The 57,671-nt window shown below is 72.5% G+C and carries 40 protein-coding genes (1 of these 40 running past the window's edge); 20 read left to right on the top strand and 20 right to left on the bottom strand.

All coding sequences use genetic code 11. From position 1 onward, the window contains the following. The 7 genes from ACH47X_RS10920 to ACH47X_RS10890 form a co-directional block, all read right to left on the bottom strand. Positions 1 to 1,473 carry the 5' portion of a ricin-type beta-trefoil lectin domain protein gene (locus ACH47X_RS10920; RefSeq protein ID WP_397404103.1) on the bottom strand. The gene continues 87 nt to the left of window position 1, outside the view, so only the first 1,473 of its 1,560 coding nucleotides appear in the window; its start codon is at positions 1,471 to 1,473; its stop codon lies beyond the left edge, outside the window. Positions 1,474 to 1,749: 276 nt separating this feature from the next. Beyond that, positions 1,750 to 6,102, bottom strand: a complete 4,353-nt coding sequence (locus ACH47X_RS10915) for a GH92 family glycosyl hydrolase (RefSeq protein WP_397404101.1) — start codon at positions 6,100 to 6,102, stop codon at positions 1,750 to 1,752. A gap of 93 nt (positions 6,103 to 6,195) precedes the next feature. Next, positions 6,196 to 7,197, bottom strand: coding sequence for a LacI family DNA-binding transcriptional regulator (locus ACH47X_RS10910; protein ID WP_397404613.1), 1,002 nt, complete (start codon positions 7,195 to 7,197; stop codon positions 6,196 to 6,198). Next, entirely contained in the window at positions 7,197 to 8,375 is a 1,179-nt protein-coding gene (locus ACH47X_RS10905) for a sugar ABC transporter permease (RefSeq protein WP_397404099.1), read from the bottom strand. The genes ACH47X_RS10910 and ACH47X_RS10905 overlap by 1 nt, the downstream gene beginning before the upstream one ends. Beyond that, entirely contained in the window at positions 8,372 to 9,148 is a 777-nt protein-coding gene (locus tag ACH47X_RS10900) for an ATP-binding cassette domain-containing protein (protein ID WP_397404097.1), read from the bottom strand. Before ACH47X_RS10900 ends, ACH47X_RS10905 begins: the two co-directional genes overlap by 4 nt. Continuing rightward, positions 9,145 to 10,350 (bottom strand): substrate-binding domain-containing protein, encoded by a 1,206-nt coding sequence (locus ACH47X_RS10895; protein ID WP_397404095.1) that lies wholly within the window; start codon positions 10,348 to 10,350, stop codon positions 9,145 to 9,147. Before ACH47X_RS10895 ends, ACH47X_RS10900 begins: the two co-directional genes overlap by 4 nt. Next, positions 10,347 to 11,465, bottom strand: coding sequence for an ROK family transcriptional regulator (locus ACH47X_RS10890; RefSeq protein ID WP_084800342.1), 1,119 nt, complete (start codon positions 11,463 to 11,465; stop codon positions 10,347 to 10,349). The genes ACH47X_RS10895 and ACH47X_RS10890 overlap by 4 nt, the downstream gene beginning before the upstream one ends. Before the next feature lie 378 nt (positions 11,466 to 11,843). Between ACH47X_RS10890 and ACH47X_RS10885 the strand changes: the two genes are divergently transcribed. The 3 genes from ACH47X_RS10885 to ACH47X_RS10875 all read left to right on the top strand — a co-directional run bounded on the left by ACH47X_RS10885 (position 11,844) and on the right by ACH47X_RS10875 (position 15,009). Then, positions 11,844 to 13,115, top strand: coding sequence for an ABC transporter substrate-binding protein (locus ACH47X_RS10885; protein ID WP_084800341.1), 1,272 nt, complete (start codon positions 11,844 to 11,846; stop codon positions 13,113 to 13,115). Positions 13,116 to 13,222: 107 nt separating this feature from the next. Beyond that, complete coding sequence (locus ACH47X_RS10880; RefSeq protein WP_036962478.1) at positions 13,223 to 14,125, top strand: carbohydrate ABC transporter permease; 903 nt, start codon at positions 13,223 to 13,225, stop codon at positions 14,123 to 14,125. Beyond that, the gene (locus tag ACH47X_RS10875; protein WP_036962475.1) at positions 14,122 to 15,009 is read left to right on the top strand and encodes a carbohydrate ABC transporter permease; all 888 of its coding nucleotides are present in this window, start codon (positions 14,122 to 14,124) and stop codon (positions 15,007 to 15,009) included. The genes ACH47X_RS10880 and ACH47X_RS10875 overlap by 4 nt, the downstream gene beginning before the upstream one ends. 184 nt (positions 15,010 to 15,193) lie before the next feature. Here ACH47X_RS10875 and nhaA read toward each other — a convergent pair whose 3' ends face one another. Then, positions 15,194 to 17,098 (bottom strand): Na+/H+ antiporter NhaA, encoded by a 1,905-nt coding sequence (nhaA, locus tag ACH47X_RS10870; RefSeq protein ID WP_397404091.1) that lies wholly within the window; start codon positions 17,096 to 17,098, stop codon positions 15,194 to 15,196. A gap of 146 nt (positions 17,099 to 17,244) precedes the next feature. Continuing rightward, positions 17,245 to 17,715, bottom strand: coding sequence for a MarR family winged helix-turn-helix transcriptional regulator (locus ACH47X_RS10865; RefSeq protein WP_397404088.1), 471 nt, complete (start codon positions 17,713 to 17,715; stop codon positions 17,245 to 17,247). A gap of 97 nt (positions 17,716 to 17,812) precedes the next feature. Between ACH47X_RS10865 and ACH47X_RS10860 the strand changes: the two genes are divergently transcribed. From ACH47X_RS10860 to ACH47X_RS10850, 3 genes are all read left to right on the top strand, one after another. Further along, complete coding sequence (locus tag ACH47X_RS10860) at positions 17,813 to 18,754, top strand: alpha/beta fold hydrolase (RefSeq protein ID WP_397404086.1); 942 nt, start codon at positions 17,813 to 17,815, stop codon at positions 18,752 to 18,754. A gap of 5 nt (positions 18,755 to 18,759) precedes the next feature. Then, on the top strand, positions 18,760 to 19,773 hold the full coding sequence (locus ACH47X_RS10855) for a LuxR C-terminal-related transcriptional regulator (protein ID WP_397404084.1): 1,014 nt from the start codon (positions 18,760 to 18,762) through the stop codon (positions 19,771 to 19,773). Positions 19,774 to 19,900: 127 nt separating this feature from the next. Further along, complete coding sequence (locus ACH47X_RS10850; RefSeq protein ID WP_397404082.1) at positions 19,901 to 24,595, top strand: S8 family serine peptidase; 4,695 nt, start codon at positions 19,901 to 19,903, stop codon at positions 24,593 to 24,595. A gap of 98 nt (positions 24,596 to 24,693) precedes the next feature. Here ACH47X_RS10850 and ACH47X_RS10845 read toward each other — a convergent pair whose 3' ends face one another. After that, positions 24,694 to 26,976 carry a hypothetical protein gene (locus tag ACH47X_RS10845; RefSeq protein ID WP_397404080.1) on the bottom strand — a complete coding sequence of 761 codons (2,283 nt, stop codon included), beginning with the start codon at positions 26,974 to 26,976 and terminating at the stop codon, positions 24,694 to 24,696. 239 nt (positions 26,977 to 27,215) lie between these two features. Between ACH47X_RS10845 and ACH47X_RS10840 the strand changes: the two genes are divergently transcribed. From ACH47X_RS10840 to ACH47X_RS10830, 3 genes are all read left to right on the top strand, one after another. Beyond that, on the top strand, positions 27,216 to 28,424 hold the full coding sequence (locus ACH47X_RS10840) for an amidohydrolase (protein ID WP_397404611.1): 1,209 nt from the start codon (positions 27,216 to 27,218) through the stop codon (positions 28,422 to 28,424). A gap of 241 nt (positions 28,425 to 28,665) precedes the next feature. Continuing rightward, positions 28,666 to 29,136, top strand: coding sequence for a hypothetical protein (locus ACH47X_RS10835; RefSeq protein ID WP_397404078.1), 471 nt, complete (start codon positions 28,666 to 28,668; stop codon positions 29,134 to 29,136). A 95-nt stretch (positions 29,137 to 29,231) separates the two neighbouring features. Beyond that, positions 29,232 to 29,867: a hypothetical protein gene (locus tag ACH47X_RS10830; RefSeq protein ID WP_397404076.1), complete on the top strand. Its 636-nt coding sequence runs from the start codon at positions 29,232 to 29,234 to the stop codon at positions 29,865 to 29,867. Between the two features lie 59 nt (positions 29,868 to 29,926). On the opposite strand, the gene ACH47X_RS10825 is transcribed toward ACH47X_RS10830, so the two are convergent. Next, entirely contained in the window at positions 29,927 to 36,280 is a 6,354-nt protein-coding gene (locus ACH47X_RS10825; protein ID WP_397404074.1) for an RHS repeat-associated core domain-containing protein, read from the bottom strand. Between the two features lie 262 nt (positions 36,281 to 36,542). Here ACH47X_RS10825 and ACH47X_RS10820 point away from each other — a divergent pair, with 262 nt between their 5' ends. Then, on the top strand, positions 36,543 to 37,388 hold the full coding sequence (locus ACH47X_RS10820) for an SDR family NAD(P)-dependent oxidoreductase (RefSeq protein ID WP_397404072.1): 846 nt from the start codon (positions 36,543 to 36,545) through the stop codon (positions 37,386 to 37,388). Between the two features lie 44 nt (positions 37,389 to 37,432). Here ACH47X_RS10820 and ACH47X_RS10815 read toward each other — a convergent pair whose 3' ends face one another. Beyond that, positions 37,433 to 38,062, bottom strand: a complete 630-nt coding sequence (locus ACH47X_RS10815; RefSeq protein WP_397404070.1) for a TetR/AcrR family transcriptional regulator — start codon at positions 38,060 to 38,062, stop codon at positions 37,433 to 37,435. A 100-nt stretch (positions 38,063 to 38,162) separates the two neighbouring features. On the opposite strand from ACH47X_RS10815, the gene ACH47X_RS10810 reads away from it, so the two are divergent. After that, on the top strand, positions 38,163 to 39,101 hold the full coding sequence (locus tag ACH47X_RS10810) for an SDR family oxidoreductase (protein ID WP_397404068.1): 939 nt from the start codon (positions 38,163 to 38,165) through the stop codon (positions 39,099 to 39,101). Here ACH47X_RS10810 and ACH47X_RS10805 read toward each other — a convergent pair. Then, the gene (locus ACH47X_RS10805) at positions 39,055 to 39,504 is read right to left on the bottom strand and encodes an ACT domain-containing protein (protein WP_397404066.1); all 450 of its coding nucleotides are present in this window, start codon (positions 39,502 to 39,504) and stop codon (positions 39,055 to 39,057) included. The genes ACH47X_RS10810 and ACH47X_RS10805 overlap by 47 nt on opposite strands. Positions 39,505 to 39,509: 5 nt before the next feature. Beyond that, positions 39,510 to 39,980, bottom strand: a complete 471-nt coding sequence (locus ACH47X_RS10800; protein ID WP_397404064.1) for an OsmC family protein — start codon at positions 39,978 to 39,980, stop codon at positions 39,510 to 39,512. A 64-nt stretch (positions 39,981 to 40,044) separates the two neighbouring features. Between ACH47X_RS10800 and ACH47X_RS10795 the strand changes: the two genes are divergently transcribed. Then, positions 40,045 to 40,743, top strand: coding sequence for an ArsR/SmtB family transcription factor (locus ACH47X_RS10795; protein WP_397404062.1), 699 nt, complete (start codon positions 40,045 to 40,047; stop codon positions 40,741 to 40,743). Positions 40,744 to 40,846: 103 nt separating this feature from the next. On the opposite strand, the gene ACH47X_RS10790 is transcribed toward ACH47X_RS10795, so the two are convergent. After that, a complete protein-coding gene (locus ACH47X_RS10790; RefSeq protein WP_397404060.1) occupies positions 40,847 to 41,455 on the bottom strand; it encodes a TetR/AcrR family transcriptional regulator in 609 nt (202 codons plus the stop codon). A gap of 73 nt (positions 41,456 to 41,528) precedes the next feature. On the opposite strand from ACH47X_RS10790, the gene ACH47X_RS10785 reads away from it, so the two are divergent. Further along, positions 41,529 to 42,236 (top strand): SDR family NAD(P)-dependent oxidoreductase, encoded by a 708-nt coding sequence (locus ACH47X_RS10785; RefSeq protein ID WP_397404058.1) that lies wholly within the window; start codon positions 41,529 to 41,531, stop codon positions 42,234 to 42,236. Between the two features lie 122 nt (positions 42,237 to 42,358). Continuing rightward, positions 42,359 to 42,772 (top strand): SgcJ/EcaC family oxidoreductase, encoded by a 414-nt coding sequence (locus ACH47X_RS10780; RefSeq protein ID WP_397404056.1) that lies wholly within the window; start codon positions 42,359 to 42,361, stop codon positions 42,770 to 42,772. A gap of 6 nt (positions 42,773 to 42,778) precedes the next feature. Here ACH47X_RS10780 and ACH47X_RS10775 read toward each other — a convergent pair whose 3' ends face one another. Then, positions 42,779 to 43,330, bottom strand: a complete 552-nt coding sequence (locus ACH47X_RS10775) for a winged helix-turn-helix transcriptional regulator (RefSeq protein WP_397404054.1) — start codon at positions 43,328 to 43,330, stop codon at positions 42,779 to 42,781. Between the two features lie 119 nt (positions 43,331 to 43,449). Here ACH47X_RS10775 and ACH47X_RS10770 point away from each other — a divergent pair, with 119 nt between their 5' ends. From ACH47X_RS10770 to ACH47X_RS10760, 3 genes are all read left to right on the top strand, one after another. After that, positions 43,450 to 44,331 carry an NAD(P)H-binding protein gene (locus ACH47X_RS10770; RefSeq protein ID WP_397404052.1) on the top strand — a complete coding sequence of 294 codons (882 nt, stop codon included), beginning with the start codon at positions 43,450 to 43,452 and terminating at the stop codon, positions 44,329 to 44,331. Positions 44,332 to 44,404: 73 nt separating this feature from the next. Beyond that, positions 44,405 to 45,418 carry a zinc-dependent alcohol dehydrogenase family protein gene (locus ACH47X_RS10765; RefSeq protein WP_397404050.1) on the top strand — a complete coding sequence of 338 codons (1,014 nt, stop codon included), beginning with the start codon at positions 44,405 to 44,407 and terminating at the stop codon, positions 45,416 to 45,418. A gap of 215 nt (positions 45,419 to 45,633) precedes the next feature. Continuing rightward, the gene (locus tag ACH47X_RS10760; protein WP_397404048.1) at positions 45,634 to 46,311 is read left to right on the top strand and encodes a TetR/AcrR family transcriptional regulator; all 678 of its coding nucleotides are present in this window, start codon (positions 45,634 to 45,636) and stop codon (positions 46,309 to 46,311) included. A 21-nt stretch (positions 46,312 to 46,332) separates the two neighbouring features. Here ACH47X_RS10760 and ACH47X_RS10755 read toward each other — a convergent pair whose 3' ends face one another. Further along, a complete protein-coding gene (locus ACH47X_RS10755) occupies positions 46,333 to 47,112 on the bottom strand; it encodes a TetR/AcrR family transcriptional regulator (protein ID WP_397404046.1) in 780 nt (259 codons plus the stop codon). Between the two features lie 177 nt (positions 47,113 to 47,289). Between ACH47X_RS10755 and ACH47X_RS10750 the strand changes: the two genes are divergently transcribed. Then, positions 47,290 to 47,754: a VOC family protein gene (locus ACH47X_RS10750; RefSeq protein ID WP_397404044.1), complete on the top strand. Its 465-nt coding sequence runs from the start codon at positions 47,290 to 47,292 to the stop codon at positions 47,752 to 47,754. Here the strand turns inward: ACH47X_RS10750 and ACH47X_RS10745 are convergent. Continuing rightward, positions 47,745 to 48,473: a FadR/GntR family transcriptional regulator gene (locus tag ACH47X_RS10745; RefSeq protein ID WP_397404042.1), complete on the bottom strand. Its 729-nt coding sequence runs from the start codon at positions 48,471 to 48,473 to the stop codon at positions 47,745 to 47,747. The two genes, ACH47X_RS10750 and ACH47X_RS10745, sit on opposite strands and share 10 nt — an antisense overlap. A 179-nt stretch (positions 48,474 to 48,652) precedes the next feature. Between ACH47X_RS10745 and ACH47X_RS10740 the strand changes: the two genes are divergently transcribed. After that, on the top strand, positions 48,653 to 49,225 hold the full coding sequence (locus ACH47X_RS10740) for a gluconokinase (protein ID WP_397404609.1): 573 nt from the start codon (positions 48,653 to 48,655) through the stop codon (positions 49,223 to 49,225). Next, on the top strand, positions 49,225 to 50,754 hold the full coding sequence (locus ACH47X_RS10735; protein ID WP_397404040.1) for a GntT/GntP/DsdX family permease: 1,530 nt from the start codon (positions 49,225 to 49,227) through the stop codon (positions 50,752 to 50,754). Before ACH47X_RS10740 ends, ACH47X_RS10735 begins: the two co-directional genes overlap by 1 nt. A 103-nt stretch (positions 50,755 to 50,857) precedes the next feature. On the opposite strand, the gene ACH47X_RS10730 is transcribed toward ACH47X_RS10735, so the two are convergent. Then, positions 50,858 to 53,383, bottom strand: coding sequence for an amylo-alpha-1,6-glucosidase (locus ACH47X_RS10730; protein ID WP_397404038.1), 2,526 nt, complete (start codon positions 53,381 to 53,383; stop codon positions 50,858 to 50,860). 290 nt (positions 53,384 to 53,673) lie between these two features. Beyond that, positions 53,674 to 57,438, bottom strand: coding sequence for a LamG-like jellyroll fold domain-containing protein (locus tag ACH47X_RS10725; protein WP_397404036.1), 3,765 nt, complete (start codon positions 57,436 to 57,438; stop codon positions 53,674 to 53,676). Positions 57,439 to 57,671 lie beyond the last annotated feature (233 nt).

The raw sequence follows: 57,671 nt of genomic DNA, 5'->3' as shown, positions 1-57,671 counted from the left end.
GTCCACGCACTTGTTCGCGAGGATCGAGACCAGGTCCCCCGCGCCGCTCAGCGTGAACTGCTGGGCCGGGTTGCCGCTGCAGTTGGCGAGCTGCACGGCCGTGCCGTCGGCCGTGTTGCCCCAGGCCACGTCCACGCACTTGCCGCCGGCCCGCAGGGTGCCGTCGGACTGGAACGCGAAGTTCTGCGCGCTGGTGCCGTTGCAGGTCCACAGCTGCAGCCGCTTGCCGTCGGAGAAGTCCGAGTTCGGCACGTCGATGCACTTGCCCGCCAGGCCGACCAGCGGTCGGCCCCCGCTTCCACCGCCGGTGGTGGTCAGCTGCAGGCCGTACGCGCTCAGGATCGGGTTGACCGGCTGGTAGATGAACCGGCCGTTCGACGAGCAGTCGCCGATGCGGCCCGAGGTGACGCCCTGGGCCTGGTTGCCCGAGAGCACCGAACCGCCGGAGTCGCCGCCCTCGGCGCACGCCGAACCGGTGGCCATGCCCGGGATGTCGCCGTCACCGTAGTTGATGGTCACGTTCTTCTCCTGGATGACGCCGCAGCGCCAGCCCGTGGTGCGGCCCGAGCGGCACACCGCCGCGCCGATGCCCTGCTCGGAGGAGCCGGCGACCGCCGTCGTGCCGCCCGCGTAGTTGTTCACCGCGGGGGTGGGCGTCCAGTTGCTGTTGGTGCCGACCCAGGCCCAGTCGTGGCCCGGGAACGTGGAGCCGCGGTAGGTGCCGAGCGCGGCACCGTCGGGCGCGTTGACAGGGTCGCCGGTCGAGCCGCAGTGCCCGGCCGTGACGAACCCGCCCGAGACGGCGAAGCCGATCGAGCACAGGGTCACGTACCCGTTGCCGAGCGGCTTGTGGAACTCGTCGCCACCGCGGATGTCGCGCGCCGTCTGAGGCGCTCGGGTCGACTTCTCCACCCGGACGACGTCGGCCGGCACGTCCGACTCGGCGATCATCGCCTTCGCCGCCGCCGTGTCGGCCGCCTCGACGACCACCTCGTTGGTCACCGGGTCCGCGTACCAGGCGTGCACCGAGTCGGGCGCGCCCACCTCGTCGAGCGACTCCTTCCAGGCGGTCAGGGCCTCCAGGCTGTGCTCGACGACGACGGCGTCCGCACCGGCGCGCTCGGCCACCCTGGCGGCGGCCGCGCTGGTGACGCCGACGCGCGGGGCCTCGGCGCCGTCGGGCAGCCAGGTGCCCGCGTACCGGTCGCCGAGCGCGGCGGTCAGGTGCTGCTCGATGATCGCGGCGTCGGCGTCGCGGGCAAGACGGGCGGGGATCTCGGCCTTGCTGAGGCCGAGGTCGCGCTCCATCGCGCGGACCTGGCCGTCGGGCAGGGCGGCGGGGCGGTCGGCGTCCTGGGCGCTCAGGACGCTCTGTGCGCTCTGGGCGTCCTGCGTCGCCGGGGCGGCACCCGCCGCGCTCGCGCCGGTGAGCGCCGTGCCGGCCATCAGCACGGCGGCTGACAGCGCTATCACGGAACGTGACGTTCTCAGGGATCGGGACATTGGTGTGCTCCTCGTCAGGCCTGGGGAACCTCGTGTGCCTCGGAGCGTATTGACGGTGCGGCACCACCAGAACGGGTGGGACGACCCTGTGTGGAAAGTACCTATCCATCCCTTATGCGCAACCACCAGCGCACAGGAGCTGGGGTCACTCACCCGGGCCAGATCCGAGATCGGTCCGATGTCATGAGACCGGTCAGTCAACCGACCGGTCTCATCGCATCCGACCGATCTCAAAGAGAGCCCCGCTCAGCCGCAGGCCGCCGCCTGGTACGGCACCGTCACCGTCTCGGTGGCCCGCCGGCCGTCCACGGTCGCCGTCACGACGGCCGTCACCGCCCCCGTGCCGACCTGCGCAGAGCCGGCCTCGAACGTCAGCTCATCGTCGCCCCTGACCGTCTCGGTGCCGAAGTCGGACGTGACACGGACGGACGCGCCCTCGGCGCCGTCCACCACGACCCGCAGCGTCGAGCCGCCGTCGACGCAGGCGGGGACCGCCCAGACCGTGACACCGTTCGCCGCGTCCTCGGCCTCGCCCGCGGCGCGGGTCGCGGCCCGCTCCTCGGCGCTCGGCGTCGCGGTCGTCGTGACCGGGAGCTCCTCGGCGTCGCCGCCCTGCTCGGCGAGCAGCTGAACCTCGGCGAGCGAGACCTCACGGCCGCCCGAGGACTCCTCCACCACGATCCGCAGGTGCCCGTACTCCGCCGGGTCCTCGACCTCGAAGGACCGGGTCTGCAGCGCCCAGCGGAACTCCTGGCCGGACCGCTCGTCGAGGACGGTCCACGACTCGCCGTCGTCGGACCCCTCCAGGCGCCAGGCCGACGGCGCCGCCGTGCCCGCGGCACCCGAGGTGAGCGTGTACGTGCCCACCGTCGCCGTCGTGCCGGACCCGTCCCACGTGATGGTCGGGGTGCCGGTCGCGAACGTGGTGCGCGAGGACGACGTGTCGTCGACCAGCGCGTCGGCGGCAGAACCGTCGGAGACCGTCACGGTCCCGGCCGCCGTTGCGTCCCGGTCCGGCGTCGGCGGCTCGTCGCCCTCGGTGAGCGACGGCGGGGCGTCGTCGGCCCCCGTGCCCCACGCGGAGGGCTCCGGCCCCATCACGAAGTCCAGCCGGGCGCCGCCCGACAGGTCCTCCTGCGACAGCGAGGTCGAGGTCCGCGAGCGCCCGTCCACGCGCAGCGACTGCACGTAGACGTTCTCCACGGAGTTGCCCCGCGCGTTGATCACCAGGTCGCCGTCGGGCAGGTGCACGGTCGCCTTGTCGAACAGCGGCGAGCCGATCGCGTACTGGTCGGAGCCGACCTGAAGCGGGTAGAAGCCGAGCGCGGCGAAGATCCACCACGACGACATCTCGCCGTTGTCCTCGTCGCCCGGGTAGCCCTGGCCGATCTCGCTGCCCACGAACAGGCGGCGCGTGACCTCGCGGACGATCTCCTGGGTCTTGTGCGGCGCGCCCGCGGCGTCGTACAGCCACGGGATGTGGTGGGAGACCTGGTTGCTCATGCCCCACTGGCCGAGCCGGATGTCCCGCGCCTCGCGCATCTCGTGGATGACGCCGCCGTACCCGCCGGTGTGGGTCGCGTCCTCGGGCGTGGCGAAGAACTCGTCGAGCTTGGCCTCCAGACCTTCCTGGCCGCCGTAGAGGTTGCCGAGGCCGCGCGGGTCCTGCGGCGCGTGGAACGAGAAGTTCCAGCCGCTGGTCTCGGTGTAGCCCCCGCCCCACGTGCGCGGGTCGTACTCGTCCGGAGCGTTCAGGAACGAGCCGTCGGCGTGCCGCGGCTGGAAGAAGTCGATCTCCGGGTCGAAGAGCTCGCCGTAGTGCGTGGCTCGCTCCAGGAAGTAGGCCGACTCCTCGCGCAGGGTCGCGCGCCGGTCCCGCGGCGTGCGCCGGTCCTCGGCGAGCGCCGCGGCCATGTTGCCGATGCCGAAGTCGTTGATCAGCCCTTCCAGGCCCCAGGAGACGGACTCGTGCGTGCTCTCGGGCGTGAAGCCGAGGAACGGCGAGGCCTCCAGGCCCTTGCGGCCCACGGCGTTGTTCGGCGGGGCGACGGTGCCGTTCTTCAGCGCCGCGTCGTAGGCGTCGAGCGCCTTGTCGGTGGGCAGGGAGCCCTTGAGGTAGGCGTCGGCGAACGCGACGTCGGACGAGGTGCCCGTCATCAGGTCCGCGTAGCCGGGCGAGGACCAGCGGGCGATCCAGCCGCCGTCGCGGTACTGCTGCACGAACCCGTCCACGAGTTCCTCGGCGATGTCCGGGTAGAGGAACGAGTACGCGGGCCAGGCCGTGCGGTAGGTGTCCCAGAACCCGTTGTTGACGTAGATCTTGCCGTCGGTGATCTTCGCGTTCGTCGTGGTGTCGGTCGCCTCGCCCGACGGCGCGGTCACCGGGCTCGCGTACTTGTACACGGGCCGCCTGGCGGTGCCGGTGTTCTCGAACTGTGAGTTCGGGTAGAGGTTGAGCCGGTAGAGATTCGAGTAGAGGGTGACCAGCTCGTCCTCGCTGCCGCCCTGGGTCTCGATGACGCCGAGGCGGTCGTTCCACTGCCGCTCGGCGGCGCGCCGGACCTTCTCGAAGGAGCGGCCCGTGACCTCCAGGCCGAGGTTGGCGCGCGCCTGGTCCAGCCCGATGAACGAGGTGGCCACGCGCAGCTCGACGGTGCGGTCGCTGCGGGTGTCGAAGGTCGCGTACCGGGCGCCGGCCCGGTCGCCGGCCGCCTCGCCCACGGCCGACGGCACGCGGTCGAACGTGCCCGCCACGTACATCCGGGTGCGGCCCACGGACAGCCCGCTGCCGTTCTCGACCCAGCCGCTCAGCTCGCCGGTGGCGGCGTCGAACGACAGCTTCGAGGAGCCGGCGACGCGGTCGACGAGCACGTGGCCGGTGGCGGGCCCGGCGTCAGCATCAGCATCAGCATCAGCAGGGAACGTGTACCGCAGCACCGCCGCGTGGTCGGTCGGGGTCACCTCGGCCCTGGTCCCGTCGGCGAAGGTCACGCCGTAGTAGTCGGGGCGCGCGGTCTCGTCGGCGTGGTCGAACGCCAGGCCGCGGGTCTCCAGCCCGCCGTCGGGCACCCCCGCGCCCGTGGCCGGCTGGAAGGCGAGCTGGTTGCGGTCGCCCATCCAGGGGCTGGGCTCGTGCGAGATGCCGATGCCCTGGAGCACCGGGCGGTTCTGGTCGTCGTTCGCGGCCTGGTACTCGTACAGCCAGCTCTGCGAGGACGCGTTGGTCAGCGGCGTCCAGAAGTTGAAGCCGTTCGGCACGGCGGTGGCCGGCACGTTGTTGCCGCGCGAGAACGACCCGCTCGACAGGGTGCCGCGGCGCGTGTCCACGTAGTTGGTCAGGCTGGAGCCGTCGACCCGCTCGGGCCGGGACTCGATCGCGACGTCGTCCAGCCAGCCGGCGAACCTGGTCGCGGCCGAGCCGCCGTCGTTGTCGTAGCCGAGCAGCACCTGGTCGACCGTCCTGCCACGGGCCACGGACCCGAGGTCGACGCGCACGGAGTTCCACTGGTCGGCGTACAGGATCTTGCCCGCGCCCTGCCCGGCTGCCGTCGCGGCCGTGCCGTGCGCGTCGCGCGCGTCGAGGTCGGACAGGTAGGTGCCGTCGGTGAACCGCAGGTCCACGCTCGCGTGGGTGGACGGGTACTCCAGGTCGCCGAGCAGCTCGGGGAAGATCTTCCAGCTCAGGCGGGTGTCGCGCCCCACGCGGACGTCGACGTCGTCGTACAGCACGTTGGTCGCGTGCGCCGCGCCGTCGGCCTGGTGCCCGCCGTCGTACCGGAGGGAGGCGGTGCCGGTGAAACCGACGCCCTTCTTGTTCGTGAGGTCGACCGTGGTGGGCCCGGCGCCGACGGCGGTGGTCATCGGCTGGTCCGCGGGCTGCTCGGAGAGGTCTGCCGACAGGTCCCAGTCGGCGAGCTGCACGATGCCCGCGCCGCGGTTCTGCGTCACGTCCAGCCGGAACCAGGTGTAGGCGGCGGTGGGCTCGTCCAGCTCGAAGACTCGCTGCTCGAACCGGTCCTCGAAGTCCTCGCCGGAACGCTCGTCGATCGTCTCCCAGGTCTCGCCGTCCGTGGAGCCCTGCAGCGTCCAGGCGCGCGGGTCGCGGTCGGCGAAGTCGTTCGCGGAGGTCAGCGCGTACGCCGTGACCGTGGTGGGCTCGGTCATCTCGTAGGTGACCCAGCCCGTGCTCGCGAACGTGAGCCACTTGGTGGCCGACGACGCGTCCGCGAGGTTGGCCGCGCCCTCGTTCGGCAGGTTCTCCGCGCTGGCCGCGACGGCGTCGACCCGGTCCAGCACGCTGCCCGGCAGGCCGACGACGAACTCGCCGACGTTCTCCTGCCACGGGGCGCCGTCGCGCTCGGCGGGCGTGCTCTCCAGGGGCGCCGCGTCGTCGGCCTCGAAGGAGGTGGCGAAGTCGCCGCCGGCGCTCCCGCCCGATCCTCCGCCCGACGTCGCCGCGGCGGGGGCGGTGCCCACGGAACCGGCGCCGACGGGGGCCGCGAGCGCGGTGCCCGAGGGCACCGCGAGCAGCAGGGCGAGCGCTCCCGAGAGAGCGGCGGCCGTCTGCCGGGATCTGGCTCGGCCGGTGACTACGGACATGGGTGGTCTCCCTCGTCGGCTGACAGCGCTGTCGCGTGCCGAACGTAGGTGCAGGCCAGGCCCGGTGTCAACGGGTGGGCAGGCGCAACCCGGTCAGCGCGGCGGCCGCTCGCCGCTGCCCCGGGTGACGACCCGGGTCGGCAGCACGACCTGCTCGACCGTCCGGTCGGGGTCCGCGGACCGCGCGACGGCGAGCTCGGCGGCACGGCGGCCCATCTCGACGGCGTCGTAGGCCACCACGGTGATGCCGAGCAGGTCGGCGAGCTCGAAGTCGTCGAACCCGACCACGGCGACGTCCGCCCCGCCCGGGGTGTCGCGCAGCGCCTGGAGGGTGCCGACCGTGGCCCGGTTGTTCGCGGCGAGGATCGCGGTGGGCGGCTCGGGCGCACCGAGGAGCTCCAGCGCCAGGCCGCGGGCGGCCGCGGCGTCGTGCGCGCCGGAGCGGACCAGCCGCTGCGCGTCGGGCACGCCGGCCTCCGCCATCGCGGCGAGGAACTCGGCGCTGCGCTCCTGGTAGGTCCACAGGTGCGGCTCGTCGCCCACGAAACCGATGCGGCGGTGCCCGTGGGCCAGCAGGTGCGCGACGGCGGACCGCGTGCCGCCGCGGTTGTCGATGACCACGGTGTCGACGTCCATCCCGGCCGCGGGCCGGTCCACGACCACCACGGGCAGCCCCGCGGCGATCTCGGAGCGGAGCGCCGACTGGTCGGCCCCGGCCGGCGTGACGATCAGCGCGCCGACCCGGCGTTCGATCAGCTCACCGGTCAGCGACGCCTCGCGGTCGGGGTCCTCGTCGGACGACGCCGTCAGGAGCTGCAGCCCGTGCTCCCGCAGCTCCCGCTCGATACCGCTGGCGAGAGCGGAGTAGAACTCGTTGGCCAGGTCGCCGGTGATGAACCCGACCAGGCGGGACAGGCCGCCCCGGGCCAGGTCGGCGGCCACGGCGTTGCGCCGGAAGCCCAGCGACGCCGCGGCGTCCTGCACGCGCTCCCTGGTGGCCGAGGCCACGTTGGGCTCGCCGTTGAGCACCCGGGAGGCGGTCTTCAGGCTCACCCCGGCGGCCTGTGCCACCACCGCCAGCGTCGGACGACGCATCACGTCAGGCCCTCCCGTCGTCTGCGCATCAGCATGTCGATGATGATCGCCAGCAGCAGGACCGCGCCGGTGACCATGTACCGCGCGGCCTGGTCCACGTTCATCAGCGTGAGCCCGTTGGCGATGGACTGGATGACCAGCACGCCGAGCACCGCGGACCACGCGCTGCCGCGCCCGCCGAACAGGCTCGTGCCGCCGATCACCGCGGCGGCGATGGCCACCAGGTAGGTGTCCGCTCCCCCGGTGCCCTGGTTCGCGGCGCCCAGCCGGCCCGCCGCGAGCACCCCGCCGAGCGCCGCCAGCGTGGAGCAGGCGACGAAGCACAGGACGACGGTGCGCTGCACCGGCACGCCCGCCAGCATCGCCGCCCGCCGGTCGCCGCCGACGGCGCGCACCGACCGGCCCCAGCGGGTGCGGCGCAGCAGCACGTCGGTGACCACGACCAGTGCGGCGAACAGCACCACCGAGTACCCGATCCCGCGCGCGGTGCCCAGGTAGGCCGCGATCGCCGAGAGCACCGCGGCCAGCACGAGGGTGCGCACCACGATCTGGGGCACGCTCGCGCAGGGCAGGTCGGCACGCCGCCGTCGGGCCCGCGCCACGACCTGGACCACCGCCACGGTGACGACCACGAGCGCGACCAGCGTCCAGGCAGCCACCGGCGAGAGGAAGCCCTGCTGCACCGAGCGGACGAACCACGACTCGAACGGCAGGTTGATCGAGCCCATCGGCCCGAGCACGCGCAGCTGCACGCCGGCCAGGAACAGCAGCCCGGCCAGTGTGAACACGAAGCTCGGCAGCCCCAGCCGCGTCGAGAGCGCGCCGTACCCCAGCCCGACGACGACGCCGCACGCCAGTGCCGCGAGGATCGCGAGCGCCACGGGCCAGCCGAGGTTCACGGAGCCGACGGCGACCACGGCCGCGGCGAGCCCGCTGACCGACCCGACGGACAGGTCGATCTGGCCGACCAGCAGCACCAGCACCACGCCGAGGGCGATCACGCCCACGGGGGCGCTCTGCAGCGTGAGGTTGACCAGGTTCTCGGGGGCGAGGAACGCGGGGTTGACGGCGCCCATCACCAGCCAGATGACCACGAGCGCCGCGAGGATCGGGAGCAGGCTGTTGCCGCCGCGCACCCGCTGCCAGACGGCGCCGGTCAGGCCGGACTGGGCGCTCATCGCCGCACCGCCCGGCCGGAGTCGGCGCGCGGGTTGCGTGCCCCGGGCCGCACCGCGCCGGTCATCGCGGCGAGCAGGTCCTCGTACGAGGCGTCGCCGTCGAAGACGTCGTGCACGCGGCCGAGGCGCAGCACGAGGATGCGGTCGGCGACGGCCTGCAGGTCGCCGGCCTGGTGGCTGACCAGGACGACGGCGTGCCCGCGCTCGCGCAGCCGGACGATCAGGTTGAGCACCTCCGCGGTCTGGCGCATGCCGAGCGACGCGGTCGGCTCGTCCAGCACGACGACGCGCGGCGAGCCGAGGAGCGCGCGGGCCACGGCGACGGTCTGGCGCTGCCCGCCGGACAGGGTGCGGACCGGGTCGCGCACGCTGGGGACGCTCGCGGCGAGCTGGTCGAGCAGGCGCCACGCCTCGCGCTCCATGGCGATCTCGTCCAGGAGCGGGCCGCGCCGGGTCTCGTGCCCGAGGAACAGGTTCTCCACGACGTCGAGGTCGTCCACGAGCGCGAGCTCCTGGAACACGGCCGCGATGCCGAGCGCCCGGGCGGCGGCCGGAGAGTCGAGCACCACGGGCCGGCCCTCGAGCAGCACCTGCCCGGCGTCAGGCCGGTACGCGCCCGCGAGGACGCCCGCGAGCGTGGACTTGCCTGCCCCGTTGTCGCCGACGACGGCGAGCACCTCGTGCTCGTGCACGTCGGCGTCGACGTCGACCAGGGCCCGGACGCCGCCGAACCGCTTGGAGACGCCGCGCAGGGACAGCACGGGGGCGCTCATCGAGCGGCCTCCCCGATCAGGCCGGCCCGCTCGCACGCGTCCCGGTAGGCGGGCACGCAGATCTCATCCGTGGTGTAGACGTGGCCGTCGACGATCACGTGCTCCACGTCGGCGGCGCCCACGGCGCGGGGCGCCAGGAGCACGGTGGGCACGCCCTGGATCACGGCGGTGGTGCGCGGCTCCTCGCCGCGCAGCACCCGGACCGCGAGCTCGGCGGCGGTCTGGGCCTGCTGGTCGGTCGCCTTGTAGACCGTCATGAACTGGTCGCCCGAGATGATGCGCTGCACCGCCGCCAGCTCGCCGTCCTGCCCCGTCGTGACCGGTACGGGGTCGAGGCCCGCGGCCTTGGCCGCGGCGATCGCGCCGCCCGCGATGCCGTCGTTGGCGGCGAGCACGCCGTCGACCTGGCCCGGGAACCGGGTGAGCATGGCCTCGGTCCACTCGGTGGCCTTGTCCGGGCTCCAGTCGGGCGTGTAGTACTCGGCGAGCACGTCGATGTCCTCTCCTTCGAGGGCGCGGCGGGTGCCGGCGGCGATGGCCAGCGCGTTGGGTTCGGTGGCCGAGCCGTGCACCAGCAGCACTCCCGGCCGATCGTCGTCCGCGGTTCCGTCGGCTCCTCCCGTGCCCGGGTCGGCGTCGGTGCCGTTCTCGGCGCCGGTACCGGTACCGGGCCCCGCACCGGCGTCCTTCTCAGCGTCTCGTTCCGTGACCGCACCGGCAAGTGCCGAGCCCAGCAGGAAGCCGATGAACTCGTAGTCGTACGACACGTAGTAGTCCGCGCCGTCCACGAACCGATCGTAGGCGATCACCTCTGCACCCAGCCGCTTGGCCTGCGCCACGATCCCCGCGGCGGCCACGGTGTCCACGGCGTCGAGCACCAGTACCCGGGCGCCCTGGGCGAGCATCGACTCGGCCTGCTGGAGCTGCGCGGCGGCGTCCTGGCCGGCGTTCGCGTACAGCACGGTGCAGCCGGGGCAGCGGCGGCCGGCCACGGCCACGAACGTGGGGTGGTCGGACGCCTCGTACCGGGCGGTCTGCGCCTCCGGCAGCAGCAGCCCGATCGTGCCCTCGTAGGGCGCGGAGGCCGTGCCGCCGGCCGGGCCGGTACCGTCGGACGAGCAACCGCCCAGCCCGACGGCGAGCGCCACGCCCGCCGCGAGCACGGCCCCGGCGCGGCGGCGCGCGCGAGTCACGACGCTCATGAGACCACCCCGAGGGAGCCGAACATCCGGGCCTGGTCCAGGGCGGCGGCCAGTGCGCCGCGCACCCCGGCGTCGGCCCCGAGGGTGGACGGGACCACCTCGACGGGGCCGCGCGACGTCGCCACGACCCGCTGGCCGAGCGACGTGCGCAGCGGCTCGAGGAGCAGGTCGCCGGCCTCGGCGAGCTTGCCACCGATCACGACGACGTCGGGGTCCACCAGGTTGCACAGGTTGGCCAGCGCCACGCCGAGGTGGCGGCCGGCGTCGAACACGACGCGGCGGGAGCCGGCGTCGCCGTCCTGCGCCCGGGTGACGAGGTCGGCGAGGGTGAGGTGTCCGGCCTCGCGGGGCAGCATGGCGAGCAGGCTGGTGGCGCCCACCAGCATCTCGAGGCAGCCGCGGTTGCCGCAGCGGCACACGGGCCCGTTCTCGTCGACGGACACGTGGCCGATCTCGCCGGCCACGCCGGACCGGCCGTGCACCGCACGGCCGCCCAGCACGAGCCCGCCGCCCACGCCGTGGGACACCCGGATGTAGGCGACGGAGTCGTACCCTGCGCCCGCGCCGAACCGGGCCTCGGCGATCGCGGCCAGCGTCGAGTCGTTGTCGGCCGTGACAGGGACGCCGAGCTCGGCGCCGAGGATCTCGTCGACATGCACGCCGTCCCAGCCGCGCATCATGCCGACGGTGACGACCTGGCCGGTGCGGATGTCGACGGGCGCGGGCACGCCCACGCCCACGGCGAGCAGCTCTGACGGGTCGGCCTCCACGGACTCCAGCATCTCGCGGATCAGCATCGCGGTGCGCTGCAGTCCGGCGTCGGCCCGGTGGTCGGGGGCGAGCGGCATGCGCTGCTCGGCCAGGACGCGCATGGAGGCGTCGGCCAGCGCCACGTTGAGCGATCGCATGCCGAACCGGATGCCCGCCACGACGCCGAGGTTGCGCGCGAGCGTGACCTGCAGGGCGCGGCGGCCGTTGCGCACCGACTGCGACGTGTGCAGCACGCCCGCGACGGTGAGCTCCTTGACGATGTTGGAGATCGTGGCCGGGGACAGCCCTGTGACGCCGGCCAGCTCGATCTGCGTGAGGGAGCCACGCTGCTGGACGGCGCTCACGATCCTGGCTCGGTTGGCCTCACGGAGTGAGGTCTGCGAGCCGGGGGTTACCCGATCCGCGCGCACAGCGCCCAGGGTAACCGCCTTCCGGCATGCTCTGGCCCGGAATCGGCCTGGTTTGACGGTTTTGGATACACGAACTGAACGTCCAGGTCACGATCGAGCGACGCTTGCGTTCACTTCTTGACACCAAGGTTCGATGGACGTTCGATAGGACCCGGGTTCACGGGCGTACAGGCGCGCCCGGCCGGTCCACAGGAACGACGCCGTCCTGAGCGCGAGGAAACACTCCTTCGCCGCGTACGACGACGACGCCGCAGGCCGGTGCTCCAGCGACCGAGGAAGGTTGAGGGACCCCAGATGCGAGTGAACCAGAGGATGACCGCGACGGTGGCGACGGCCGCCGTGCTCGGTCTCACGCTGGCCGCGTGCGGCGGCAGCGGTGACGGCGGCGATGGCGGCAGCGCGAGCGGCAGCGCCGACCAGGTCGAGGTGTTCACGTGGTGGGCGGCCGGGTCCGAGAAGGCCGGCCTCGACGCCCTCGTGGGCGTGTTCAACGAGCAGCACCCCGACATCGAGTTCGTCAACGGCGCGGTCGCCGGCGGCGCGGGCTCGGCGGCGAAGGACCTGCTGCAGACCCGACTGCAGGCGCAGGACCCGCCGGACACGTTCCAGGCCCACGCCGGCGCCGAGCTGCAGGACTACATCGACGCGGCGCAGATCGAGGACGTCTCGGACCTGTACGACGAGTTCGGCCTGACGGACGTCTTCCCGGCCGACCTGGTCGACCGGCTCTCCACGGAGGACGGCGCGATCTACTCGATCCCGTCGAACATCCACCGCGCGAACGTCCTCTGGGCCAACCCGACGGTGCTCGAGGACAACGGCATCGACCCCGAGGCGACGTACGAGGACCTCGACGCGTGGATGGCGGACCTCGACAAGCTCGACAAGGCCGGCGTCACCGCGCTGTCGGTCGGCACGACGTGGACGCAGGTCAACCTCCTGGAGACGGTGCTGCTCGCCGACCTGGGCCCCGAGGCCTACAGCGGCCTGTGGGACGGCTCGACCGACTGGGAGGGCCCCGAGGTCAAGGCGGCGCTCGAGGACTTCGAGACGCTGATGAGCTACACCAACGACGACCGTGACGGTCTCGACTGGCCGGAGGCGACCCAGATGGTCATCGACGGCAGCGCGGCGTTCAACGTCATGGGCGACTGGGCCGTGGCGGCGTTCGAGGAGCAGGACAAGGCCCTCGGCACGGACTTCACGGCGGCCCCGGTCCCGGGGACCGACGGTGTGTTCGACTTCCTGGCCGACTCCTTCACCCTGCCGGTGGGTGCCCCGCACCCGGACGGCGCCAAGGCGTGGCTGGAGACCGTGGGCTCGCTCGACGGGCAGGTCGCGTTCAACAAGGCCAAGGGCTCCATCCCGGCCCGGACCGACGCGGACCCCGCCGACTTCTCGGAGTACCAGCAGACGGCGATCGACTCGTTCGCGAACGACACGATCGTGTCCTCGCTGGCGCACGGTGCGGCCGCCCCGGTCGCGACGCTCAACGCGATCTCTGACGCCACCAGCAAGTTCACCACCGGTGCGTCCGACCTCGCCGGGTACCAGTCCGAGCTGGCCGCGGCCACGCAGAGCTGACCCACGGGTGCTTGGAGCTCCCGCGTAACGCACACCGCCGTACGTCGCGCGCCGTCGGGACCGATCCCGACGGCGCGCGGCTGCGCCCACCCTCCCGAGGTACCTACATGCTGAACAAACTGCGGCGAGTCGGGCCACCGCTGCTCATGCTCGCCCCGTCCCTGATCCTCGTCGGCGTCTTCGTCTACGGGCTGATCGTCGCCAACTTCACCACGTCCCTGACGGACAACCACACGGCGGCGCAGGCCACCGGGCAGAAGCCGGCCGTCTTTGTCTGGTTCACCAACTACCTCGACCTGCTGGCCAGCGAGGACTTCCAGCACTCGCTGATGAACCTCGTCCTGTACACGGTCGTGTTCCTCGTCGGGACCATGATCATGGGCTTCCTGTGGGCGTGGATGCTCGAGAAGCCGGTCAAGGGTGAGGGACTGTTCCGCTCGGTCTACCTCTTCCCGATGGCGGTCTCGTTCGTCGCCTCGGGTGTGGTGTGGCGCTGGCTGCTCAACTCCAACCAGGACGAGCAGGCCTCCGGCCTGAACCGCCTGTTCCAGATCGTCGGGCTCGACGCCCTGCAGAACAACTGGTGGAACAACGTCACGTTCGGCATCGTCGCCATCGCCATCCCGGCGATCTGGCAGCTCTCCGGCTACGTGATGGCACTGTTCCTCGCCGGGTTCCGCGGTATCCCCGAGGAGCTGCGCGAGGCCGCCCGGATGGACGGCGCCTCCGAGTGGAAGCTCTACCGGCACGTCCTGTTCCCGCAGCTCTCGCCGGTCGCGCTGTCCGCGCTGATCATCATCGGTCACATGTCGCTCAAGGCGTTCGACCTCATCATGTCGATCTCCAAGCCCGCGAACTACCAGACCAAGGTTCCCGCCGTCGACATGTTCGTCTTCAAGTCGAGCTTCGACTACGCGAACGCCGCCGCCGTCGGCTCGATCCTGCTGATCATCGTCGCGATCGTCATCGTGCCCTACCTGATCCGCACGAACCGCGAGGAGAAGCGATGACCGCCGAGGCCGAACAGCTCACCGCGCACCGCCCGGCGCCCGCCGCGCCGCGCGTCCACAAGGGCCGGTACTCGCTGGCACGCACCCTGAAGTACGTGGGCCTGATCTTCTTCCTGATCGTCGTCCTGATCCCGGTGTACGTGCTGCTGGTGACCAGCTTCAAGGGCACCGGCGACGCCGACCCGAGCCGCGCCTGGAACCTGCCCCAGATCTGGACCACGGAGAACTGGGCCACGGCCTGGACCACGCTGGCGCCCGCGATCGGTCGTACGCTCGCGATCGTCGTGCCGAGCTCCATCATCTCGGCGTTCCTCGGGTCGCTGAACGGGTTCGTGCTCTCGCGCTGGAGCTTCAAGGGCGCGGACATCGTCTTCACGCTGATCCTGTTCGGGATGTTCATCCCGTACCAGGCCGTGATGATCCCCCTGACCCAGCTCGTGCTGGACCTCGGCATACCCACGGGCGTGCCCACGCTGATCCTGCTGCACGTGGTCTACGGCATCCCGATCACGACGCTGATCTTCCGCAACTACTACTCGACGGTGCCGCACGAGCTCATCGAGGCCGGGCGCGTCGACGGCGCGGGCATGCTGCGCACCTACTGGTCGATCGTGCTGCCGATCTCGATCCCGAGCTTCGTCGTGGTGCTGATCTGGCAGTTCACGTCCGCGTGGAACGACTTCCTGTTCGCGGTGTTCTTCTCGTCGTCGCAGAACGGCCCGGTGACCGTGGCGCTGAACAACCTCGCCAACGGCGCGCTGCTGCAGAACTACGGCGTCTCCATGGCGGGAGCCCTGTTCGCGTCGCTGCCGACGCTGATCGTGTACATCATCCTCGGCAAGTACTTCGTGGGCGGGCTGATGTCCGGCTCGGTCAAGGGCTGATACCCGGGAGGTGCGGCTGGTCGGCAGTTTCGGGTGGTCGGTAGTTACGGGTGGTCGGTAGAAGGTCAGGTGGTCGGCAGCTCGAGCTGCCGACCACCTAACCTTCTGCCGACCATCCGGAACCGGGCGATCGCCCGAAGCCGCCAGCCGCTCCCAAGCTGCCGATCACCCCGCGCCGACCCGGTCACACCTCCCCGACCGCGCGCTCCTCGGCCGGGGCAGCCTGCGCGACCGGCGCCGTCGTCTCCAGGGCGTGGATCAGGGACTGCGCGTCGTACGGCCCCGTGTGCCGGCGGCCGTTGACGAAGAACGTCGGCACCGCGGTGATCTCCATGGCCTCGGCGTCGAGCACGTCGTCGCGCACCCGGCCCGCCACCTCCGGGGAGACCAAGTCCCGTTCGAACCGCTCGACGTCGAGCCCGAGCTCCTCCGCGCGCCGGACGATGTCGGAGGGCAGCTGGTTCTCCTGGTCGAGCAGCAGGCTGCGCTCCATCGCGAAGAACTCGCCCTGCAGCGCGGCGGCCTCCGAGGCCTCCGCCGCGGCGACGGCGTTCGGGTGGTAGCGGTCCAGCGGGGCGTGCCGCCAGACGTACCGCAGCCGGTCGCCGAGCTCACGGTGCACCTCCTGGATCGCGCCCGACGCCTTGGAGCAGAACCCGCACTGGAAGTCGCCGTACTCCACCAGCGTGTAGGGCGCGTCGGCCGGACCGTACACGTGGTCCCGGGCCGGGTCGACGGGGCGCAGCAGCGTGCTGCCCGCTTCCTTGGCCGGGTGCACGCGGTCCGAGATCTTGAAGATGACGGCGGCCAGCGCGAACGCGATCACGGACGCCGTCAGCACGCCCACCCGGGCCTCGTTCTGCACTCCGGGGTCCTCGATCGCGAGGTCGACGATGAACAGCGAGATCGTGAAGCCGATGCCGCACAGCGCGCCGCCCCCGGCGAGCCGGTCGAGCGCCAGGCCCGGCCCGAGGTCGCCGATGCGCAGCGCGCGCATGACCGTCCCGGACCCCAGCACGCCGATGAACTTGCCCACCACCAGGCCGACGATGATGCCCCACGTGATCGCGGACCCGGCCGCTGCCGCCAGGATCTCCGCGTTGATCTGCACGCCCGCGTTCGCCAGCGCGAACAGCGGCAGGATCACGTACGCGACGTACGGGGCGTAGGCCGACTGGAGGCGCTCGTTGATCGAGATCGACTCCCGCAGGCTGTTCGCCGCGGCCCGCGCGTAGTCGCTGTTCGGCGACTGCCGGAACGTGCGCGCCAGCGTCAGGGCGTGCTCGACGTCGCGCCGGCTGGGCCGGTAGACCGGCACCAGGAGCGCGATGGCGACACCGGCCAGCGTCGGGTGCACGCCCGAGGCGAGGAACGCGAGCCACACGATGATCGACAGCGTGGCGTAGATGGGCCCGCGCCCCGTGGGCACGTACCGCGTGAGGTAGACGCCGGCCAGGCCGACGGCCGCGACGAGCAGCGGGAGCGGGTCGAAGTTCTCGGTGTAGACCAGCGCGATGATGCTCAGGGCGCCGATGTCGTCGACCACCGCGAGCGCTAGCAGGAACACTCTCAGGCGGCCGGGCGCGCGTGGTCCGATGAGGGCGAGCGCGCCCACGACGAACGCGGTGTCGGTGGAGATGACGATCCCCCACGCGTGCTCCCAGCCGGAGCCGCGCGCGATGAGCACGTAGAGGACGGCCGGGACCACGAGCCCGGCGACGGCGGCGGCCACCGGCACCATGGCGCGGGACCAGCTCGTGAGCTCGCCGATCGCGAACTCGCGCCGCACCTCCAGGCCGACGGTGAAGAAGAAGATGGCCATGAGGGCGTCGTTGACCAGGGCGTGCAGCGTGAACTCGACCTGGAAGTCGCCCACCCCGATATTCAGGTGGGTCTCCCAGAACTCGGCGTACGACTCGTGGGAGACGTTGGCCCAGACGATCGCGGCGACGGTGCCGAGCAGGAGCAGGAGCGCGCCGAGGCGGCTCTGGCCGAGCGAGCGGATCCAGACGGCGATGGAGGGCCAGCGTGGCCCGGGCTGGTGCGTCTCGGGGTCGGGCGACCGCTCGATAATGGTCAGGTTCGCCATCTTTTCTCCTGTTTCGCGCGTCGCCACGACCGGTCAGCATGAAAAGTAGTGATTCTTGCCGATCAGAGTAGTGCGCGACCCGCACCGTTCCACAGGCTTTCACCCGCGTCGCGGTCCGGTATCCGCCCGGGCAGTCGTCCGGAGACTCAGCCGGCGTCCCGCGCGACCCACCCGGCCGCGTCGGGGCGCACCGCACCGTCGCCGACCAGGGTGGTGAGACGCTCCTCGAGGAGAGCGAGCTCAGCGGCGCCGATCCGCCGCCCCCAGGCCTCCCGCAGCTCGTCGAAGATCGCCTCCCCCTGACGCAGCACGTCGAAACCGTGCTCGGTCACCCGCAGCCGCTTGCGCCGGGCGTCGGCGGGGTCGGCCTCGCTGGAGACGTAGCCACGGTCCACGAGGACCGCGATCGTCTTCGCCGCCGCCTGCTTGGAGACGGAGGTGCGGCGGCCCACCTCGGAGGCGCTGCCCGCGCCCGCGGCGATGGCCCGCATCGCGAAGTCGTGCACCGGGCGGAAGTCGTCGTAGCCACGGGCGGCCAGTTCGACCACCGCCGCGTCCACGAGCGTGCGGTAACCACCCAGGAGCAGGAGGGCAAGATCGGCGCCGGATCGAGACATGGCGTCAGCCTATGTGCCCACTGGACAAAGACAACTGGGTTGACTACTTTTAGACAACCCAGTTGTCTACTTCCATCGACCCCAGGAGCTGACCCCCATGGGCCGCACGACCACCACCCCCACGACCACCACCGCCACGGCAGCCACCCCCGCCGTGACTCACCACACCGCGTGCCTGAACGGCACGGAGCTGCACTACGTGGCGGCGGGCACCGCTGGCTCCCCGGTCCTGCTCGTGCACGGGTTCCCCGAGACGTGGTGGGCGTTCCACCGGGTGATCCCCCTGCTGGCCGAGCGGCACCGGGTGTTCGCCGTCGACCTGCGCGGTTTCGGCGACTCGGCGACCGCGCCGGAAACCACGGAGGGCACCGGCGGCAGCGCGACCGCGGCCGAGGACCTGCACCAGCTGATCGAGCGGCTCGGCCTCGGCCCGGTGCACCTCACGGGCCAGGACATCGCCGGGGCCACGGCGTTCCGGCTCGCGGCGACGCACCCCGAGGACGTCGCCAGCCTCACCGCCGTCGAGATGGGGCTGGCCGGCTTCGGGCTCGAGAACCTCGCCGACGTCACCAGTGGCGGCTCCTGGCACGTGGGCGCCCTTGCGGCCCCCGGCATCCCCGAGCTGCTGCTCGCCGGGCGCGAGCGGGAGTTCCTCGGCGAGTGGGTGTTCCCCACCATGACGGCGGTGCCCGACGCGATCACCGAGGCGGACGTCGCCGAGCTCGCGCGCACCTACGCCCGCCCCGGCGGATGGCGTGGCGCGGCCGGGCTGTACCGGTCGATGCTCGCCGAGGGCGACGAGCTCAGAGCCCTCGCCCAGGCGAGCCCGCTGACCGTCCCGGTGCTGGCGGTCGGCTCGAGCGGCGGGCCGTTCACCGCGCGGACGATGAGCCAGGTCACGGGCGGCGCGGTCCGGTCCGTGCTGCTGGACGGCGTCGGGCACCACGTCGCCCTCGAGGCGCCCGGCGCTCTGTCCGAGGCGATCCTCGCCTTCCTGGCCGACGTCGACGACCCGGCCGCTCCCGCTGACCTACGCTGACCCCCATGGCCACGGACTCCCCGCCCGACCGCGACCGCGATCCCGACCGCGACTTCCAGGCGGTCGGGATCGACGACGACACCCGGCTGGTCTACCGGTACGTGCTCGCCCAGGGCACGGTCCGGGTGGAGGACGTGGCGCAGGGCGTGCCGCTGGAGGGCACCGACTTCGCCGGGATGCTGGCGCGGCTGCGCGCGGCCGGGCTGATCAACCGCACCAGCGGGAGCGACGGCGAGTACACGGCCGTGGACCCGCGCGTGGCGCTGCGGGCACTGACCGACCGGACGGCGGCACAGCTCGACCGGGTCCGCTCGACGATCCCGGACCTGGCCGGCCTGTTCGAGCAGACCTCCGACGTCGCCGGCTCGGGGGCGGGTGTGCACGTGATCGACGACCCGGCGCTGATCGGCGCCTGGTACACGCGCATGCAGCACGAGGTCACGGCCGAGTTCCTGGCGTTCGACCGGCCGCCGTACGTGCTGGCGGACGAGAACCCCGTCGAGCCGCTCGCGCTGGCACGTGGGGTCCAGTGGCGGGCCGTGTACGCGGCGGAGGTGCTGGACCTGCCGGGCGCCTGGGCGGAGTTGCGCCATGCGGCGTCGGTGGGCGAGCAGGCCCGGATCGCGCGGACGCTGCCCACCAAGCTGGCGATCGCCGACCGGCGCACCGCGCTGGTCAGCACGGACCTCGACCCGCAGCACCCGGCCGCCGTCGTGGTCGAGGGCGGCCCGCTGGTGGACCTGCTGTGCGCCGCGTTCGAGGCGGCGTGGGCCGACGCCGTGGAGATCCCCGCCGCCGACAGCCTGGAGGGGGCCGCTCCCCCGGACCGCGGGCCGAACAAGGACGACCGGGCGCTGCTCGCACTGCTCGGCTCCGGGGCCAAGGACGAGGCGATCGCGCGCGAGCTCGGCCTGTCCGAGCGGACACTGCGCCGCCGCAGCGCCGACCTGATGCGCCGCCTCGGTGCGGCCAACCGGTTCCAGGCGGGGATGCAGGCCGTCCGCAAGGGGTGGCTCTAGAGGCTGGGGTGAAATTTGCCTTCGTGCGTGACGTCCGTGTAAACACTTGCGGCCGGTACCGGCCAGTGGCCACATCCGGCCATTTCGCCCATTGCCCACGTAGGGTAGCGCGGGCTAGACAGCCCTCATGCAACCTCTGCCCTCCGGCCGCCGCCGGGGTCTCCTCCTCGGGAGCGCCCTCGTCTCGGCCTCACTGGTCCTGTCACCGGGCACCGCCGTCGCGGCCCCGGACGTCGCACGCGACGCCGACCCGGTGCGCGTCATCATCGAGCTCGACTCCCCCACGGCCGCCGACGTCGTCGGCCAGGAGGCAGTCGCCACCGCGCGGAGCGGTTCCGGCTCCGCGCGTGCCCGCAGCGCCTTCGCCGCCGACTACCGGGCCGCCGTCGAGACCGTCGAGGAGGCCCAGGAGGGCATCACCTCCTGGGCCGTGCGCCAGGACATCGACCTGGACGACACCGAGTCGGTGACCGGCCTGCTGTCAGCCGTCGTCGCCACCGTCGACCCCGCGGACCTCGCCGAGCTGCGCGAGGCCCCCGGGGTCGCGCGTGTCACCGAGGACGCGCCCGTGCGCATCCTGGGCGACGAGGCGAACATCCCCGCCACCCGCGCCCCCGAGGTCTGGGAGCGCGAGGACGCCGGCGGCGCGCCCGTCACGGGTGACGGGCGCACCGTCGCGATCATCGACACGGGCATCGACTACACGCTGGCCGACCTCGGCGGCGGGTTCGGCCCCGGCCACCGCGTGGCCGACGGGTACGACTTCGTCAACGACGACGCCGACCCCATGGACGACCACATGCACGGCACGCACGTGGCCGGCATCGTCGGCGCGGGCGGCGACAACCTGACCGGCATGGCGCCCGACGTGACGCTCACGGCCTGGAAGGCCATGGACGCGAACGGCGGCGGCACCACCGAGGACCTGCTGCTCGCGCTCGACGCCGCGACGAACCCGCTGGGCGACTACCCGGCCGACGTCGTGAACATGAGCCTCGGCACGCCCGGCGACGGCACCGACCCGCTGGGTCGCGCCTCCACCGCCGCGGTGCGGCAGGGCGTCGTGGTCGTGGCCGCGGCGGGCAACGCCGGGCCGTACGACCAGACCGTCAGCTCGCCCGCCGCCGCCGAGGGCGTCATCGCGGTGGGCGCGCAGGTCACCGGAGTGTCCGACCCGACGCTCACGCTGGCCGGTGCCGAGCGGGGCGACGCGCCCCGTCCGCTGGACGTCACGCGGTTCCCGATGTCGGCCAACCCGCCGGCGGGCGGCCTCACGGCCCGCCTGGTCGACGTCGGCGACGGCTTCGACGAGGAGGACTACGAGCAGGCGGGCGACGTGCGCGGCGCGATCGTCGTCATGCAGAGCATGACCACCACGTCGCTGGGCCAGGTCCAGGGTCCGCACCTGCTGCAGGCGCAGCTCGCCGAGGAGCACGGCGCCGTCGGCGCCCTGCTCTACACGCCCAGCCCGACGGATCCGGCCGGGGACGACGGCGGCGCCGGCCCGCAGGGGTCCGCGAACATCCTGGCTGGCGGCGGGTTCGACCTGCGCCGCGAGTCGCTGGTGATGATGAACATCCCCTCGGCGCAGTACCAGACCTTCAAGGCCGAGGTCGCGGCCGGCACCGCGCGCGGCACCATCGGCTCGGTCGACCGGACCGACACGATCACGGACTTCAGCTCGCGCGGCCCGAGCGACGCCATGACGCTCAAGCCCGAGATCGTGGCCCCCGGCTTCGAGATCATGTCCGACATCCCGGCCATGTTCGGGGTGGACGGCGACAGGTACCGCATGTCCGGCACGTCGATGGCCGCACCGCACGTCGCGGGCGCCGCCGCCCTGCTCGCGCAGGCCCGCCCCGAGCAGACCGCGGAGCAGCTCCGCGCGACCCTCATCGGCAGCGCACAGCCGCTGGAGTCCGACGACGCCGAGGTGTCGCCGTCCGCCCAGGGCGCCGGCAAGCTCGACGTCGCCGCCGCCGTGGACCAGCGGGTCACCGCCTCGCCCGACGCCGTCTCCCTGGGGCTGGCCGACATGGGCGGCAAGCCGGCCCGCACCAGCACGGTCGTGCTGCGCAACTCCGGCACCAAGGCCGTGACCGTCAGGCTGGCGGCCGAGCCCGCCGCGACCAGCACCGGCAAGGCCGAGCTCTCGGCGCGCCAGGTCAAGATCCCGGCCGGGCGCAGCGCGTCGGTCGACCTCACCGTCACCCCCGACACCAGCGGCCCCGCCGCCGGCTCGGTCGACGGCGAGACCTCCGGCGTCGTCGTGGGCACCGTCTCGGACGGCAGCACCGTGCGTGTCCCGTACGCCGCCTACGTGCGGCCGCTCCAGGTCCAGTCCTCGCCGTCGCTGGCGACCAAGGCCACCGACGTCTTCGTCTACACGCCGATGGCGCCCGAGGCGGCGCCGACGGTGCGGGCCACGGCCCCGTCCGGCGAGCAGTACACCACCGCGCTCACCGCGCTCGGCACCAGCCCCGGCTGGTACCGCGGCACCGTGCCGCTGGACGAGCCCGGCACCTATGCGCTCGACGCCCGGGCGACCGTCGCCGGGCGCACGCTGACCGGCAACGGCGGCGTGCAGTCCGAGGGCGCCGGCCAGGCGGGCACGTGGGAGCAGGTCGGCCTCTCCGGCGCAGCCCGCGAGCTCGCCACCTCCCCCACCGCCCCGGGGACCGGCCTCGCCATGGCCGGGTCCGGCGTGCACCCGTTCGTGACGACCGACCACGGCGTCACCTGGGAGCGGGTGCGCAGCATGCCCGTGGCCGACGGCTGGGGCATCCCCGTGGCCGACTCGACGACGCCCGGCGGGTTCTACGTGGCCCTGAACGGCGCCGCGGGCAGGGTCACGCTCGACCCGAGCTACCACGGCCGCATGGTGCACACCGCCGACGCCGGCAGGACCTGGACGGTGCTCCCGTTCCCGGACGTCGCGATCAGCGAGCTCGTCGCCCACGGCGACGCGCTGGCCGCGGTCACCGACGACGGCCTCTACCTCAGCAGGGACGGCGGCCAGCGCTGGCGACGCGTCGCCCCGCAGTGGGACGGACTCGTGTCCGGCGCCGCGTTCGCGGGCGACGACCTGCTCATCGCCACCTACGACGGCGTCTACCGCATCGCGGGCGTCCTCGACGGTGGCAGCGAGGTCACGCAGCCGTACGTGACCACCGACTACCCCGACCGCCCGCAGGGCATCGTGGCCGAGGGCTCCAGCGCCGTGCTGGTCCGCGGCGACGGCGTGGCGCTCACCTCGACGGACTCCGGGGCGACCTGGACGGAGGGCGGCGACACCGAGCAGTCCTACGTCACCGTGACCACCCTGACGAACGGCACCGTGTACGCGTCGGGCCTGTCGTCGTTCAGCACGAGCGACGACCTCGGCAAGACGTGGCAGACCCACCCGCTGCCCGCGCGCGGGCCGCTCGCGACCGACGTCGACCACTGGCCCGGCACGCCGGACGAGCAGATCGTCATGTCGATGGAGAATGCCGGCATCTACACGACGGACGACGGCGAGGAGTGGACCAAGGCCGGGGTCTCCGGCTCCGACGTGACCGGCGTGCACGCCGGGGTCGACGCCGACGGCGAGCCCGTGCTGCGCGCCGTCGACTTCGAGGGACTGCACCAGCGCTCCGTCGCCGACCTGACCCCGGACGAGCAGAACTGGGGCTCCATCGGGCACGAGGGCGTCATCGGGCGGCAGGTCTCCGAGGTCACGCAGTCGCCGCTCGGCGACCGCACCGTCTGGGCGATCGGCACCAACGCGTTCGGCGGCGGCCGCATCCTCACGGCGGGCGCCGGCCAGTCCGACGCCGACCTCACGCAGGTGGGGCCGACCGGCGGCTTCAGCCCGACGGCGCTGGCGGTGTCCCCGCACGACGAGGGCACGGTCGCCGTGGGCTACACGTCCCTCGTGGACACGGGCCTGATGGTCTCGACCGACGGGTTCGAGACGTGGACCAGCTACGCGCACGAGGTGCTGGTGCAGCAGGTCGTCATGGACCCGGTGGACGAGGACCGCCTGTGGCTGGCGACGTCGTCCGGCCTGTACCGGTCCGACGACCTGGGCCGGACGATCACGCGGCTGACCAAGGACGAGGTGCGGTCGGTCTGGGTCGACCCCGCCGACACGGACCACGTGGTGATCGGTGAGACGCCCGGCATCCGGGTCAGCACGGACGGCGGCGAGACCTTCGCCGACGCCGAGGTGCCGAACACGTCCGCCGCGGTGGGCACGTTCGTGGCCGTCGAGGTGCCGGACGGCCCGGCCGCGGGCACCGAGCTCCTGGTCGCCGGCGCTGCGCGCTGGCGCCCGTACGGCCTGGCGGCCAACGGCGCGGGCGTCCTCGTCTCGGCCGACGGCGGCGCCACGTGGGCGTCGGCGTCGGGCGGCCTGACGGCGATGTCGGTGCGGTCCCTGGCCGTGAGCGCCGACGGCGCCTGGGTCTACGCGGGGGCCGACGAGGGCGGCGTGCACCGCAGCGCGGTCACTGCCCTGGTGCCGGCCGACGCGCTGCCCGCGGCCACCAGCACGGAGATCAAGGCGCCGTCCTCGGTCCGCCCGCTGGAGACGTTCCTGGTCAAGGTCACCGTGTCGGCCGACGACGCCACGCCGTCCGGCCGGGTGACCGTGACGGTGGGCCAGGACGGCGACCGCCGCCCGTACGAGCGCACCGTGAAGCTGCGCGGTGGCCGGGCCGACGTGCTGGTCCCGCCGCTGCTGCGGTCCGGCGAGTACACGATCACGGCGGAGTACGGCGGCACCGAGGACCTCGGGGCCTCGACGGCCACGGAGAACCTGGAGGTCAGGCGGCGCTGATACGCGGCGCCGAGGCCCCACCGGGTGATCGGTAGAAGGTCAGGTGGTCGGCAGCTCGAGCTGCCGACCACCTGACCTTTTGCCGACCACCCGACGTTCTACCGATCACCCGCACGGACGGCGACCGTGCGGCGGCGGGCGGCGCGGATCAGGGCCCAGCCGCAGGCCAGCAGCACGACGGTCAGCCCCAGTACGGCCGTGACGTCGGCGCCGGTCGCGGCGAGCCCCGCGCCGGGGCTGCTCGTGCCGGGACCGGATCCGCCCGGACCGGAGCCACCGGTGCCGGAACCTCCACCGGGGCCCCCGCCCGGCGGCGGGGTCGACCCGTCACCGGGACCGGGCGGCGTCGGGGAACCGGTCGGCCCAGGTGTGGGGGTGACCGTCGGCGTGGGCGACGGCGACGGCGTCGCGCACGTGACGGTGTTGGTCACGACGACCTCGCGGAACGGCAGCGCGGCCGTCGTCCCGTAGGGCAGCGCGGCCTCGGCCGGGTCGCCGTCCACGGACGTGACCACGGCGTCGTCGGCCGTGCAGTCCTCCGGCACCTGTGCGGTCTCGTCGACGGTGACGGCCTCACCGACGTCGTAGCCCTCGCGCGCCACGCCCCACGGCTGCGGAGCGGGCTCGGCGGCGCCCGGCCCGGTGAGGCTCGCCTGCGCCGTGAAGCCGTCGGGCTGCTCGCCGTCGGCGAAGGTCTCGCCGTCGATCACCCACTCCTTGTCGACGACGACGCCCGCCGACGGCCGGTTGTACACCGTGCACGAGACGAGCTCCGTCGCGGGCAGGTCGAGCACGAAACCGGGCCGGGCCGCGTCGTCGACGTTGGTGACCGCCACCGGGTCGCCCGTCGACCGGTTGACGCACACCGCGTTCTGCCCGCCGGGGGCCACCAGCTCGTACCCGGGCTGCTGGGTCTCGGCCACGGTGACGTCCGAGGTCAGCGTTCCGGTGGGGTACTCGAGGTCGAAGCTCACGCCGCCCGTGCCGTCGTCGGTGGTGGTCGCGGTCGCCGGGTCGACGGTCACGCCCGGCGCCGCCGCGCTCGCGTCGAACACCCAGCCCGCGCCGGCCGGGACGGACCCGCTGATGTCGTCGCCCGTGTTCTGCGCCGGGACGATCTCCTTGAACACGCTCACCGAGCCCTGGCACTGCGACAGCGCGAGGTCCTGCAGCGCGGCCCCGGCCTCGGCGTAGTCGTCGGCGTCGAAGTAGTCGGCCTCCAGCACGTTCGTGCCGTCGAACAGGGTCGGGCCCGAGAGGGCGCGCAGGTTGAGCTGTGTGACGTCGTCCACGCCGTCACCCACACCCAGGGCCACCAGGCGCGAGCCCTCGCCCTTGACCGCGTTGGCGGAGTAGATGCCGTTCTCCACGTCCCGGAAGTGCGTGGTCCCGCCGGTGCCGAGCAGCGGGTCGGCGCTGAACCGGGTGGGGTTGCCGTCGGTGATCACCACGGTGAGCTCGTAGTCCGGGGCCGCGTCGGCGACCGCCCACAGCCCGCGGTCCCAGTTGGTGCCGCTGCCCGTGGTCCAGTCGGCGTAGACGGCCTTGAACTCGTCCGCCCCCGCCTGGGTCGCGACGTTCGCCAGGTCGGGGACGTTGGCGCCGACGCTGGTGCTCGGCGAGGCGCCGTCGAACGAGAAGACGGCCATCCGCGACGGCGTGCCCACCAGCGCGTCGGTGAACGTGTCGGCCGCACCCTTGAGCGCCACGAGCTCGCTCGAGCTGACCGATGACGAGAGGTCGAGCACCAGCGCGACATCGAGGCCGCACTGCTCGGGCAGCGTCGGGTTGGTGCGGGACTGCTGCCAGACGCCCTCGGAGTCGGTCACCGGACGACCGCTGCCCGCGGTCCCGACCATGAAGTCCGACGTCGACGAGTACGTCGCCCCGGCCGCGAGCGCCGGCGTCTGGAACACGTACGGGCTGTTGGTGGAGCTGGAGCCCGAGCCGGGGCCCGTGCGCAGGTTCGGGTTCGTGAACCAGCCGGACGGCGCCTCGACCTGCCGAACGAACCACTGTGCCCCGGCGTTCGCACCGCCGGGTGCGGTGTCGGGGACCACGAAGCTGCAGTCGCCGTCCGCGTCCGAGGTGCACAGCCCCCAGTCCGGGTCCACGGGGTCGGCCGCGTCCGCGGTGGCGAACAGGCCGAGCGTCGTGCCGGCGAGCGGCGCGACGGTGCGGGTGCCGGTCCGGTCGCCGCCCACCACGACAGTGACCACGGACTCGTCGGGAGCGGGCGCCGGGACGGCCACGGGCAGCACCGCCGACCGGACCGGGGGCGGGCCCGAGGCACCGGCCGGGATGACGCCGGTACCGCCGAGGACGAGCAGTGCGCCCAGCGCGGCGCACCACGCCGTGCGGGACGGGGTTCGCCGAGTCATGGATCTCCTTCCGGCCCTTTCGGGCTGGCTGCCTGCCTGACCAGCACCCAGGCTCTCAAGCGGCCGGGTCCTTGTCGCGCCGACCGCGACCGCGCGTCGGCCGCACGCGATCCCGCGCGCACCTGGGACGCCGATGGCATCGTGAGCGCATGACGACTCCTCCTGCGGTGCGCGGCACGGTCCCGGACGTCGAAGCCGTCCTGGCACCGTTGGCGGGACTGCTGCCCGGTCTGCACGACATGTACGTGGACCTGCACGAGCACCCGGAGCTCTCGTACCAGGAGACCCGGACGGCGTCGATCGTCGCCGAGCGTCTCGCGTCCGCCGGCTACGTGGTGCACACGGGCATCGGCGGGACGGGCGTCGCGGGCGTGCTGAGCAACGGCGCCGGCCCCCGCGTGCTGCTGCGCGCCGACATGGACGCCCTGCCCGTCACCGAGGACACCGGGCTCCCCTACGCGAGCACCGTCCGCACCACCACTGCCGACGGCGTGGAGTCGGGCGTGATGCACGCCTGCGGGCACGACGTGCACGTCACCGCCCTGCTCGGCGCGGCCGACGTGCTGGCCCAGGGGCGGTCGCGGTGGTCGGGCACGCTGGTGGTCGTGTTCCAGCCGGCCGAGGAGCTCGGCACGGGCGCCCGCGCCATGGTCGACGACGGCCTGTACGACGTCGTGCCCCGCCCCGACATCGTGCTGGGGCAGCACGTCGCGCCCGTCGCGGCAGGCCTGCTCGGAGTGCACGGCGGTCCGGCGTTCGCCGGCACTGACATCCTGGGCATCCGCATGATCGGGCGCGGCGGGCACGGCTCCCGGCCGGAGGCCACCGTGGACCCGGTCGTGATGGCGGCATCGACGGTGATGCGCCTGCAGACGATCGTGTCGCGCGAGGTCGCCGCCGGAGAGTCAGCCGTCGTCACGGTGGGCACGCTCCAGGCCGGCACCAAGGAGAACATCATCGCGGACGACGCCCGGCTCGGCGTCAACATCCGCTCCTTCGACGAGGCGGTGCGGACGCGGGTCCTGGCCGCCGTCGAGCGGATCGTGCACGCCGAGGCCGACGCCGCGGGAGCACCGCAGCCCCCAGAGATCGTCCCGGGCGAGTCGTTCCCGCCGCTCGTCAACGACCCGACGGAGACCGAGCGCACCCGCGGTGCCCTGGCCGCCCACTTCGGCGCCGAGCGCGTCATCGACCCCGGCCCCGTCTCGGGCAGCGAGGACGTCGGCGTGCTCGCCACCGCAGCCGGGGCGCCGATCGTCTACTGGCTGCTCGGCGGCTGGGACCCGGCAGCGTTCTTCGCCGCTCAGCGGGCAGGCACCACGGACCGCGACATCCCGTCCAACCACTCGCCGAGGTTCGCCCCCGTGCCGCACCCGACGCTGGAGACGGGAGTGACCGCGCTGGTCGTGGCGGCGCTGGACCGCCTGGCGGCGCCGGGCACGGTCTGAGGTCCGCCGCCGGCACCGCCGGCGTGTCGCGGCCATACCGACCGACCGGCGTGTCGCCGCGGTAAAGACCACGCACAATGGGTGTGCTGCTGTCCGTAGACAACGTCTGCTCAGAGCAACACACCTGGCCGGACAACAGACACCCCGCGCGCCCGATCGCGACCTGCCCGACGCGGACCTCACGAAGCAGCCCTCACGAAACGACTTCTCAGGAACCAACCAGCATGGTTGGCTTCGGCCCGTGGAAATCATCGTGACCAGCGTCGTCGCCGTTGTCGGAACCCTGCTCGGCTCGCTCGCGACCCACTACTTCCAGCGCCGCAACCGCGCCGACGCCGAGCGCTTCGAACGCGGCGAACGCCTGCGCCAGGAGCGCGTCAGCGCGTACACGACGTTCGGCGGAGCGCTGGTCAACCTGCGCCGGGTACAGATCGACCGTTGGTTCGCCGAGCACCGGGAGCGCGCCGGAGACCCCGAAGCGCTCAGGTACGAGAGCTACCGCATGCGCACGAATGCTCTCGAAGCGCTCTTCCGGGTCCAGCTGGTGACGGAGTCCAAGGAACTGATCGAACTGGGCCAACAGGCGATGGACGACATCGACCTCCTCACTTCCGACCTCCCGGCCGAAGACCTCCCAAATGCCCGCGACGCGGCCAAGTCGAGCATCTTTCGCTTCGTGGACGCGGCCCGAAAGCACGTCGAGGTGGCGTAGAGAGCACGTCGTGCCATTGCCGACTCGCAGCTTCCGTTGTGTGGATCCTGCTCGACTCAGCAACCCGCAGATCTCTGGCGTGGGAGAGTGGTTCGATGATCGATCCGCAGAGCATTGATCTCGCCGATTTTCTGATCACCTGGTACGGGGCACCCAGCAGGGACGAGAAACCACTCCCTGCTCCGTGCGACTGGCTGCCGGAGCCCCTCAGGAATTGGCACACACTAGCTGCGCGATGGGACCTGCGACTCACCAGCACCACCACACTGGTCTCGCCCGAGAACCTTCATGTGGCCGACGACGGGATGGCCATATTCATGGTTGACGCGACCGGGGACTGGCGCTGGTGCTTCGACCCCGCCGAGCCCGACTTGGTCTTCGAAGCCGAGCGCTACGAACCATGGGAGAGAAGTTCAGAAACACTTTCTGAACTACTGGTCCATAACGCAGTGAGAGAAGTGGTCTACGGCGCCCCCGCCGGTAAACGTGCGGTCGCAGCGTCCGATGAAGTCCTGTCAGAAGTTCTCGCCACGATGGACGAGATCTCCTTCGGCCCCTGGAGATGGCCGACGCCCGGCTTCCGGACGTTCATGGGCAGCATGACAGTCGCCGAGGCCATCAGGTCGAGCTCCTCCTCGGGGTGGGACGTGGATGTGGTCGCGCCTACGCTCGGCAGGTTGTCCCACCTCGACCGATTGTCCGAGGCACACTGGCGTACCCGAGGGCAGTGACCGCCCTGATCTGGTGCGGGTGGTTGGGGTCGACAAACGGTCCCCACCACCCGCACGGCTTAGTTCGCGTTACCGATATATGGGGTCGACCGGAATATTCCACCTGCGGCATCCTTGAACACCACTGTCAGTGAAGTACCAGCAGGCAGCATGTCCTCCAGGGACCCGTCGCATGCACCGCAGACCTGCCGGACAGTACCAACATCTCGGAAATGCACATACAGGGTCGCATTCTGCATTCCAGGATTCTGTCGCATCAATGCGGCAGCTTGCGCTTCGAGGTGGTGGCCGAACCCGGCCCTTGTTCCAGGTGCCGGACTTCCGGCAACGCTTGGGTGGACGTTTCTCGCCCCAGAGGAAAGAGGATCAGCGAACCAACCCTGCTCTGCCGAACGTAGAGCACCTGTGGCTCCCCCCGGTCGGTCGAAGTGGTTGCCCGCCCGCTCTGCGGCCGCAAGTCCAGCCTTGTCGCAGTTATGGACGAGGACTGGTGTGGCACCAACGAGCACGTAGAAGGTGTGGTCACGGTCTACCGTGACGTTATGTGCTGCCGCGCGCTTGCGGTGGGCATCGACGGCAGCGACCTGGACCCAGGTGCCGGCACTGGTCTTGAGCCAGTCACCAGATTCGAGGTCGATTGCCTTGACCCAGGTGTGTTCTTCGGGGTTCCAGAACGGATGACCGTCCGTCGCGACGATCTTCTGGTTGTCACCGTCGTCGTCGCGGACCGTAACCGTGACTAGTGTCTTCATTCCCGCGCCGGTGATGCTGGCCGTCACGAGCCGCGAACCTGTGCGGTCACCAGTCTTCTCGTCCCCGGCCAAGACCTCGTCGCCAGGCTCGAGGTCCTCGATCCGCTTTCGGCTCCCGTCGGCCATGAGGACGCCAGTGCCAGACACGAAGCTGTTGCATGTGTCACCCTTGCCCGTAGTGTCGGCCTTCTTCTTCGCCGCCTGCGCCCGTGCCTTCGCCTTGGCCTCCGCCGCGAGCTGTTTGACCTTCGCATCAGCCGCAGCTTTGGCCTTTGCCGCCTTCGCCGCGGCCTCACGCGCGGCCTTCGCCGCCGCGGCCTTGGCCGCCTCCGCCGCCTGTTTCGCCTTCTTGGCGCCGGACAGGACCTTCTGCGCCCACTTCAGCTCGCTGGAGAAGGTCATCACGGCCTTGCCGGCCTTGTAGATGGCCTCACCGATCTTGGCGGCCTTGAAGATCTTGCCCCAGGGCAGCGCACCGACGACGAGCATCACGCACGCGCCGAGGTCGCCGTCCAGGCAGTCCATCAGGTCCGTGATCCCCAGGAACTCCATGAGGATCTGCCCGCCGGCCTCCAGGATGACGTCGAGCATCGACTTGCCCTGGAGCTGCTGCGCCTTCGCGATGTCCTCGGCGCTCGGGCCCTCGACCTCGGCGCCCGGGTCGTTCGGGTTGGAGGTGGTGCCCGCACCCGTGGGGGTCTCGACCGTGCCACCACCCGTCGGGCCCTCGAGCTCGCGCTCGCCCGTCGGGTCCGTGAACACCATCGGGTTGTTGCCGGCGTACGCGTACGGCGACGAGCCGATCGGCTGCGCACCCGCCGGGTCCATCGACGAGAACCGCCCCGTGCCCGGGTCGTAGTTCCGCGCCCGCATCGCGTAGTTGCCCTCGCCCGTCGTCGGGTCGAGGTACGCGCCGGCGAACCGCATCGGGTTCTTGATCTCGTCCAGCGGCTTGGCGTCCGCCAGCGGACCGACGCCGGCCAGCGGCTCGGCGTCGCCCGACGTGGCATCCGTCGAACCTGCGCCGGCGCCCCCACCGGCCGAGCCTTCACCAGCGGCCCCAGCCACCGACCCCGCCAGCGTCTCCCCCTGCCGCGGGTTGCCGAACGGGTCGTAGTCGTAGCCCTCCTCGACCTGCCCGTCCGCGGACAGCATGTTCGCCACGCCGCCCAGCCAGTCGTGCGTGTACGAGTGCGCACCGCCCTGCGCCTCCAGCAGCGCGAGCGGTTCGTCCGTCGGCCCGTAGGCGAAGGCCTGGCGGCCCTGCACCACGCCGTTCACGTCGGTCAGCGTGTCGACGGCGATGTTCTCCAGCGAGCCGTTGACGTCCCACGACCAGTGCCGCGTCGAGGCGCCCGCCCCGACACCTGTGATCGCGTCGAGCCGCATGCGCGTCGCGTCGTAGGTGTAGGTGGTCTGCACCCCGCCGACGGTCGCCTTGGCCAGCGTGCTGTCGATGTTGTACTCGAGGCGGTCGTCGCCCGCACGTGTCTGGTTGCCCAGCACGTCGTACTCGTACTCCTTGCGCTCCACCGTGGGCCGGCCGTCCTCCTTGCCGACCGTGACCTCGCGGAGCAGCTGGCTCGCGTGGTCGTAGGTGTACCGGGTCAGGTCGGAGCCCGCCGAGCCGGTGCGCTTCTGCTCGGTCCGGTTGCCCAGCAGGTCGTACTCGTAGGAGATCCGGCCCGCGTCCTTGCTCTTCCGGTCGCACTCCTTCGCCGCGTAGCAGGCCGTCGTCACCCGGTTCGCGTCGTCGTACGCGTAGGCGACCGCCTCGGTGACACCGCCGCGCGTCGTCCTCACGTGGGTCGGGTTGCCCACCGCGTCGAGCGTGAGGTCGAACGCCGAGACCGGGTCCTGCACCCCGTCGACGGGATCCCCGGTCCGTTCGGTGCCGATCGAGGTCAGCCGGCCCGCGTCGTCGTACGCGCGCTCCTCGGTCAGGCCGGTGGCGGCCGGGAGGGTGGTCGCCGTCCGCCGCCCGGCGATGTCGTAGGCGTACTCCCAACGGGCGCTGCCGCCGCCCACGGAACCGCCGGCCGCCGTCGTGGAGGCGAGGCGCGAGTCGTCGTCGTACGTCGAGGTGATCTTCGTGCCGTCGGGGTAGGTGCGCTCGGTGATGTTGCCGCGCTGGTCGTACCCGTAGGTGAAGGTCTCGTCCGCCTGGTTGGCCTCCTCACGGAGCACCTTGGTGATCTGGTCCTCGTCGTCGTACGTCACCGTGCGGAGGCCCAGCGGGTCGCCGTACGACGTCGTCCGGTCCTTCGCGTCGTAGCCGTACGTGTACTCCGGCCCGCCCGAGCCGACCTGCTGGCTGGTCAGCCGGCTGCGCAGGTCGTACACCGAGGTGATGGTGCGCTCGGCCCGCTCGGCGTCGCTCAGGTCCTCCAGGTCCTCGCGCCGGTCGGTCGTGATGGCGGTGAGCGCGTTCGACTCGGCGTCGTACGTCGTGTGCGTGGTGCGGCCCAGCGGGTCGGTCGCGGCGACGGGACGGCCTGCCTCGTCGTACCGCACGCCGCTGCGCCCGCCCTGCGGGTCGCGGACGCCGACCACGCGGCCGTCGTCGTCGTAGGCGAGCACCGTCGCGAAGGCCTGCGAGAACAGCGGCAGCTCGGGTGCGTCCGGCTGGCGCACGTGGCTGATCTGGTCATCGTCGCGGTAGGCGACGTAGGTGGTGCCGCCGCGCGCGTCGGTCACCTCGATCGGGCGGCTGTTCTGGTCGTACGTGGTGGAGGTCGTGTTGCCGAGCGGGTCGATCTCCCGCACGCGGTTGCCCGCCAGGTCGTACTCGTAGCGCGTGGTGAACCGGGCCTTGTCCGCGCCGTCGACGTTGCCGCGCGGCTCGGTCACCGACGCGAGCAGCCCGTCGTCCGTGTAGGTGTACGTCGTGACGCCGCCCACGGGCGACGTCTCCTTGATCTTGTTGCCGGCCGCGTCGTACTCGGTGCGGGTGGTCTTGCCGCCCGCGTCGGTGCGCTCGGTCTGCCGCCCGTTCTTGTCGTACCCCATCGTGGTGGTCCGGCCCTTGGTGTCCGTGACCGAGTCCACCTGTCCGGTGTTGCCGCGCTCGAAGCTGGACGTCTTGTTCAGCTCGTTGATCGACGCCGTGGTGCGGTCCAGCGCGTCGACCTTGATGTCCCGGTCCACGTGCTTGCCGCCCGGGTACGGCATGCGCATCCGGACCGGGTTGTCGTTCGCGTCGTAGAAGTACTCGGTGGTGAAGTCCGCCCTGTTCGCGCCCGGCACGTTGCCGCGCGGCGAGGTCACCGTCTTGACCAGGCCCTTCGCGTCGTACGTGTACGACGTCGTCAGGTCATCACCCCTCATCACCACGCTCTCGGCCTGGCGCCGTCCGGCGTCGGTGTAGGCGAAGGTCATGACCCGGCCGCCGGCCTCGACCTTCGACTGCAGGCCGTTGTCGAGGTAGGAGTAGGTGCTGACGACGCCCTCGGGCGAGATCTCCTTCGCGAGCCGGCCGACGTCGTCGTACAGCGAGCGCCAGCCGCGGGTCTTGCCCGGCTCGTCGACGCGCACCACCCGGTCCTGCTCGTCGTAGGTCGTCTCGGTCGTGTAGTGCCGCCGGTCGCGGGGGTCGCCGGTGCCGCGCGGGTCCGTCGCCGCGACCTGCCGGCCCGTCCGGTCGTAGCGGTACTCGCTGCGCCGCCCCTCCGGCGAGACGACGGCGGACAGCAGCCCGGCGTTCTCCGCGCCGTCCGGCAGGTACTCGTAGCGCGTGACCTTGTCCCGCTGGTCGGTCGTGGAGGTGCGCAGGCCCCGGTCGTCGTAGACGTGCTCGACGTCGTGGCCCTCGGCGTCGACGCTGCGGACCAGCTCGTCGAACTCGTTGTACGTGTTCTTCCAGACGTTGCCCTTGGCGTCCGTGAACTCGATCGGGTTGTTCCGGTCGTCGTACTTGGTCTTCTCGTCGAAGCCCTGCGGCGCCACGGCCTGCGTCGGGTTGCCCCGCCCGTCGAACTCGACCACATGCTGGTACTGGTTGCCGTTGACCACGAGGTTGCGGTCCAGGCGCTCGTTGTACCGGTGGTTGTCGGCGTCGCCGGTGCTGCGCTGGCTGTAGAGCAGCACGTTGTCGTGGTAGCCGTCGTAGATCGAGACGTCGTCGGCGTCGGTGCTGCGCGCCTCCTGCTTGTCGCCGTCCCAGGCGAACGTCATCTCCGCGCCGACGCCGTCACGCTGCGCCGCGACGCGCCCGTCGTCGCCGTACTCGTTGTGCACGGCCACGACCTCGTGCGGGTCGACCACCTGGGTCAGCAGGCCGTCGGCGTCGTACCGGTACTCCCAGACGTTCCCACGGGCGTCCTTGACCTTCGCCAGGAGGCCGTCGGCGTACTCGAACCTCACCTGACGGCGGTCCGGGAGCGTGATCCTCCGGATCAGGCCGTCCGTGAGCTCCGCGACGGCGGTGCGCCCCGAGGCGTCGGTGATCCGGACGTCGTCGAGGTCCTCGTCCCTGCCCCGGTCCTCCACGTCGACGTAGGCCAGGCGGACGCCGTCGTCCCGGGGGCTGAGCACCTCCGTGAGCCGCCCCTGCGCGCCGAACCGGTACGTCACCTGCCGCGGCGTGACCAGCTCCCAGCCGTCACCGGCGCGCTTCAGGTCCGAGCGCACGCCCGGCGGGCGCGTGTACCCGTCGCCGTCCGGCTCGTAGAGCGCCTCGGCGCCGTCCTCGGCGCGCACGATGACGCCGTCGTCCGTCTCGGTGACGCGCATGTCGTACGACCACGCCCAGCCGACGCCGAACGGTCCCTGGCGGTTGTTCGCCGAGGAGTACGTGCGCGCGCTGCCGAACGAGATGCCGTACGACGCCATCTGCAGGTCCCGCTCGACGCGCACGAAGGCGCCGGTCCCGGTGTTGACCCCCACGCCGCGCTGCGCCTGCCCGACGGCGGTCGGGGCCAGCGCGTTCTCGCACCCGCAGCCGGCCGCCTGGTCGTCCGGGATGCCCGGCGGCAGGATCGTCGCCCGCGCCTTCGACGTGCCTGACGGCTCGGAGACCACCTCGTCGCCGCGCGGCAGTACCGCCGCGACCGTCACGAAGTAGTCCTTGCCCTCCTCCAGCTCCCAGCCGTCCTCCGCGCCGAACGAGCGGCAGAAGTCGGCGCCACCGCAGAACCGCGGCCCCTCCAGCTCCGCGCGGGTCAGCCGCACCGACTCCTGCTCGGTCTGGTCGTCGCCCTCGTACAGCCGCACGACGGCGGCGGTCCAGTCCGGGTCGACGTCGCCGCTGGAGAAGTACAGGACCAGGGACGTGTCGCCGAGCACGAAACCCGGGCGCAGGTCGATCTCGGCGAAGCCTGCAGCGGCGGCGCTCGCCCGCGTGGCGGTGGGCGCCGTCAGCGCCCGCCATCTCGTCGAAGTGACCTCCGCGGGCTCGCCCTCGGCGGACACGGACTCCGGCACCACGGGCGGCCGCGCGTCCTCGGCGTAGGCGGTCGAGCGCCGCACCCCGTCCGGCATCGGGCGGTCGGCCGGGCCCTCCCCCGCCGTGGCCTGCGGCACCGCGGCCGACGTGCTGTCCGCCCGCACCTCCGGCGCGACGGCGATCAGCAGCGTCGCCGAGAAACCGACGGCCACCGCCATCGCCAGCCAGCGTCGCATCAGCCAGGTGCTGGCCAGGTGGTGTGCACGCGCCTCGGACATCGCCAACCCCCGTGTTGGTGTTTCCTGAGCAGTTTCCGGAACTTTCGTTTCCTGGGTGCTTACCCGACACCGAGTGTGATCATGCTGAACGCTTCCTACAACTGGTTTATCCGGCTTTTCCTGTTCACATGCATTTAGTAGCAATCAAAAGGGCAGGTCAGAGCGGTTTTCACCCTCGGAAAACTCCCTCGGATCCGACCTGTCGTCGGGTGCTGGCGCGCCGGTTTCGACTCCGGTCCGTGCGGGAGCATGCTTGTGCGCCATGGAGAACGCTGACCGCAGGACCATCGTGATCACCGGCGCGAGCGACGGGATCGGGGCGGCGGCCGCGCGGTTGCTCACCAGCGCCGGGCACCGGGTGGTCGTCGTCGGACGCTCGCCGGAGAAGACCGCGGCGGTGGCGCACGAGCTGGGCGCCGAGCACCTCGTGGCGGACTACACCCGGCTGGGCGAGGTCCGCGACCTGGCCGCCCGGCTCGACGAGACGTGCGCGCGGATCGACGTCCTGGCCAACAACGCGGGCGGCATCCTGGGCGACCGTTCCAAGACCGACGACGGCTTCGAACGAACCTTCCAGGTCAACCACCTGGCCCAGTTCCTGCTCACCAACCTGCTGCTGGACAAGCTCCTGGCGAGCCGGGCCACCGTGATCCAGACGTCGAGCATGGGAGCGCGCCTGTTCGGCCACCTCGACCTGGACGACCTGGACCACGACCGGGACTTCACACCCCACCTCGCCTACGGCACCGCCAAGCTCGAGAACATCCTGTTCACCACCGAGCTGCACCGCCGGTACCACGAGCGGGGTCTCGCGTCGGTGGCGTTCCACCCGGGCGGCGTCGCGACCAACTTCGCGGCGGAGAGCACCAGCTTCATGCGGCCGCTCTACCAGAGCCGGATCGGCAAGCTGTTCATGGCCACGCCCGAGCAGGGCGCCGCACAGCTGGTCCGCTTCGCGCAGACCGAGCCGGGGGCCGACTGGCAGTCCGGCGCGTACTACGAGCGGGGACGCGTCGCCCGCCGCACGCATCCGCAAGCCCGCGACGCCGGCCTGGCGCGCCGGCTCTGGGAGCGCTCGGCGCAGCTGGTGGGGATGGCAGAAGACTGAGCGACGGGCGGGTCCTGTCGGGGCGAGCCGGCTCGCCCCGACCCTCAGGCGCCCGGGTCCCGCTCGAACCCTGTGCTCGCCCGGTCGACCGCGTCGCGGATCGCCGCGGCGCGCTGCTCGGGCCGCTCGACGGCGACGGCAGCGGCCGCGGCGGCGCCCATGCAGGCGCCGAGGTGCGCGGACATGACCGGCCACCCGGCGGGATCGGGAAACTTCCCGCGCAGCGCGTCGACGAGCTCCGACTGGGCCCGCTGCAGGCGCACCACGAGGGACGGCGGCAGCCCGCGCGCCGCGGTGACGAGCTCCGCGCGTAGGGCGGCCAGCTCGTCCGTACGGGCCCGCGGGTCCTCGAACAGGTCGACCAGCACCGCCATCACGGCGCGCACACCGGCCGCACCGTGACCGGCACCGCCGGCCGCGCCCTCCGGCAGGTCGTCGAGCGCCGCGACCGCGCGGCGGACGTGCCCCTCCAGGTAGTGGAAGAGCACGTCCTCCTTCGCCGGGAAGTGCAGGAAGAACGTGCGCCGCGCGATCCCGGCCGCGGCCGCGATGTCGTCGACCGACGTCCCGCTCACCCCCCGCTCGAGGAACAAGCGCGTCGCCGCGATCACGACGGCGTTCCGGGTCGCCGCCCGCTTGCGCTCCCGGATCCCGCCGCGCTCGTCCGCCGTCACGCCTCTCCCCTTCCGACCGCTGGCTGCCCTGCCGCACAGCGTAGCCCACTCGATGCACTAGTGTATTGATGCACTAGTGCATCGAATCCGGAGGAGACCCATGCCCGAGCACACCGGCCACACCTATGTCGTCACCGGCACCGACTCCGGGATCGGCGCCGCCGTCGCCGAACGGCTCGAGCGGGACGGCGCGCGCGTGATCCGCTGTGGTGTCACCGAGGCGGCCGACGTCCGCGCCGATCTCACCGACCGTGAGGCCCGCGCCGCCGCCGTGGAGCAGATCCGGGCCCTCGCTCCCGCACCCCCACGCGCGTCTGCACCCCCAGACGCACATCCGGACGCACACTCACCCGCCCACGCCGGGATCGACGGCGTGGCACTCGTCGCAGGGAGCGCGGACCCGGCGGTCGCCGTCGGCCTCAACTACTTCGGCACCGTCGCGCTGCTCCGGGCGCTGCGCGACGACCTGGCGCGCGCCCGGCAGCCGCGCGCCGTCGTCGTGAGCTCGGCCTCGGCCCTCTCGGCGGGCGACCAGGACCTGATCGAGGCCTGCCTCGCCGACGACGAACCCCGCGCCCTGGCGACCGCGGCCGGCCTGGTGGCCCGCGGCCGGGGCTCGGTGGTCTACCGGTCGACCAAGATCGCGCTGAACCGCTGGCTCCGCCGCGCGGCGGTACGCCCGGAGTGGGCCGGTGCGGGCATCCCGCTGAACGCGGTGGCGCCCGGCGTCGTCGCCACCGGGACGGCTCGCGCCACCCTGCTCGCCGACGCCGCGAGCGTGCGTGTGCTGCAGGACGCCCTGCCCCAGCCTCTCGGGCTGCCCGGACCGGTCGAGCCAGTCGCGGCGAGCATCGCCTGGCTGCTCTCGCCGGACGCCGGTTTCACCACGGGACAGGTCCTGTTCGTCGACGGCGGCGCCGAGGCGACGCTGCGCGGCGAGGCTCCGTTCGCCACCGGCGTGCGCTACGGGCCCGTGCGGCTGGCCCGCATGATCACGTGGACGCTGGTCGGGCGGTGGCGGTCCCGTCACGCGGCGTGACCCGTCGCCCCCAGGCGGCGACGACCTCGCGGGCGGCGACCACGTCGTCGTCCGCGACCAGCAGCACGAGGTTGCCGACGTGGTCGCTGTACTGGACCAGCACGTTCACGCCGGCGTCGCCGAGGCGGCGGGCGAGCGTGCCGAGCTGGCCGGGTACCTCCTGGTCCAGCCGCGCGAGGACGACGTCGCGGACCGCCGCCGGGCCGAGCCCTGCCGTGGTGACCGCCCGGAGCGCGCGGGCGCCGTCGTGCACCAGGTAGTGCGCCACGGCCCGGCCGTCGACGGTGAAGACGCCGCCGCCCTCCAGGCTGACGCCGGCCGCGCCGAGCGCCTGGCCCAGGTCGGCGAGCGCCCCGGGCCGGTCGGCCAGGTGGACCTCCAGGTCGCGCAGGTGCGTGCTCATCGCCGTCACCCGACCCGCACCGCGGTGCCGACCTCGACGGGAACCGCCAGGGAGGATGCGACGTAGCAGGCCTGGTGCGCCTGCTCGGCGAGCCGATGGACCTGTGTCTCGTCGGTCCCGGCGGCCACGGTGACGGTCACGGCCAGGCGGATGGTGCCGAGGCGTTGGGGCATCGCGGTCAGGTCCAGGTGGCTGGTGGCCTCGTCGTCGTAGGCGAGCACGTCCACGCCGGCCCGCGCGGCGGCCCCGAGGAAGGACAGCATCTGGCAGGACGACGCGGCCATCACGACGAGCTGCTCCGGGTTGAGCCGGTCGGGGTCGCCGCGGAAGGCGGCGTCCGCGCTGAGCTCGACGACGGGCGTCGCGGGGGCAGCGACCGCGACGTGGTCCCGGGAGTAGGAACGCAGGCCGGCGCCGGTGGAGCCGGCCCAGTGCAGGCGGGCGACATAGGGATGGGACGGGGGTGGCTGGTTCATGCGGAGACGGTAGGTCGGGAATCCTTCGGTGGACGCCGAAATGTCCGCGCCGTACGGTCGGGCGATGAGCCGGGACCGAGACTTCACCGCCGTGGGCAGGGCGCTGTCCACGCCCGCACGCTCGGTGTTCCTGAACCTGCTCCTGGACGGCACGAGCCGCCCGGCGGGCGAGCTCGCGACGGCGGCCGGGGTGAGCGCCCCGACCGCCTCGGAGCACCTGGCCGTCCTGGCGGACGCCGGGCTCGTGACCTGCGCCAGCCGCGGCCGGCACCGGTACTACGCCCTGGCGGGTCCGGACGTCGCGGCCGCGCTGGAGTCCCTCGGCGTGCTGGCCGACGCCGCCCCCGTCTCCGGGTACCGCCGCAGCCGCCGGGCCGAGTACCTCGCCGCGGCGCGGTTCTGCTACGACCACCTCGCAGGGCGGCTGGGCACCGGCCTGACGGACGCCTGGGTGCGGTCCGGCTGGCTCGCCGGCCGGGACGAGCTCACCCTGACCGACGCGGGCGCCGTCGGCCTCCGCGAGATCGGCGTGGACGTGGACGCCGCCGTCGACGCGCGCCGCGCGACGACCCGGGCCTGCCTGGACTGGACCGAACGCCGCCCGCACCTGGCGGGTGCGCTCGGCTCTGCGGTCGGCGCCCGGTTCCTCGACGCCGGCTGGGTGACGCGGCACCGGTCCGGCCGGGGCCTGGACGTCACCGACGCCGGGCGCACGCTGGTCCGCGAGTCGTGGGGCATCGACCTCTCCGACGCGAGGCGCTGAGCAGACGGTTCAGGCGGGCGGTCCAGCCCGGCGCCCTGCTTGCCCGGCCGCCCGGTCAGCCCTCCCGGCGCGGACCACGGCCGGCCCCGCAGCCGGGGTCGGGTCAGGCCCGCGCGGGAGCGAGACCGAGCAGCGCCAGGCTGTTCTGCCACAGCGCGTCGAGCTGCGACGGGTCGTTGAACACCTTCGCGAAGAGCACGAGCCCCTCGAGCTGGGCGACGATCGCCTTCGCCGCGCCGTCGACGTCGGCCACGGACTGCAGCTCGCCGGACTCGACGGCCGAGGCCAGCCGGGACGCGATCATCGCGATCTGCTCGTCGAAGATCTCCTGCAGGCGCAGCCGCACCGGCTCGTTCTGGGAGCTCACCTCCAGGGCGAGGTTGCCGAAGAGGCAGCCGGCCACCCACCCGGTGCCGGTCACGGCGTCGACCTGCATCTGCGCGGTGGCGTCGAACAGGCCGCGCAGCCGGTCGAGCAGGCTGCCGGAGCCGTCGAGGATGCCGGCCCAGACGCCCTTCTGCCACGTCCAGTGCCGGTCGATGACGGCGAGCGCCAGGGCCTCCTTGGAGGCGAAGAAGTAGTAGAACGACCCCTTGTTGACGCCGGCGCGCGTGCACAGCTCGGCCACGCCGATCGACCCGTAGGGACGCTGCGAGAAGAGTTCCACGCCCGCTTCGATCAGGCGCTCACGACCATCCGAGGTTCGAGGCATGTTGACAGCATACGACCGGTCAACTATAACTGGGAACCCCAGTAGTTGACCGACCGTCTACTAAGGAAAGAACATGAGCACCCAGAAGGTAGCTGTCATCACCGGAGCCTCCCAGGGCATCGGCGCCGGGCTGGTCGACGCGTACCGCCAGATCGGGTACGCCGTCGTCGCGAACTCCCGCACCATCGACCTCGCCGAGGCCGACGACCTCGCCGTCGTCAGCGGTGACATCTCCGACCCGGCGACCGCGGACCGGATCATCAAGACCGCCCTCGAGCGCTTCGGGCGCGTCGACACGGTCGTGAACAACGCGGGCGTCTTCATCGCCAAGCGGTTCACCGAGTACACCGCGCAGGACTTCGAGACCATGGTCGGCATCAACGTCGCCGGCTTCTTCCACCTGACCCAGCGGGCGATCCCCCTGATGCAGGCGGCCGGCGGCGGCCACGTCGTGAACATCACGACGACCCTCGTCGAGAGCGCACTCTCGGTGTTCCCGTCCGCCCTCGCCTCCGTGACCAAGGGCGGCATCGCCTCCGCCACGCGCGCCCTGGCCATCGAGTACGCGGCCGACAACATCCGCTTCAACGCCGTCTCCCCCGGCGTCATCAAGACCCCGCTGCACCCGGAGGAGACCCACGAGACCCTCGCCGGCCTGCACCCGCTGGGCCGCATCGGCGAGGTCGACGACGTCGCCCGCGGCGTCCTCTACCTGGAGCAGTCACCCTTCGTCACGGGCGAGTTCCTGCACGTCGACGGCGGGCAGATCGCGGGGCACTGACCCGCGCACACCACCGCACCGACACCACCGCACCGCGGGGCGGCCACCGGGCCGCCCCGCGCTCGGCCGGGGCTCCGGCCGGGCGCCGGACCGGTCCGCGGACCGGGAAGAGGAGACAGATCATGACCGAGCAGGACCAGACCAAGCAGGATTCAACCGAGCAGGAACAGGACCGGTCCGACGCCGCCGGCATCGTCACGGCGCTGCTCGACCGGTGGTCCGACGGGATCCGCCGGCGCGACCTCGCGCACATCGCCGCGCAGTTCACCACGGACGCCCTGTTCCAGGGCTTCGACCCCGAGCCGGCGTTCGGCCGCGACGTCGTCTCGGCCTACTACGGCAAGCAGCCGGCCGGGCTCACCGCCGACCACACGCTGGTGCGCGCCACCCGGCTGGCCGACGACGCGGTGCTCGGCTACGCGGCAGTGATGTTCCACCGCCCCGACCGGGAGGTGCCGGTGTACCTGACCGTCGTCGCCGTCCGCGAGGAGGGCCGCTGGCTGATCAGCCACTACCACGTGTCGCGCGTGGGCTGACGGAACCTACCTCGCCGGCAGGTCCCCCGCCGACGTCTCGCCCGACGTCTCGCCCGCCGTCGTGCCCGCCGCACCGGCTGCCGGCCCGGCGGACGCCCCGTCCGTCGACCCCGCGGGCGCGTCCGCGGCAGTGGCCGCCGTCTCCTCCAGGAGGTCGGCCAGCCCGCGCAGGTGCCGTGCGACCTGCTCCCCCAGCGGCGTCAGGCCGTACTCGACGCGCGGCGGGATGGTGGTGACGACGTCGCGCGTGACCATGCCGTCGCGCTCCAGGGACTGCAGCGTCTGGGACAGCATCTTCTCGCTGACCCCCTCGACCCGGCGGCGCAGCGCGTTGAACCGGTAGCTGCCCTCGCCGAGCGCGAGCAGCGCGAGCGAGGCCCACTTGGACGTGACCACCTCGAAGGCGGCCCGCGACGTGCAGCCGCGGGCGAAGACGTCGGTCACCAGTTCCTGCGGCGGCCCGCTCGGGCCGTCGCCCGGCATGCCGTCGCCCGGCAGGTCGGCGGACTCCGGGCTGTCGGGCGCCGGGCCGCCGGGGTGGAGGTCCGTGATGCTCACGACCCGAGGATACCGCGCGCACTCGGAATGTGGTGTACTTTCGATTCGTTAGTGCTATCCGTTGGCAACTGGCCGACGTCTCGCTCGACACACACAGCACCGCGAACTGGGAGAGAACCATGACCACCTACGCCGTCACCGGAGCGACCGGACACCTGGGCCGACTCGTCGTCGAGGAGCTGCTGTCCCGCGGCGTACCCGCCGCAGACGTCGTCGCGATCGCGCGCACGCCCGAGAAGGCCGGCGACCTCGCCGAGCGCGGCGTCCAGGTCCGCGAGGGCGACTACGACCGCCCCGACACGCTGCCCTCGGCCCTCGACGGCGTGCAGCGCCTGCTGCTGGTGTCGGGCAGCGAGCCCGGCGTGCGCGTCCCGCAGCACACCGCGGTGATCGACGCCGCGAGGGCAGCCGGCGTGCAGCGGATCGCCTACACCAGCATCCTCAACGCGGACGACACCACCAACCCGCTCGCCGGGGAGCACCAGGCCACCGAGCAGGTGCTGCGCGCGTCGGGCCTGGCGATCACGCTGCTGCGCAACGGCTGGTACACCGAGAACTACACCGACCGGATCGCCGAGTACGTCGAGCGCGGCGAGATCGTGGGCGCCGCGGCGGAGGGCAAGGTCTCCGCCGCCACCCGCGCCGACTTCGCCGGCGCGGCCGCGGGCGCCCTGCTCGCCGACGACGCGGCACCGGGTGCCGACGGCGCAGCGCCCGTCGTCGTGCACGAGCTCGGCGGCCCCGCGTTCACCTTCGCCGAGCTCGCGTCGACGATCAGCGACGTCACCGGCTCACCGGTGGCCTACCGCGACCTGTCGGTCGACGCCTTCGCGGCCGAGCTGCAGCAGGCCGGCCTGGACGCCGGCACCGCCGGGTTCGTGGCCGGGATCGACGCCGCGATCGCGGCGGGCGACCTGCAGACCGACAGCGACGCCCTGGTCCGCCTGCTGGGCCGCCCCGCCACGCCGCTGGCCGACGCCGTGCGGGTCGCGCGCGGCTGACCGCCGGGGACGGGCAACGACAGGCCCTCCCTGGTCGTCGCCCTCATCCGCGCGACGCGTGTTGAATGGGGGCATGCGAGGAGCAATCATTCACGGGGCCGGGGACGTCCGCTTCGAGGAGCGGGCGGACCCGGTCGTCATCGAGCCCACCGACGCCGTCATCCGGACCGTCGCCGCGTGCGTCTGCGGCTCGGACCTCTGGCGGTACCGCGGGGTCTCCCAGGTCAAGCGGCCGACGCCGATCGGCCATGAGTACGTCGGCGTGGTCGAGCAGGTGGGCGATGCCGTGACCACCGTCAAGCCGGGCGACTTCGTGGTCGGCGGGTTCCTGCACAGCGACAACACCTGCGCGGTGTGCCGCAAGGGCATGCAGGCCAACTGCCTGCACGGGGGCGGCTACGACGGGTGCCAGGCCGAGAAGATCCGCATCCCGAACGCCGACGGCACCCTGCTCGCCACCCCCGGCGAGCCGGACGCCGACCTGATCCCCAGCCTGCTGAGCCTCTCCGACGTGATGTGCACCGGCTGGCACGCGGCGGTCTCCGCCGGCGTCGGGCCCGGGTCGAGCGTCGTGGTGGTGGGCGACGGCGCCGTCGGGCTGAGCGGCGTGCTGGCCGCCGCCCAGCTCGGCGCGACCACGATCATCGCGATGAGCCGACACGAGTCCCGCCAGAAGGTGGCGCAGGAGTTCGGCGCCACCCACATCATCGCCGAGCGCGGCGAGGAGGGCCTGGCCCAGGTCCTGGAGCTGACCGAGGGCATCGGCGCGGACGCGGTGCTGGAGTGCGTCGGCACCGCGGAAGCCCGGGCCCAGTCCGTGGAGCTGGTGCGGCCCGGCGGCATGATCGGCATCGTGGGCGTGCCGCACGGCGACCTGCCCGTCGACTCCCTGTTCTGGGGCAACAAGGGCCTGCGGGGCGGCGTGGCGCCGGTGCGGGCCTACCTGCCGCACCTGCTGGACCTGGTGTGGAAGCGCGAGATCGACCCGGGCAGGGTCTTCGACCTGACCCTGCCGCTGTCGGAGGTCGCCGAGGCCTACCGCGCCATGGACGAGCGGCGCGCGATCAAGGTGCTGCTGCAGAACTGACGGACGGCGCTGGGCGCTGCTGCTGACCGCTCCGCGGGCGACTTCTGCCACCGGCCGCCGCGCGCCGGCGGAAACGACCATGCACGTGCTGCCAGCCGAAGCCTCCGGCTGGCAGCACGTGCATGGTCGTCTCCCACGGCCCGGCGAGCGCAGGTCCGGGTGCGATGATGATCGCGCGAGTGGAACACCCCGTCCGTTTCGGCGAAGCGAGAGTCATGACCCAGCACCCGGACCCCCCACACCACGAGACCGCCCCGCCCGAGTCCCTGGAGTCGCACCCGGCGCGGGAGCTGCGGTCGGACGCGCGCGACAACCGGGAGCGCATCCTCCAGGTGGCGCGCGAGACCTTCGCAGTACAGGGCATCGACGTCCCGATGCGGGAGCTGGCCCGGCGCGCCGGCGTCGGCCCGGCCACGCTCTACCGACGCTTCCCGACCAAGGAGGCGCTGGTCACCGAGGCGTTCGGCGAGCAGATGGCGACGTGCACCTCGATCGTCGAGCAGGGCCTGGCCGACCCCGACCCCTGGCACGGGCTGACGACCGTGATCGAGGAGGTGTGCGTCATGCACGCCGTGGACCGTGGGTTCACCGCCGCGTTCGTCACCGCGTTCCCCCAGGCCGTCGACTTCGCCCAGGAGCGCACGCGCGCCCTGCGCGCGCTCGGCGAGCTCATCCGGCGCGCGAAGAAGGCCGGGAACCTGCGCCGGGACTTCGTGCTGGACGACCTGATCATGCTGATCATGGCGAACTCCGGCATCCGCGCCACGTCCCGCAAGGCCGCCGTGGCCGCCTCGCGCCGGTTCGCGGCCCTGCAGATCCAGTCGATCAGCGCCCGGCCCGACGTCGCGCCCCTGCCACCAGCGGTCAGGCTGCCGTTGCTCGCCGCACTGTAGGTGCCCCGCTGGGATCGTGGCCTACGGCCGGACCCGCCCGACGAAGGACTCGACCCCGTCCAGGACCCGCGACAGCCCGAACTCCCAGGCGCGCTCGGCGTCGTGCAGGCCGCCGTACCCGGCGGTCGCCGCCGCGCCGACCCGGGCCGCCAGCGCGAAGCGCTCCCCCAGGACGCGCGCCATGTGGGGCTCGTGCGCCGCCCACCACTCCGCGTCGCCCTCGCCGGACCGCTCCGGGAGCGACCGCCACGCGGCCAGGCCCGCCGTGGCGTCGCGGACGTAGCCGAGCACCAGGGTCAGCACGAGGTCCATCTCGACGTCGGTCAGCCCGATCCCGTCGACGGCGCGCAGCTCGGCGTCGTACTTGGCGATCGTCCCGGGCCCGAGCGGAGGCCGGCTCTCGAAGCGGGCCAGCAGCCACGGATGCCGCTCGTAGAGCGCCCGGTTCGCACGTGCGACCCGCTCCAGCCGCGAGCGCCAGCCGTCCCCGTCAGGACTGCGCGTGCCGCCCTCGCCGTGGTCGTAGCGAACCTCCGCGAGTACCCGGTCGACCATGAGGTCGAGCAGCTCCGCCTTGTCCTGCACGTGCCGGTAGAGCGACATGGCGCCCACGCCGAGTCGGTCCGCGACCCGCCGCATCGAGAGGCTGTCGAGGCCCCCGTCGTCGGCAGCGGCCACGCCCGCCGCCACGATCTGGTCGAGACCGAGCCCGGGCTTGCGGCCGAGTCCGGAGGCAGTTCGAGTACCCCACAGCAGGTCCAGCGTGCGCGCCCGGTCGCGCTCGCCCCCGGAATCTCCCATGCACTGCCTCCTCAAGGATGTGCTGCCCGAACGGCCGCCGTCACGCCTGCCTGCAGAGCGAGGCTCCGCCCCGGCCCGGTCCGGTCCGGCCTGACCCGGCCCGACGTCGACTATAGTTTGCGTACGCCGTACCCAAATGGCGCGGCGACACGGACACCCCACCCCTGGGAGGCACGAGTGGTTGCAGCAGCATTCCGAGTAGGCCTGCGCGTCGGCGACGTAGTCGCCGCGGCGCGCCTCTACCGCGGGTTCGGGTTCGACGACGTCGGCACGATCCCCGGCCCCGACGGCACCCCGGTCATGACGATCCTCGCGCGCGGCGAGGTCCAGCTCATCGTGGACGCACTGGTCGGCATGCCCTTCCCCGACACCGAGCGCGAGCGGCTCACGCAGGGCGGCCCGCGCGGCCTCGGCGTGGCCATCGGGCTGGGCGTGGACGACCTGGCCGCGAGCTACGACTACTGCCGGTCGGCGGGCTGCACCATCACGTCCGAGCCGGCCGACGAGGCCTGGGGCGACCGCGTCTTCGAGTGCGTGGACCCGTTCGGGTACCAGTGGGAGTTCTCCCAGCCCCTCGAGGACTGGGACGCCGCCTCGGGACTGGACGCCGCGCAGGAGAGCTGGTTCGGCGCTCAGGCCTGAGAGCGCAGGGCCGGCCGGCCCTGCGCGCGGTCGTCGTCGAGCGCGCCGCGCACCTCGCGCACGATGCGCGCCATCGCCTCCTCGGCGGCCTCGGCGTCGCCCGCGGCGACGGCGCGCGCCACCGCCTCGTGCGCCTCGAGCGCCTCCGGCACGGGGTAGGCGGGCATGAGCCCCAGGTGGATCCGCCCGGAGATGACGACGGCGACGACGTCGGCGAGCGCGCTGAACAGCTCGTTGCCGCTGGAGCGCATGAGGAGCTCGTGCATGCGGATGTCGAGCGCCAGGAACTCCGCGCCGTCGCCCTCGCCGGCCTCGCCGAGCTTGCGCATCTGGCTGGCGGTGGCGACGAGCTCGTCGCGGACCGCCGCCGTCGCGCCGCGGGCCGCACCCGCCGCGGCGCGCGGTTCGACCGCCTGCCGTAGCTCGGTCAGCGACCGCAGCTGCGACGTGCGGCCCGGACCATCGAGCCGCCAGGCGATCACCCGGGGGTCGAGCACGTTCCAGGACGAGTGCGGCAGCACGACGATCCCCACCCGGGGTCCGGACCGGACCAGCCCGAGCCCCTCGAGCAGGCGCATCGCCTCGCGCGCGACGGTGCGGGACACCCCGAACTCGGCACCGATGCCGTCGAGCGTCAGCGCGGCACCCGCCGGCAGCTCACCACCGGTGATGCGCCGGCCCAGAGCGTCGAGGACGGGGCTGTGCAGCACTGGGGGCATGCTCACAGGATAGTTGGCGGCACATCGACCGGCCGGACGGCCCCACAGCCGGGCCGCCCACCCTCCCGGCGGACCCCCGTGGGCCATTGGTCACACCATTGGTGACATGAATCACGCGCGAATGGTGTCATCAATGGGTGAAGATAGGTGCCATGGACACAGACGTCACCGGGACAGAGATGTTCTCGACCCAGACAAGCAGCGGCGGATCCGACCCCGCCGGGACCGACCACCCACCCCAGGCCATCGTGGTGATGGGCGTGGCCGGATCGGGCAAGACCACGGTCGCCGCTCTCCTCGCCGGGCGCCTGGGGGCGTCGTTCGCGGAGGGCGACGACTTCCACTCCCCCGCGAACGTCGCCAAGATGGCGGCGGGCCACCCCCTGGACGACGACGACCGCTGGCCCTGGCTGCGCGGGATCCGCGACTGGTTCGCCAAGGAGCTGAACGAGGGCCGGAGCGCCGTCGTGCCGTGCAGCGCCCTGCGCCGCAGCTACCGCGACCTGCTGGAGACCGCCGGCAGCGAGAGCACGGGCCCCGTGCGGTTCGTCCACCTCACCGGCTCGTATGATCTGCTGCGCACTCGCATCCAGGGCCGCGCCGGGCACTTCATGAAGCCCGAGATGCTCGACAGCCAGCTCGCCGCCCTGGAGCCGCTCGAGGACGACGAGCCCGGGTTCGGCGTGGACATCACGCCCCGGCCCGACCAGATCGTCGACGAGATCCTGCGCCGCCTGGGAGAGGACGACTGATGCTGAACGCCACTGTTTCCGCCGTCCTGCCCACCGCCCTCCCCGTCGCCGCCGCCGCGGACGCCGAACCGACCGCGTCGACGTCGCAGCTCGTGCTCGCCGCCGTGATCGGCATCGCCGTCATCGTCGCGCTCATCGTGTGGCTGAAGATGCACCCGTTCCTGGCCCTCGTGCTCGGTTCGGGCGCGCTCGCACTCGTGGCCGGGACCGGCCTGACCGACACGTTCACCAGCTTTACCGCGGGCCTCGGCACCACCGTGGCCGGCGTCGGCGTGCTCATCGCGCTCGGCGCGATCATCGGCAAGCTGCTCATCGACTCGGGCGGTGCCGACCAGATCGTCGACACGATCCTCGACCGGACGCCCGCGAAGCGTCTGCCGTGGGCGATGGCGCTCATCGCGTTCGTCGTCGGCATCCCGCTGTTCTTCGAGGTCGGCGTCGTGCTGCTGATCCCGGTCGTGATGATCGTGGCCCGCCGGATGCGCGCCAACCCGATCCTGGTCGGCATCCCGGCGCTCGCCGGGCTCTCCGCCCTGCACGGCCTGGTACCGCCGCACCCCGGACCGCTGCTCGCCATCGACGCGCTCGGCGCCAACCTGGGCCTCACGCTGGGCCTCGGGCTGCTGGTCGCCGTCCCGACGGTGATCATCTCCGGGCCGCTGCTCGCCATCCCGCTCACCCGCTGGGTCCGGCTCGACCCGCCGACCACCGTCCTGGGCGTGCCCGACGACGTCACGGGCGGCACGGGCTCGAACGGCACGGGCAGTTCGGGCTCCGGCACGGGCTCCGGGTCGGGCAAGGGCGACGCCGGGACCGCCACGGCCACCGCGACCGGCACCACCACGGGCACGAAGACCCTGCGCAAGCCGTCGTTCGGCATCTCGGTCCTGGTCGTGCTGCTGCCCGTGATCCTGATGCTCGCGCGGTCCGTCGTCGAGGTCGCGGGTGCGACCGAGACGGGCTACGGCACGATCCTGGAGTTCCTGGGCGAGCCCCTGGTCGCCCTGCTCATCACGTCGCTGTTCGCGCTGGTGGCCTTCGGCACCGGAGTCGGCCGTACGCTGCAGCAGGTCGGCGACCTGGTCGGCTCGTCGTTCGCGCCGATCGCCGGGATCCTGCTCATCGTGGGCGCCGGCGGCGGCTTCAAGCAGACGCTCGTGGACTCAGGAGTCGGCGACGTCATCGCGTCCGGCATCGCCGACGCCGGGATCACCCCGCTGCTGGCCGGCTGGCTCGTGGCGGCGCTCATCCGCATCGCGACCGGCTCGGCCACCGTCGCGACGATCACCGCAGCGGGCATCATGGCGCCGCTGGCCGCGGGCCTGGAACCCACGCAGGCGGCCCTGCTCGTGCTCGCGATCGGCGCGGGCTCGGTGTTCCTCTCCCACGTGAACGACGCCGGCTTCTGGCTCGTCAAGGAGTACTTCGGCATGACGGTCGGCCAGACCTTCAAGACCTGGTCGCTCATGGAGTCCGTGCTCTCGGTGGTCGCCCTGCTGGTGGTCCTGCTGCTGGGAATCTTCGTCTAGCGCGGATCCCGCGCCGGCGGAGTCCCGCAGCACGTGTCGGACCCTCAGGTCACCCGGGTGACCTGAGGGTCCGACACGTCGGCCGAGACCTGACGGGCCTCGGTCACCAGGTCAGGTGCGTGTCCCCCTTCTCGACCCGGAACACGCGCGGAGCCTTGCCCGGGACGGTCACCGTGATCGTCGTGCGGGCCGATGCCGTGACCTCCATGCCGCTGCTGTCGCCCGAGCCGCGCGCGGCGTCGAGCACCACGTTCCGGGCGACGACCCGGCCGCCCACGGCGCGCACCACGGTGCGGCCGTCCCGCTCGAGCGTCGTCGAGCGCGGGCCCGCCGTCACGGACCACGCGTGCCCCTTCAGGGGCACCTCGGAGACCGTGTTGGTGCCGGGCAGGCCGAGCGTGCCGAAGCGGAAGCCGGCGGCGTCGCCCCACGGCTCGTCCGCGATGAGCTCCTGCGTGCTCATCAGGGGCATCAGGTTGGACCACGAGTAGGTGCGCCACGCGGTGTCGGTCGCGACGTTGTTGATCAGCTGGCCGGGCTCGGGGTCGAAGTACTCCGGGAACCAGCCGATCTCCTCGTACGAGGTCAGCCACATCCTGGTCGACTTCGTCGCCAGCTCGGCGGCGGCCTCGTCCAGGCCGTACCGCTTGAGGCCGTCGTAGACGGTCGCGTTCATCGGCGGCCAGGCCGCGCCCTGCCACTCCTCGCAGGAGTCCTCCTCGCCGGGCGACTGGAAGTACCGGTACGCCTCCGTGGACAGGTTGGCCCGCCCGGCACAGAACGCCGGGTCGTTGCGCGCGACGCTCGGGATCACGAACTCGCCGCCGTACTCCTCAGGGTTCTGGAGGTGGTCGCGCACCAGGATCTCCGCGCGCCCCGGCGTCGCCAGCCCGCCGAACAGCGGGTAGAAGACCGTGGGCGTGTTGGTGGGCTCCCACGTGCCGTCGAGGTACCGGTTGAGGTAGAGGCCGCGCTCCTCGTTCCAGAGGTGCTCGTTCATGCGCACCTCGAGCCGCTCGTGCAGCGCCGCGTACCGCTCGGCCCCGGCCGCGTCTCCGAGCTCCGCGGCCATCTGCGCGAGGTTCTCGGCCATGAGCCCGTAGTAGGAGTTGAGCGCGACGTCGGTCAGGTTCGTGTTCTCGCGCGTGTCCGTGCCGCCGTCACGCGGGACCTCGACGTAGTTCCAGTACTGCGGGCTGTCGTCGAGCCCGAGGTGGTTGCCGCGGCCGCCGCGGCGATCCTCGACCCACGGGCTCTCCAGGAGCCCGTCCCGGTCGGTGTCGAACTCCGGCATCCGCTCGATGTACCGCGTCATGATCGGGTAGACGAGCTCGAGGATGCTGCGGTCCCCCGTGCGCGTGTACGCCCGCCAGGCGGCGTAGGTGTGCATCGGCCCGGCGTGGAGCTGGTCGTAGCGTGGGCCCTGCTGGTCGTAGAAGTCACGGATGTGGTCGAGCGCCGTGGCCGGGTCGACGCTCAGCTCGGTGATCGCGTCCCAGGCCGAGTCCCAGCCGAGGAAGATGTCGTCACCGCCACCGCCGAGGCCCCACATGACGAACGACCGGTCGTACTTCTCGTCCCAGTTGTCGTTCAGCGACATGGCGTCGCGCAGGTAGGTCGCGGCCCGGCCGGTCGGACCGCGGCCGTTCAGGTTGCCGTCGTCGGCCCGCGCCTCGGCACGGTCCAGGATCCGCGTCACGTCCCGGGTGCTCAGGCGCGACCGCTCCGGAGCCTCGGTGGACACCGCCGCGTGGAAGGCAACCGTCTCGCCCTTGTCGAGCGCGTACCGCTGCGCGACGGCGCCCTCGCCCGCCGCGTACTCCTTGCCGACCAGGCCCTTGAGCAGCTCCGCGACGCTCGCGTAGCCGGTGGTCTCCTCGGGCGTCACCGTGGAGTCGAGACGGAAGCTGCCCACCCGGGACGCGTCGCGCACGCCCGCCGACGTCGCGACGATCGAGCGCTCCCCGTCGGGCCGGTAGGTGCTCGGCTCCGACCACGGCGGACTGGCCTGCAAGAACACCTCGGTGTCGTCGATCAGCGCGGTGGCCGAGCCCACGATCTCGCCGTCGCCCGTGGTGGAGAACCGCAGCCGGACCGTCCGGGTATCACGCAGGACGGCCGCGTACGCGGCCTCCTGGACCGGCAGCTGCTCGCGCGCCTCGGCGACCTCGGCCTCCGACCAGTCCTCGGGATGGGCCAGGACGGCGCGCAGGGCGCCGATCGTCTCGGGCGTGATGTTGCGGTTGTCGGTGGTCATGTCGATCTCGTAGTACGAGCCGTCGGGCGTGACCGTCCCGATGCGCTTGATCCACGGGACCATGTTGTCGTCCAGCACCCGGCCGGCCGGCGTCACCATGTTGAACGCCAGCGAGAACCGGGCATGCCCCTCGCCGACCAGGAGTGCGCCGTCGAACTCCTGCTCCTTGAAGCCCGGCAGGGCGAACGGGAGGGAGCGCGGGGCGTACTCGTCGTCCGCTGAGCCGGCGCCGGTGCCGGCGGCTTCCGCGGACCGCGTGACGGCGGCGCCGGTGCTGGCGTCGGCGGCCAGCGCGCCCGCCGAGAGCGGGACGGTGACCAGGGCGCCGGCCACGAGGGCTGCTGACAACCTGGCAGTCGTTCGTCGGCTCATCAATGAACCCTTCACGTCGATGTGAACGCTAACAGCGAGAACAGTAGATGCTGGTCACATGACATACAAGTGCAGAGTGGGCGGCAAGGCAGCTCGGTCGTCAGAGCCTCGTGGCGCGCCTGGAGCGTCGAGTGGTGCATGCCGAGTGCCGACGCCACCGGGAGGACATCCGCCGAACGAGGCACTCTCACGGCCCCGCACCCGCCGTCCGGCGGGCGGGCAGGAGGGGCCGGCCCGCGAACCCGGACCGGCCCCTCCTCCCGTCGGCCTGTGTCAGCGGCGGCCGGCCGTCACTTCGTCCGCCGGGGAGCCGCCAGCGGCGACACCGTGATCCGGTCCACGACCGGCGCCCACCGCGACCGCAGCGGGAAGTCCGGCCAGACGTCGGAGGCGTAGGTGGTGCCGTCGAAGTTCGGCGCCTCCTGCGAGCTCAGCGTGATGCTGTTGCGGCCCTCCTCCAGGTCGAGCACGACGGTCTTCTCCCAGAAGCTGTTCTCGTGGAACGTGTGGGGGAAGAGCACCGGCACCGACGCCCCGCCGTTCACCGAGACGTCCGCCCTCCGGGCGATCGGGTCGGGGTTGTAGTGCGACGCGGGCGACTGCTCCGGGTTGGAGTACCGCAGGACGACGGCGTGCGGGCCGGCCCGGTCCGCGTCCACCCGGAACGTCAGGGTGCTGCCGTTGCCCGGGTCTCCCCCGACGTCGGTCACGGCCCTGCCGCCCTCGGCGAGCGACAGGTCGGCGACGGTCGCGGACCCGGCGAGCTCGGCGTCCTCGGCCTGGTAGTCCGTCGCCGCGAGCACACCGGTCCCGGGCGTCGTGATCAGCCGGTCGACGACGACGCCGTGCCTGCCACCGGTGACGACCACCTTGTTCACGCCGCCGTTCAGGTGCGCGGCCACCTCGTCCGCCCGCGCGAGGTCGAGGACGTCGCGGCCGTTGACGGTCAGCGAACCGCTGCTCCGCCCACCGCCGCTGCTCTTGCCGCTGCCCCCGCCGGGCCCGGCACCCTTGCCCCTGCCGAGCGTGTCCACGTCCAGCGTCGCCTCGCCGTCCTCGGCCGCGTAGATCCAGAACGTCGCGGTCTCGCCCCTGCCCAGCGCGACGCCGCCGGCGCCGGACACAGCTGCCGGGCGGACGCCGCGCGGCGCCTCGTACAGCGCGCGCCCGCCGTCGTCGAGCGTGGCGTGCTCGGCCTCGTACACCGAGGTTCCGGCGTCCGGGCTCGGCAGGGCCAGGGTGATGCGGTCGAGGATCGCGTCGCCCCGGGTGACCCCGGTGCCGTCGAGGCTGCGCGCCGCGAGCGAGAGCGTGTGCGTCCCGGCCGTCAGCTCGACCGTGGTGTCGGCGTGGTCCCAGACCACCCACTTGTAGCCGAGCGGCAGGTGGAGCTCCTGCTCGGCAGCCCCGTCGACCCGGACGAACACGTTGGTCGGGCCCTGCCCGGCCACCGCGTCGTACGTGTTGAGGCTGTTGGCGAAGACCGACAGGTCGTACGTGCCGTCCTGCGGCACCGTGACCTCGAAGTCCAGGACGCCGTCCGAGCCGGTGCGCAGCCCGCCCACGTCGTACCCGCCCGAGGTGTAGAACTTGCCGACGTCGGACGGCGAGCCCTCCGGGCCGTTCAGGCTGTAGCCCGACCCGGTGTAGGTGGCGTCCTCGGCCTCGTAGCTGCCCTCCCACGACGTCGGTGCCGTGCTCGTGGCCTCGCCGACGCCCGCGGGCGTCATGACGATCTCGTACGCCGACGACTCCTTGAGGGACGGGAGCGAGGTGCCGTCGAACTCCACGGCGACCTTCCCGTCCGTCACGGGGAGGGTCAGCTCGGCGAGGTGGCGCGGCTGGGCGGAGTCCCCGAGCTGCCCGGTCCAGGGGATCTCGCGCACGGTGACACGCACGTCGTCGCCGAACACGGCGCCGGGGACGTTCACCAGCTCGACCGGCGCGGCTCCGTCGGACCCGCCCACGATGGTGCGCGAGATCGCGCGGTCGCGGTCGACCGTGGACACACCTTGCAGCGTGTAGTTCTCCCCGGGGAAGGGCGGCGTGACCTCCACCGTGTTCCCGCTCATCTGCGCGTACGCATTGAACAGCCACCACTGCCCGTTGCCGCGGTCGGACTGGACGGCTGAGTCGGAGAGGTTGCCGTCAATGTTCCAGTACGCGATGTCGGCGTCGACCTTGGAGTCCTCGATGGCCGAGATCCACTGGATCATCTGGCCGGGCACCGAGGTGTGGTAGTTGAACGCGTACTCGTTGATGTTGATCGGCAGCTCGGTGCCGGCCAGGTCGGTGCCGGCGAAGACCTCGGCCTCCCAGCCGCGGTAGGTCGCCACGGACTCGCGGATCTTCTCCGGGTGGGACAGCTCGTGCCAGGTGATGACGTCCGGCACGGTCCCGGCCTCGACGGTGTGTTCGAGGAACCCCTTGACCTGGCCGTACAGGATGCTCGTGTTCGGGCCCGCGATGCGCGCCCCGGGCATCCGGTCCTTGATCAGCGCGTGCACCCGGTCCCAGGCGGCGAAGTAGTCCGCCGGGTCGTCGAGCCACGAGGTGCCGTCGTAGCTCCACCGCCCGGTGCCGAACATGTTGCCCTCGGGCTCGTTGAACGGGACGAAGACGACGTTGTCCTGGTACTCCGCGGGCATCTCCAGCACCTGGTCGACCTGCGTGGCGATCTTGTCCACGAAGGTGTCGAGCTTCTCCTGCGGGGTGTCGCCCGGCCACTCGTACGGGAAGCCGCGGTGGATGTCGGTCATGTAGACGTAGACGTCGCCGTCCGTGGCGTCGGCGAGCGGCCGCACCACCTCGAGCGCGTCGGCGCCCGGGTGCTGGGGCCCGTCCTGCGCCTTCGTCGAGACCGTCCGGATCCCCATGCCCTCGATGAGGTTGTCGCTCGGCAGGCCGTCGCCGTACAGGCCGTACAGGGTGCCGGACGCGCCGCCGTGGAACGCGCCGGTCTCGGCGCCGAGGTCGACCCGCAGCTCACCGCGGTGCACGGTGACCGTCGCGGTGACCGTCGCGCCGGCGGCGGCGCCGGCGACCGTGAACTCGCCCGGCTGTGCGTACCGCGCCGGGTCGATCTCGTCCCAGGTCACCGGCACGTCCCGGTCGTAGCCGTCGCTGAACGACGCCCGCACCGCCGCGGGCAGGTCGGGCGCCGCCGCGACCGTCGTGCGCACCTCGAAGGTGTCGGCCGTCAGCTCCACCATGTCCGGGGTTTCCTCACCCACGAGCTCTGCCACCTGCTCCGCGCTCAGCGCGGCGCGGTACAGGCGGAAGTCGTCTACCGCACCGTCCAGGAGCGGGTCCGGGTAGAACGACTTGCCGATGTAGCCGGCGGACTGCGCGGCGTCCGCGAGCAGATCGCCGGCCGTCACTGTCGACCGCGCCGAGCCGACGGCGACGCCGTCGAGGTAGGTCGTCAGCCGGTCCGCCGCCGTGTCCAGTGTGACCGTGAGCGTCACCCAGTCCCCGGCGCGCAGCGGTCCGTAGCCGCTGACCTGCGCCTCGCCTCCGCCGCCGTTCGTCGTCAGCGCGGTGCGCAGGCGGCCGTCGCCGTTGGCGGGCGTCGCGAACAGGTAGCGCGTGGTGTCCGTGCCCAGGTCGAAGACCCGCTGCCACGCCCCGCCCGTGCCGTCCCAGCGCACCCGCGCCGAGACGCTGAGGTCGGTGGCCCCGTCCAGTGCGGCGCGCGGGAGCGTCACGTAGCCGCCGCCCTGGCCGCCGGGCAGGTCGAGCGCCGTGCCCCCGCCCTCGGCGTCGACCAGGCTCGTGGTGCCGGAGATCGTGCCGTCCAGACCGTTGCCGGAGGAGTCCGGGACGACGGCGCCCGCGACGTCGTCCATCGTGTAGCGCAGGTCGGGGGCGGGGAGCTCCTGGGTGGTGGCGGCGGCGGTGGCCGGGCCGGCCAGTGCCGCGCCGGCTGTGCCGCCGGCAAGCGCCAGCGCCGCGAGCGCCGCGACCGCGGTACGACGCGTCCTGCGCCGGGCCGGTGCGCTGGTGGGCGCTGGTCCGCTACGCGAACCGCTGTGCCATGAAAGTGTCGTGCTCATCGTTGAGTGCCTTCCCTCTCATCGTGGGTGGAACGGGTACCGGGGTGTGAGTGGAGCGGGTCCAGGGGATGTGAACGGGGCTCAGCTACGTCCACGGGGTGCGGCCGCCGCACCAGACAGCCACCCGCGAGGTCGGCCGGTTGGCAAGAGTACGGGGCCACGGGGGGCCCCGAACGCTGGCCCAATGCCGCCCCCGCCCCCAAAGGCCCCCCCCGCCCGGGGGCGAAATGGGG

The sequence above is a fragment of the Promicromonospora kroppenstedtii genome (assembly GCF_044389675.1).
In the GTDB taxonomy this organism is placed as follows: domain Bacteria; phylum Actinomycetota; class Actinomycetes; order Actinomycetales; family Cellulomonadaceae; genus Promicromonospora; species Promicromonospora kroppenstedtii.
Note: the sequence above shows the minus strand (reverse complement) of the source record. Positions and strands in the feature narration are given on the sequence as shown.

What these genes read in the sequence shown, in the direction of transcription:
- ACH47X_RS10805 (WP_397404066.1), bottom strand. Translation starts at nt 39,504, where the DNA reads ATGAGCACGCACCTGCGCGACCTGGAGGTCCACCTGGCCGACCGGCCC.
- ACH47X_RS10785 (WP_397404058.1), top strand. Translation starts at nt 41,529, where the DNA reads ATGAGCACCCAGAAGGTAGCTGTCATCACCGGAGCCTCCCAGGGCATC.
- ACH47X_RS10865 (WP_397404088.1), bottom strand. Translation starts at nt 17,715, where the DNA reads ATGTCTCGATCCGGCGCCGATCTTGCCCTCCTGCTCCTGGGTGGTTAC.
- ACH47X_RS10875 (WP_036962475.1), top strand. Translation starts at nt 14,122, where the DNA reads ATGACCGCCGAGGCCGAACAGCTCACCGCGCACCGCCCGGCGCCCGCC.
- ACH47X_RS10860 (WP_397404086.1), top strand. Translation starts at nt 17,813, where the DNA reads ATGGGCCGCACGACCACCACCCCCACGACCACCACCGCCACGGCAGCC.
- ACH47X_RS10810 (WP_397404068.1), top strand. Translation starts at nt 38,163, where the DNA reads ATGCCCGAGCACACCGGCCACACCTATGTCGTCACCGGCACCGACTCC.
- ACH47X_RS10740 (WP_397404609.1), top strand. Translation starts at nt 48,653, where the DNA reads ATGTTCTCGACCCAGACAAGCAGCGGCGGATCCGACCCCGCCGGGACC.
- ACH47X_RS10745 (WP_397404042.1), bottom strand. Translation starts at nt 48,473, where the DNA reads ATGCCCCCAGTGCTGCACAGCCCCGTCCTCGACGCTCTGGGCCGGCGC.
- ACH47X_RS10780 (WP_397404056.1), top strand. Translation starts at nt 42,359, where the DNA reads ATGACCGAGCAGGACCAGACCAAGCAGGATTCAACCGAGCAGGAACAG.
- ACH47X_RS10850 (WP_397404082.1), top strand. Translation starts at nt 19,901, where the DNA reads ATGCAACCTCTGCCCTCCGGCCGCCGCCGGGGTCTCCTCCTCGGGAGC.
- ACH47X_RS10790 (WP_397404060.1), bottom strand. Translation starts at nt 41,455, where the DNA reads ATGCCTCGAACCTCGGATGGTCGTGAGCGCCTGATCGAAGCGGGCGTG.
- ACH47X_RS10830 (WP_397404076.1), top strand. Translation starts at nt 29,232, where the DNA reads ATGATCGATCCGCAGAGCATTGATCTCGCCGATTTTCTGATCACCTGG.
- ACH47X_RS10910 (WP_397404613.1), bottom strand. Translation starts at nt 7,197, where the DNA reads ATGCGTCGTCCGACGCTGGCGGTGGTGGCACAGGCCGCCGGGGTGAGC.
- ACH47X_RS10795 (WP_397404062.1), top strand. Translation starts at nt 40,045, where the DNA reads ATGAGCCGGGACCGAGACTTCACCGCCGTGGGCAGGGCGCTGTCCACG.
- ACH47X_RS10895 (WP_397404095.1), bottom strand. Translation starts at nt 10,350, where the DNA reads ATGAGCGTCGTGACTCGCGCGCGCCGCCGCGCCGGGGCCGTGCTCGCG.
- ACH47X_RS10800 (WP_397404064.1), bottom strand. Translation starts at nt 39,980, where the DNA reads ATGAACCAGCCACCCCCGTCCCATCCCTATGTCGCCCGCCTGCACTGG.
- nhaA (WP_397404091.1), bottom strand. Translation starts at nt 17,098, where the DNA reads ATGGCGAACCTGACCATTATCGAGCGGTCGCCCGACCCCGAGACGCAC.
- ACH47X_RS10725 (WP_397404036.1), bottom strand. Translation starts at nt 57,438, where the DNA reads ATGAGCACGACACTTTCATGGCACAGCGGTTCGCGTAGCGGACCAGCG.
- ACH47X_RS10915 (WP_397404101.1), bottom strand. Translation starts at nt 6,102, where the DNA reads ATGTCCGTAGTCACCGGCCGAGCCAGATCCCGGCAGACGGCCGCCGCT.
- ACH47X_RS10760 (WP_397404048.1), top strand. Translation starts at nt 45,634, where the DNA reads ATGACCCAGCACCCGGACCCCCCACACCACGAGACCGCCCCGCCCGAG.
- ACH47X_RS10770 (WP_397404052.1), top strand. Translation starts at nt 43,450, where the DNA reads ATGACCACCTACGCCGTCACCGGAGCGACCGGACACCTGGGCCGACTC.
- ACH47X_RS10735 (WP_397404040.1), top strand. Translation starts at nt 49,225, where the DNA reads ATGCTGAACGCCACTGTTTCCGCCGTCCTGCCCACCGCCCTCCCCGTC.
- ACH47X_RS10730 (WP_397404038.1), bottom strand. Translation starts at nt 53,383, where the DNA reads ATGAGCCGACGAACGACTGCCAGGTTGTCAGCAGCCCTCGTGGCCGGC.
- ACH47X_RS10880 (WP_036962478.1), top strand. Translation starts at nt 13,223, where the DNA reads ATGCTGAACAAACTGCGGCGAGTCGGGCCACCGCTGCTCATGCTCGCC.
- ACH47X_RS10855 (WP_397404084.1), top strand. Translation starts at nt 18,760, where the DNA reads ATGGCCACGGACTCCCCGCCCGACCGCGACCGCGATCCCGACCGCGAC.
- ACH47X_RS10765 (WP_397404050.1), top strand. Translation starts at nt 44,405, where the DNA reads ATGCGAGGAGCAATCATTCACGGGGCCGGGGACGTCCGCTTCGAGGAG.
- ACH47X_RS10755 (WP_397404046.1), bottom strand. Translation starts at nt 47,112, where the DNA reads ATGGGAGATTCCGGGGGCGAGCGCGACCGGGCGCGCACGCTGGACCTG.
- ACH47X_RS10905 (WP_397404099.1), bottom strand. Translation starts at nt 8,375, where the DNA reads ATGAGCGCCCAGTCCGGCCTGACCGGCGCCGTCTGGCAGCGGGTGCGC.
- ACH47X_RS10845 (WP_397404080.1), bottom strand. Translation starts at nt 26,976, where the DNA reads ATGACTCGGCGAACCCCGTCCCGCACGGCGTGGTGCGCCGCGCTGGGC.
- ACH47X_RS10900 (WP_397404097.1), bottom strand. Translation starts at nt 9,148, where the DNA reads ATGAGCGCCCCCGTGCTGTCCCTGCGCGGCGTCTCCAAGCGGTTCGGC.
- ACH47X_RS10840 (WP_397404611.1), top strand. Translation starts at nt 27,216, where the DNA reads ATGTACGTGGACCTGCACGAGCACCCGGAGCTCTCGTACCAGGAGACC.
- ACH47X_RS10820 (WP_397404072.1), top strand. Translation starts at nt 36,543, where the DNA reads ATGGAGAACGCTGACCGCAGGACCATCGTGATCACCGGCGCGAGCGAC.
- ACH47X_RS10825 (WP_397404074.1), bottom strand. Translation starts at nt 36,280, where the DNA reads ATGTCCGAGGCGCGTGCACACCACCTGGCCAGCACCTGGCTGATGCGA.
- ACH47X_RS10885 (WP_084800341.1), top strand. Translation starts at nt 11,844, where the DNA reads ATGACCGCGACGGTGGCGACGGCCGCCGTGCTCGGTCTCACGCTGGCC.